The organism is Enterobacter cloacae complex sp. 2024EL-00227 (assembly GCF_043945315.1).
Taxonomy (GTDB): domain Bacteria; phylum Pseudomonadota; class Gammaproteobacteria; order Enterobacterales; family Enterobacteriaceae; genus Enterobacter; species Enterobacter roggenkampii.
The window spans coordinates 510,866-566,441 of the sequence record NZ_JBIMQP010000002.1 but is presented as its reverse complement, the minus strand read 5'-3'; the positions used below and the strand labels follow the sequence as shown (position 1 = coordinate 566,441).

The window sequence follows — 55,576 nt, the reverse complement described above, 5'->3', positions numbered from 1 at the left end:
GGCCTGCCTGATTGGCTACGGCGGCATGCTGATGGAGTCTTTCGTCGCCATCATGGCGCTGGTATCCGCCTGTATTATCGACCCGGGCGTGTATTTCGCGATGAACAGCCCGATGGCGGTCCTGGCTCCGGCGGGCACCGTTGACGTGGTCGCTTCCGCCGCGCAGGTGGTGAGCGGCTGGGGCTTTGCGATTACGCCTGAAACGTTGACGAGCATCGCCAGCGAAGTGGGCGAGCAGTCGATTATCTCCCGCGCGGGCGGGGCGCCTACGCTGGCGGTCGGCATGGCGTATATTCTCCACGGCGCGCTGGGCGGGCTGATGGACGTGTCGTTCTGGTATCACTTCGCCATTCTGTTTGAAGCGCTGTTTATCCTGACGGCGGTGGATGCGGGAACCCGTGCGGCGCGCTTTATGCTGCAGGATCTGCTGGGCGTCATCTCCCCGAACCTGAAGCGGACCGATTCGCTCCCGGCTAACCTGCTGGCGACGGCGCTGTGCGTGCTGGCGTGGGGCTACTTCCTGCATCAGGGCGTGGTCGATCCGCTGGGCGGGATCAACACCCTGTGGCCGCTGTTCGGCATCGCCAACCAGATGCTGGCGGGCATGGCGCTGATGCTCTGCGCGGTGGTGCTGTTCAAGATGAAGCGCCAGCGTTACGCGTGGGTGGCGCTGGTGCCGACCGCGTGGCTGCTGGTCTGTACCCTGACGGCGGGCTGGCAGAAGGCCTTCAGCCCGGATAACAAGGTGGGCTTCCTGGCGATTGCCAACAAGTTCCAGGCGATGATCGACAGCGGCAAGATCCCGGCGCAGTACACCGAATCGCAGCTGTCGCAGCTGGTGTTTAACAACCGTCTGGACGCCGGGCTGACCATCTTCTTTATGGTGGTGGTCGTGGTGCTGGCGTTGTATTCTCTCAGGACCGCGCTGGCGGCGTTGAAAGTCGACGCGCCAACGGCGAAAGAGACGCCGTATGAGCCAATGCCTGAAAACCTGGAAGAGATTGTGACCCAGGCCAAAGGGGCGCATTAACCCGTGTGCCGGGTGGCGCTAGCGCTTACCCGGCCTACATTCCCTGTGAGATCAGAACTATGTTCGACACCCTTTCCAAAGCCGGTAAGTACCTGGGCCAGGCCGCCAAAATGATGATTGGCGTGCCGGACTACGACAACTACGTCGAGCATATGCGCGTCAACCATCCGGACCAGACGCCCATGACCTACGAAGAATTTTTCCGCGACCGCCAGGACGCCCGCTACGGCGGCAAGGGCGGGGCGAAGTGCTGTTAACCCTCTTTCGGGAGATAGAGGCTGATCTGCTCCTGCTTACAGCCGTAGATCGCCGCCAGCTTTTCGCGGGTGCGCTTTTGCGGACGGGAGTCCAGCGCTTCCAGCTGTGACACGGCGGACTGGCTGATGCCCAGTTTCTCCGCCACCTCCTGCTGGGATAGCCCGCGCAGGATACGCCACGCGGCCTGCAGGCTGACGTTCTGCCAGGTCATGATGCTGCACACGTCTCCGGGCAATTCCACGTCATCCAGACTATCGTGTTCGACCTCAATATCCTCCAGATCGTCATCGGTTTCGTCGTCGATCTCTGCCATCTGTGAGCACATGCGGAAGTATTCGTGATAAGGAATAACCACATACTGCGTTTTACCGTTATCGTCCTTAATTAGCTGAACAGCCATAGGTGGCTTTCTCCTCATGCAGGTAAGTCGTTGAAGTTCTGCGCTTGACGGCTAAAACATAACAGTGGTTATCGGGATCGTCCCGAAGCGTATAGATGATGCGGTAATCGCCAACGCGTAGCCGGAAATGATTTTCTGTCGCCGATATTTTTTTGATATCGGGCCGGGGTGCCGAGTGGTCATCCAGTTCGGCAAGCTTTACCTCAATGCGGCGTTGATACCGCTCGTCAATTCTGGAAAAAGCCTTTTTTGCACCATTAGACCAGACCATCTTCATCCGTACCTCCACTGTACGCCCACACAAATTATAAGGAAATAATAAGACTATTAGATAAATTCCGAATTTCTTATGGGGTACTGTAGAGCGGACATAAAATGGAAGTAAGCGGTAAAAAGCGAAACATCGAGGCGGCTCGACAAGGCCTCTGCCGGGCGACAGAGGCTTGCAGAAAAGGTGCGATCAGGCGTTCAACCCGCCGTCGACATCCAGCCCTGTGCCGGAGATCTGCCCGGCAGCCGGGCTGGCGAGGAAGGTGACCGCCGCCGCGATGTCTTCCGGCTGGCCGTAGTGGCCGAGCGCGATCATCTGGCGCTGGGCTTCCGCCTGTTCGCCGTCCTCCGGGTTCATATCGCTGTTGGTGGGGCCGGGATGCACCAGGTTAACGGTAATGCCGCGCGGGCCCAGATCGCGCGCCAGGCCGCGGGTGAGGGAGTTAAGGGCAGACTTGGTCATCGAGTAAACGGCAATACCCGGCATCGCCACGCGGTTCGCCAGACAGCTGCCGATGTTGATAATGCGTCCGCCGTCGGACATGTGCACCAGCGCTTCCTGAATGGCGATCACCACGCCGCGTATGTTGACGTTGATCAGCGCGTCAATGTCCGCCAGGGTCATGGACTCCAGCGGGCCGCCTCGCGCGATCCCGGCGTTATTGACCAGAATGTCCAGCCCGCCAAGGGAACGCGCTGCATGGGTGACGGCATCCTGAATCGCCTGCGCGCTGGCGCTGTCGGCCTGAATCGCTTCGCCGTGCCGCCCAAGCGCCTTGATTTCATCGGCGACCGCCTGGGCTTTATCGGCGGATTTTTCATACGTAATAACCACATCGGCACCGGCGCGTGCCAGCGACAGCGCGATAGCCCGACCCAATCCACGGCTGGCGCCGGTAACCAGCGCCTTTTTACCTGTTAAATCGATCTGCATGATGACCTCGTGACGAGAGTGGTGAGAATCATCATTAGGTATAGCCTGTCGGCGCGATTAACGGCTGAAGGATTCCACCTTCTCAAACGCGGCGCGCAGAACGTCGGGCGTTAACGTCACCGGCAGAGAGTGAATTGACTCCACCGGACGCAGGGTGTGGGCTATCACCTTATCCAGCTCGTCGCGGTTGTGAATATCGATGTCCAGCGCGCGAAGCGTGGTCGGCAGGTTAAAGCGCCGGTACGCCGCCACCAGCTGCGCCAGCACGTCGTCCTGGCCGAGCAGGGCGCTCTGGACCAGAATGCCGTAGGCCACCTTGGTGCCGTGCAGGTATTTTTCCGTCTGCGGCAGCACGGTTAAGCCGTTGTGCACCGCATGCGCCGCCGCCACGCGGGTATAGCGCTCGCCCAGACCGCCGACCATCCCGCCGCCGGCGATAATCGCGTCCACCACGTCCCGGAACGCCTGCGTCTGTTCGCCGCGCTGCTGGTCGGCCAGCGCTTCCTCACTGTGTTCCAGCAGCACGTCGCGGATCGCCAGCGCGCCGTTAAGGCCAAGCCGCACGGTCAGCGGCAGGTTCTCCGGCTCAGGTGCCAACACCACCGCTTCGTACCACTTCGCCAGCGTATCGCCGATACCCGCCAGCAGGTATTCCGCCGGGGCGTTGAGAACGATCTGCGGCTCCACCAGCACCAGGAAGTTGGCGTCATCGAAGATCTCAAACTGCAGCGCCTGACCGGCATCGTTGTACCAGACGGAGAGTGGCGTCCACGCCGCGCAGGTGGCGGCAATGGTGGGGATGCCCACGAACGGGACCCCTAAGCGGCGCGCCACGGCCTTGACGGCATCCTGTACCGCGCCGCCGCCGACGCCAATCACCACGCTGGCGTCACTGCCGGATTCGTCCACCAGATGGGTGACGTCGCGCTCGCTGCAGTGGCCTTTAAAAAGCAGGCGTTTCGCCCCCGGCGCGTGAAAGCTCTCCGGCAGGAACGGGCGCGCGCCGTCGATAGCGCGCTCGCCGTAAATCCACACCGCGCGGGAAAGCTGTTCCGGGGTAAAGAAGTCATTCAGACGCGCAAGGCTTCCGGGATGGGAGAAGTAGTTCGCCGGGCCAGGCACGACGCGGATATCGGTGTTGCTCATGGTGTTGTCCTTTTTTAGCAAGCGCTAACCCGATGTTATGTCTGGACATCCGGATGGCTAATAATATTTCGCTTTAACTTATGCCTTTTCCGTCGTTGTCAGTCAACCGGAGCTGTGAAAAATTCGATAAATCAGAAGAGTAATGAAGGATTTACGCGGATGGTTTCCAGTCGCCTTGAAATGCGCGGTATCAGCCTGGCCTTTTCCGGCTTTCAGGCGCTGTCGCGCGTGAATTTCACCTTAACCGGCGGATCGGTACATGCGCTGACCGGCGCCAACGGCGCGGGGAAATCGACGCTGATGGCGGTGCTGTGCGGGACGCACGACCACTATGAAGGCGAAATCTCCATCAATAACCAGCCGGTAAGCATCCGCGAGCCGCTGGACGCCAAACGGCTGGGCATCCACCTCGTGCAGCAGGAGGTGGACGTGGCGCTGATCCCGGGATTAAGCATCGCCGAGAACATCATGCTCGACCAGCTGGCGCAGCCGGGGCATCGCTTCAGCTGGCGCGCCGTCCGCCAGCAGGCGAGACAGGCGCTGGCGCTGCTGGATGTTTCTCTGGACGTTCGCCGCTCTATCGACAGCTGCACGCTTGCCGAAAAGCAGCAGATTTTGCTGGCGCGTGCGCTGTCACACCACTGCCGTTTTCTCATTCTTGATGAGCCCACCGCGCCGCTGGACGCGCACGAGAGCGAGCGCCTGTTTGCGGTGGTGAGACGGTTAAAGCAGCAGGGCATCGGCGTGGTGTTTATCTCACACCGCATTCACGAGCTGAAGGCCATCTGCGACACCCTGACGGTGCTCCGCGACGGCAAGCTGATTGAGTCCGGCCCGATGGCCGATCTGAGCGGCGAAGCGATCGTCGAGAAGATGCTCGGCCACGTGCTGAGCGATATCTACCCGCCCGCGCGGCCGCCGCACGGCGACGAAACGCTGCTGCGGGTAGAAGGGCTGCACGACGACGCGCTGCTGAAAGATATCTCTCTGCACCTGCGCAAGGGCGAAATTCTCGGCATTGCGGGGCTGGCGGGCGCGGGCAAAACCGAACTCTGTAAGGCGCTGTTTGGCGCCAGCAAAAGCCGCGTGGCGCGCGGTGAGCTGAATCAACAGCCCTGGCAGCCGCGCGACCCGGCGGACTCGGTGCTGCGCGGGCTGGCGCTGGTGCCGGAAGAGCGGCGCAAAGAGGGCATTTTTATCGACGAGCCGGTGAGCATGAATCTTGCCGTGTGCGCCGATAACAGCTTTTCGCGCTGGAGCCTTTTCGGCCATCGTCAGGCGTGGCGCTGGGCGGAGGAGGTGATCGCCCGCGTCGGCGTGCGCGCCCGCGGTCCCGGGCAGGTTTTGCGACGTCTCTCCGGCGGCAATCAGCAGAAGATCGCCATCGGCAAATGGCTGCGCAATGACGCGAGCGTGCTGATCTTCGACGAGCCGACCAAAGGCGTGGACGTGAAGGCCAAAACCGATCTGTTCCAGCTGATTGACGGCCTGGCGCGTGAGGGCAAAGGGGTGATTTACGCCTCGGGCGAATTTGCCGAACTGGTCGGGCTGTGCGACCGCATCTGCGTGCTGTGGGACGGGCGCATCGTGGCGGAGATCGCCGGGGCCGAGGCCCGTGAAGAGACACTACTTTATTATTCAACCGGAGGAACGGCGTCGTGAGCAAGGCCCTTTCAGTAAACGCGACGGCGTCTGGCCGTCAGCAGATTTTCGATTTTCTCTACAAGTGGGGCATGCTGTTAACCGTCGTCGCGCTGGTGGCCGTCTTTGGCCTGGCGTCGGACAGCTTCCTCGACCCAAACAACATCATCAATATTCTGCGTTCGATTGCCATCGTGACGGTGATTGCCATCGGCGTGTCGATATCGCTGACCATTGGCGGGTTCGATCTCTCCGTGGGGTCTACCGCGTCGCTGGCGAACGCGCTGGTGATTTCGCTTTTCGTCTGGCACGGCTTCGGCACCACCGAGTCGATTCTGATCACCCTCGCGCTCTGCACGCTGGTCGGCCTGTTTAACGCCTTTCTGATCGTTATCCTGCGCATTCCGGACATGCTCGCGACGCTGGCCAGCCTGTTTGTCATTCAGGGCGTGGCGATGACCTACAGCTACGGCGGGTCGATTACCGAGAACATGGTGCTGCCGAGCGGCGACATGGCGGAAGGCACCATCCCTGCGACGTTCAGCCTGTTGGGACAGGTACCGACTATCGTGATCGTCATGCTGGTGGTGACGGTGCTGGCGCAGCTTGGGCTGTCGCTCACCACTCACGGTCGTCGGATGTACGCCATTGGCGGTAACCCGGAAGCGGCGCGCCTCTCGGGGATTCGCACCACCCGCTACAAGGTGGCGGCCTACGTGATTGCCTCCCTGCTGGCGGGCCTGGGCGGGATTTTGCTGGCCTCGCGCATTGGCTCGTCGCAGGTGAACGCGGGCGGCGGTTATCTGATGGATGCGGTGGCGGCGGCGTGGATCGGCTTCTCGCTGGCCGGGTCCGGCAAGCCGAATGCCCTGGGCACGTTGGTGGGGGCGGTGATTCTCGGCGTGCTGTCGAACGGGCTGGTGATGCTCTCCGTGCCGTATTACGCCATGGACATTATAAAAGGGCTGGTGCTCGCGGTAGCGCTGGCGATTACCTACATACAAAAACGCTGACAACACAACGGGATAAAAAATGAAAAAGATTGCACTCTCTTTGGTGGCATTAGGGTTATTCACCGCTCTGCCTGGCTTCGCGGCCACGCCCGCACCGCTCCCGGCGGCCATTGCCAACCACGACGGCCCCATTCGCATCGCGGTGATCCGTAACCTCGGCTCAGACGACAACACCACGCAGTTTATTGCCGGGGCCATTCAGGAAGGGAAGAAGCTTGGCTTTAAGGTCAGCACCTTTTTAAGCAACGGGGACGACGCCAAATTCCAGGACTTCGTGAACCAGGCCATCAGCCAGAAGTACGACGGGATTATCCTGTCTCAGGGCCGCGATCCATACTCCACCGCGCTGGTGAAGAAGGCGGTGGACGCCGGGATTAAGGTCGCGGTATTTGATACCGCCGTCAACGGCGAAATCCCGGGCGTGACCGTTACCCAACAGGACGATGCCTCTCTGACTAATCTCTCCTTCGGCCAGCTGGCGAAAGATTTCAACGGCAAGGCCAATATCGTCAAGCTGTGGGTAGCGGGCTTCCCGCCGATGGAGCGTCGTCAGGCGGCGTATAAAGAGCTACAAAAGCAGTATCCGGACATCAAAGAGCTGGAGTCTATCGGCGCGGTCTCCTCTGACGTGCAGGGCGACACCGCCAACAAGGTGGGCGCGATCCTCGCGAAATACCCGAAAGGCAAAATCGACGCCATCTGGGGAACCTGGGACGCCTTCAGCCAGGGCGCGTACAAAGCGCTGAAAGAGAACGGCCGTACCGAGATCAAACTCTACAGCATCGACATCTCCAACCAGGATCTGCAGCTGATGCGCGAGCCGGGCAGCCCGTGGAAGGTGAGCGTGGCGGTGGATCCGAAGCTGATTGGCGCGACCAACGTGCGTCTGGTGGCGAACAAGATTGCCGGGGAAGCCACGCCTGCGACCTACGATTTCAAAGCGGCAGCTATTCCACAGGCGCTGCTGACCGCCCAGCCGGGCGCGGTGAACGTGGCGTCGCTGGGGAAAATCATTCCGGGCTGGGGTCAGACGGAAGATTTTATCGCGCCGTGGTTTGCGACCCTGGAAGCCAGGTCAAAATAATGCCCGGTGGCGCTGCGCTTACCGGGTCTACGGTTTGGTAGGCCGGGTAAGGCGCAGCCGCCACCCGGCGAAAGGAGCTCAAGGTGACTCATTTACCCCCTCCCGAATACAGCCGCAACATGCGGCTGATTGGCCATAGCGATCAGGGCGGTCGCCCGGACGGCGTGCAGCTGATGGTGCACCGCGGTTTCGCCTGGATCGGCCATATGGTGTCGCAGGGCTTTTCGATAGTGGACGTGCGCGACCCGAAAAACCCGAAACCCGCGGGCTATGTTCCCGCGCCGCCCGGCACCTGGAACGTGCACCTCCAGGCGCATGACGATCTCCTGCTGGTCATCAACGCCCGGGATCTGTTTGCCGATGCCCGCTTTGCCGACGAGAAGGTCTACTACACCCGGCAGGTGGGCGAGACCGTCCGCGACGTGCAGGACAAAGGCTGGAGCGCCGGGCTTCGCGTGTTTGATATCTCCACGCCGGACAGACCGCGCGAAATCGGCTTTCTGTCGCTGAGCGGCATCGGTATTCACCGCATCTGGTACGTCGGCGGCCGCTGGGCGTACGTGTCGGCGCTGATCGACGGCTTTACCGACTACATCTTTCTGACGATTGACCTGGCCGACCCGCGTAAGCCTGAGGTGGCAGGGCGCTGGTGGCTGCCGGGCATGAACCAGGCCGAAGGCGAACAGCCGAACTGGCCGGAAGGGAAACGCTACGCGCTCCACCATGCGATTATTGCCGGCGATACGGCGTACGGCAGCTGGCGCGACGGCGGCCTGACGCTGCTGGACGTGAAGGATCGTACCCAGCCGAAGCTCATTAGCCACCGCAACTGGAGTCCGCCGTTTGGCGGCGGCACGCACACCGCGCTGCCGCTGCCGGACCGCGATCTGCTGGTGGTGCTGGACGAAGCGGTACTCGATAACCAGGAAGACGGCGAGAAGCTGATCTGGCTGTTTGATATCCGCGAGCCGTCGAACCCGGTCAGTATCTCTACCTTCCCGCAGCCGGATGAAATCGACTACGTGGCGAAAGGGGCGCATTTCGGCCCCCACAACCTGCACGAGAACCGGCCGGGGAGCTTTGTCAGTTCAACGCTGATTTTTGCCACCTGGCAGAATGCGGGCGTGCGCGCGTATGACATCTCCAATCCGTATCGGCCCGTGGAAACCGGTGCGCTGGTGCCTGCGGCACCGGAGAAAATGATGGATACCCGCCCGAATCGCCCGCAGGTGATCCAGTCGTGTGACGTGTTTGTGGATGCGCAGGGAATTATCTACAGCACGGACTATAACGGCGGGCTGTCGGTGATTGAGTATTTAGGGTGAGTTTTTGCCGGGCGGCGGCTTTGCCTTACCCGGCCTACATTTTGCACCCGTAGGCCCGGTAAGCGCAGCGCCACCGGGCAAACGTTCTCAGCTGTACTGCCGCACCCGCGCCACCAGATCTTCCGCGCTGTCGATACGGTCGGCAATCACGATCAGCGCCTTGCCGAGCGTTATCGCGTGGCGCAGGCACTCGTGGCGCATCGCCTCGTCCTGAATGGTGTCGATATCCGCGACGTGGGAAAGCCCGACGCTGCGGCGAATGAGTTCGGTGCCGCAGAAGCCGATGGCGTCATGCCAGACCTTTTTCAGGAACGCGGAGGCATAGTCCGGCGCGCTGAGCGCCGCGTCGCGCGTTTTCTCCTGCGCCAGCGCCTGGAATCGTTCCGCGAAGGTGTTCCACAGCTCCTGAATATCGGTCAGGCGCTGCTCGCGCGCGGCGGCGGCATCGCGAATGCCCAGGTGCCCCGGCAGGCCGCAGAAGTTGAGCAGCAGGTTGCCGATGGCGGTGCCGACATCAAAGCCGATCGGCCCGAAATAGCCGAACTCGGCATCGATGGCCTTCAGGCTGCCGTCGGCCACAAAAATCGAGCCGCTGTGAATGTCTCCGTGCAGCAGGGCTTCAGCCTGAGAAAAGAAGCGGTGCTTGAGGGCGGCCACGGCCATTTTCAGCTGGGCGTCGTCGCGTAGCGCGGCGACGTCATTTTCCAGCTCGGCCGGGTAGCTGTTGCGTTCGTGGATCTGGTACGGATCGTTGAAGAACAGATCTTCGGTGATCTCGCACATCTCCGGGTTGATGAATTTCGCCACCTGCGCTTTCTTCTCGTGCGGGTGCAGGTAGAAATCGCTGGTGTGGAACAGCGCGTGCGCGAGGTATTCACCCAGCTGACGCGCCGCCTGCGGGTAATAATTATTTTTGATCAGCTCGCCGCGCCAGATGCGATGGCTGGAGAGATCTTCCATCATCATTACCGCCAGTTCCGGGTCAAAGTGGTGGATTTTCACGGTGTGCTGCGGGCTGTGCCGGTAATGCTCGACCAGGGTTTGCGCCTCCAGACGGGCGCGGTCCAGCGTCAGCGGCCAGGACTCGCCGACGCAGCGCACGTAGGGCAGCGCCTGCTTGACGATGATGCGGCTCACGCCCGCGCTGTCGAAAATTTTAAACACCAGATTGAGGTTGCCGTCGCCTACCTCCTGCGCCTCCACCAGCGATGAAGGATCGTCAAGGCCGCCAAATTGCCTGGCATATTCCACGGCGTCCTGAGCGGTAAAGGTACGGTATTGCGACATGGCCTGCTCCTCACGGGTTTGCTAATAAAGACATGTAGACGTCTATACATCTGGATTTCATCCTGACACAATGTGCTACAACAACGCAACAGGGAATTAACGACATGCAGACATTACAGACGACCAGCCTGCGGGTAGCGGATAATCAGCTCTTTATTCTCGACCAGCAGGCCCTTCCGCAGGAGAAACGCTGGCTGGATGCCTCAACGGTAGAGGCGCTGGTGGGGCATATTCACGCCCTGCGGGTGCGCGGCGCGCCGCTGATTGGTCTCTCTGCAAGCCTGCTGCTGGCGCTGCTGGCCGAAAACGGCAAAAGCCGTGACGAGCTGGCGGTTGCGCTGGAAACCCTGCGCGCCTCCCGGCCGACGGCGGTGAACCTGATGAACAACCTCGACCGCATGAAGCGGGCGCTGTGGCAGGAAGATTTTGTTCCGGCGCTGGTGGCCGAAGCGCTGCGCCTGATTGACGAAGACAAACGACTTTGCGATGCGATTGCCAGCGCGGGCAGCGCGCTGGTGAAGCCCGGCAGCCGTCTGCTGACCCACTGCAACACCGGCGGGCTGGCAACGGCGGGCGTCGGCACCGCGCTGGGGGTGATTGCTCGCGCGCACCAGGAAGGCAACGTCAGCAACGTCTGGGTGGATGAAACCCGTCCGCTGCTGCAGGGAGGCAGGCTGACCGCATGGGAACTTGGCGAACTGGGCGTGCCGTATCAGCTGATTACCGACTCCATGGCCGCCAGCCTGATGGCGAAAGGGCAGGTGGACGCCGTGTGGGTGGGCGCAGACCGCATTGCGGCCAACGGTGACGTGGCGAACAAAATCGGCACCTACTCTCTGGCGGTGCTGGCAAAATTCCACGGCATTCCGTTCTACGTGGCCGCCCCGCAAACGACCCTCGACCCGGACTGCCCGAACGGCGACGCGATCCCGATTGAGCAGCGCGCCGCCAGCGAGGTGACGGGCGTCGCCGGAAGCTTTGGCGCGGTGCAGTGGGCACCTGAAAACGCGAAGGTCTACAACCCGGCGTTTGACGTGACCCCAGCCTCGCTGATTAGCGGCTGGGTGCTGGATACGGGCGTGGTTACGCCGGAAGAGGTTGCGGAAAGGAAATTTGCCTGAGTCCGGCTATCCTTTAAGGGGCTCCCTTAAGAGGACAACATCGTGACGCTCGACCCTGAAACAGACTTAAAACTGGAGCGCGTGGTGGACGCACCGCGCGACCTCCTGTGGCTCTGCTGGACCACGCCCGAACACATCAAACACTTCTTCATCCCTGCACCGCATAAGGTGCTCGACTGCGATCTCGATCTGCGCGTGGGCGGGCGGTTCAACACCGTGTTTGAGGTGGACGGTCAGCGGATGGATAACCGGGGCGTGTTTCTTGAAATCGACCCGGGGAAAAAGCTGGTCTTTACCGACGGCTATACCGAAGGCTGGAAACCGGCCGAGAAGCCGTTTATGACGGCGATCCTGCTGCTGGAAGAGGTGGGCGAGGGCAAAACCCGCTATACGGCGATAGCGCGCCACCCCACGAAGGAAATTCGTGAGCAGCATGAGCAGATGGGCTTCCACGAAGGGTGGGGGATTGTGCTGGATCAGCTGGTGGCGTATGTGAAAGGGCTTAACGCTTAGTGCGCGCTGGTGCCCTCACCCCGACCCTCTCCCACAGGGAGAGGGAGAAAAGATCAGGCCAGGCGTGGATACGCATCCGCAATTGCGTCACCGGTAAACTGGGCAACCCAGCCTTCCGGATTGTCGAAAATACGAATGGCGGTAAAGTTCGGCTCTGAGCCCATATCAAACCAGTGCGGCGTGCCCGCGGGCACGGAGATCAGGTCATTTTTCTCGCACAAGACCTGATATACCTCATCGCCGATGTGCAGGCAGAACAAGCCCGCGCCTTCCACGAAAAAGCGTACTTCGTCTTCGCCGTGGGTGTGTTCGTTCAGGAACTTCGCGCGCAGCGCGTCTTTCTGCGGATTGTCGGCGCGCAGGCTGATCACGTCCCAGCTCTGGTAACCCTTCTCTGCCACCAGTTTGTCGATCGCATGTTGATACGCCTCGATCACGGCTTCAGGCGCGGGATCGTGTCCTAAATCGCGATCCGCCGCCCAGCGTTCAAACCGCACGCCTTTCGCGTTGAGCTGTTGGGCAATCTCGGCGGCGTCGGTGCTGTGCCACTGGTGTTGACTGGCGTCTTTGTCGGAATAAATGGTCAATGCGCTCATGAAGGGATCTGCTCCGGGTTAATCTCGTCAAACTGGTGGACCTGATGGTGGTGGCTTGCGCCGTCATCATCACCGCGAATCAGCTGCAGGGTACGAAAACCTGCTTGTTCAGCCGCGTCCAGCTCCTGATGAATATCGGAGAGGAAGAGGATCTGCGACGGGGCGATGCCCGTTTGTGCCGCAATGTTCTGATAAGACTGCACCTCGCGCTTGGCGCCGATGTGGGTGTCGAAATAGCCGCTGAACAGATGAGTAATATCACCTTCGTCGCTGTAGCCAAATAACAGTTTCTGCGCGGCGACGGAGCCAGAGGAATAAACATAGAGATCAATCCCTTGCGCTTTCCATTTTTCCAGCGCCGGGAGCACGTCCGGGTAGAGATGGCCGGTAAAGTCGCCGTTAACGTAGCCGTCGTGCCAGATGATCCCCTGCAGCGCTTTAAGCGCCGTGGATTTACGGTCTTCATCCATAAAGGCAAACAGGGCGTCGATAAGTTCGCTGACGCTGGCGTGTGGGTTAGCGATTTCATCACGCAGGTTGTCCAGAATGGATTTGACCGGCTCGGCGTACTGCTGCGCGGTCACGAAGGCCGCCAGTCGCTCACGCGCGTAGGGGAACAAAACATCATGGACAAAACGAATATCGCTGGTGGTCCCTTCAATATCCGTCACAATCGCGCGAATCATACTCTCTCCAGTTGTCGTAAACGCATTTCGCATTCAAATAAGAACTCTAATCCTTCCAGATGACGCCGGGCTTCGGCCACGTCGCGTCCCCAGCAGGTTAAGCCATGACCGCGCAGAAGAAAACCATAATTAAGCGGCCGTTCCTGGGCGTAATGAGCGATGCGTGAGGCGAGGGCGTCGATATCCTGGTCGTTATCAAAGACCGGGATAGCCACCGTATCCAGATGCGTGGTTTGTCCGGTGAGGGATTTTTGCATCTCAAAGCCGCTGATGGTGAGCTCGGCCTCTTTGACCAGACGCGATAGCACCGTGGCGTTAACCGTGTGAACGTGCAGCACGGCGTTGGCTTCCGGGAACAGGCGATAAATCAGCGTGTGCAGACCGGTCTCCGCCGACGGTTTACGACCGGACGGCGCGCGGTTGGTGGCGATCTCCACCTGCAGAAAGTCATCGGTTGTGAGGCTACCTTTGTCTTTGCCGGATTCGCTGAGCCAGCAGAGATGTTCGTCCTGACGCACCGACATGTTACCGCCGGTAGCGGGCGCCCAGCCTTTGGCACCGATCCAGCGGCAGGCGTCGACCAGATGCGTGAGTTGCAGGTTGTCTGTCATTTTCCTTTTACCCTCTCGGCCAGGAATATTCATATGGTTTAGACGTCTAAGCGTCTTGATTGCCAAAGACTAACATCGTGTTATAGTGGCAGCAACATAAGTATTACAAGCAGGCACAACACAATGAGCATTAACGCCTTGATTCCGCAAAGTAAACTTCCCAACCTCGGTACCACCATCTTTACGCAGATGAGCGCCCTGGCGCAGCAGCACAACGCCATTAACCTCTCGCAGGGGTTCCCGGATTTCGACGGCCCGGCTTATCTGCAGGCGCGTCTGGCGTATCACGTGGCGCAGGGGGCGAATCAGTATGCGCCGATGACGGGCGTGCAGGCGCTGCGGGAAGCGATTGCCGACAAAACGGCGGAGCTGTATGGCCATAAGCCCGATGCGAACAGTGATATCACGGTGACGGCAGGGGCGACCGAAGCGCTGTACGCGGCCATCACCGCACTGGTGCGCGCGGGGGATGAAGTTATTTGCTTTGACCCGAGCTACGATAGCTATGCGCCTGCGGTTGAACTCTCCGGCGGCGTGGTGAAACGCGTGGCGCTCCAGCCGCCGCATTTCCGCCCTGACTGGCAGGCGTTTGCTGCGCTGCTGAGTGACAAAACCCGTCTGGTGATCCTGAATACGCCGCATAACCCGTCGGCGACGGTGTGGCAAAAAGCCGATTTTGCCGCGCTGTGGCAGGCTATCGCCGAACGGGAAATTTACGTCCTGAGCGATGAAGTCTACGAGCACATCTGCTTTGCTGAGGAAGGGCATGCCAGCGTGCTGGCCCATCCGCAGCTTCGCGAGCGTGCTATCGCCGTCTCTTCGTTTGGTAAGACCTACCATATGACCGGCTGGAAGGTAGGGTACTGCGTGGCCCCGGCGGCCATCAGCGCTGAGCTGCGCAAAGTGCATCAGTACCTGACGTTTGCCGTGAACACGCCGGCTCAGCTGGCGCTGGCGGATATGCTGCGCGCGGAACCCACGCATTACCGCGAGCTGCCGCACTTCTATCGTGAACGTCGGGATCTGTTTGTGGCGGCGCTGAGCCAAAGCCGCCTGGAAATTTTGCCGTCTGAAGGAACCTATTTCCTGCTCGCCGACTACAGCGCGATTTCCGATCTGGACGACGTCAGCTTTTGCCAGTGGCTGACGAAAGAGGTCGGCGTGGCCGCCATTCCATTGTCGGTGTTCTGCGCCGATCCCTTCCCGCACAAGCTGATCCGCCTGTGCTTTGCGAAGCAGGAATCGACGCTGCTGGCGGCGGCGGAGCGTTTGAACACGCTCTGATTATTTCACCGTCCACGCTTCTGAGTAACGGCGGTCTGCAAACAGCTCCAGCAGACCGTTGATTTGCTTGAGGCGCAGCACCTCATCGCTGTCCATGCCCAGCTCTTTGCCTATTCGCTCATCATTCCAGCCGAGCTGTGCCAGTTCGCGCACGATATCTGACATGGCGTTGATCTGATGCCGACCCCGCGCCCGATTGTGGCGAATCGTGGCGGCCATACGGTCATGTTTATCCTTCCGGTGCTGGCGCAGGCAGGTGACGGGGAGATATCCCCTGAGCTGACGCTTCAACGCCGCCCGATTTTTGCCGATTTCGTGGCGATGAAAGCCATCCACAATTTCGTAGTGATGGGCTTCACTTTCCGTCACAACAATAGGTTGGGTGAATCCATCGAGTTCGAGCGACTTGCTGAGCAGCCGTTTTTCCGGAGGGGCAACGTTATTGGGGTTGTAGTCGTTAGCGATAATCGCGTCCTGTTTGATCCAGAGAACGCAGTCTATCGGTTGCTCGCGAAAAGGGCTGTTTTTATGGATCGCTTCGCGAAAGGCATTGATGGCGTTAATCCTATCCTCCTCGCAAAGTGACTGAAGGTACGTTTCGATATCGGTAATTATTCTTTGTCGCATAAAATGCCCCACTCCTTGCGCTTCGCCTTCACTCGTTCGCTGTAGCGCTGATAATGTTTAGGTTTATTCGGGCTGAACGACAGCGCCCTGCACCAGTAGTCATTATTAAGTAAAACCTTACAAATACGGCGCCATGAGGGGATGTCTTTGGCGCCGATATCGCCGTCCTGCGTCTCGGGGATATCCGGCATGCCTCTCTTCTGATACCAGTGCAGATAGATCGCGATTTTATTGCGGTAATGCTCAGCCGTGTTTTGCGGCATGCTGTTCAGCAGGAGCATGGCGTAGTCGCGCCAGCCGAGGTGATCGGGTTTGAGGATTTTCCGGTGGCCATAAAAGTGGTTGTCCTGCCCGGCGTAGAAGCCGCCGCTGCGCACGCCGCTGACGCGCTCGCACATGGCGGCCCAGCGCTCGGGCTCGAGAACGTGATAGAGCCAGAGTCCCTGGCGCTGTTCCGGGCCGAAGGGCTCGCAGATGCGCATATAGCGCGGCGGGACGCCCGCCTGAAACATGAGGTTGTAGAGCGGGTTATAGCTGCTTCCGGATTTTGCAAACCATGTCCAGATGTCTGCGGTTTTCCAGTCGTAAAGAGGATAGACGTACCACGCGTGCCCGCCGGGCGCGGTGGTTGTCCAGGGCTTATCGTCCGCGAAGCGATGCTTGCGGTTGTTGGCGATGGTCAAAAATCGGTTATAGGATTCATCGGCGCGAATGCCCACCAGCATGGCTGCCGGACGGTGCAGTGCAAACCAGTCGGAAAACGAGCGGACAAAGGCTTCAAAGGTCATTCCCGTCTGGTAAAAATCAAAATAATCCGCAGCGGTGATGGCGCCTTCCGGCGGCTGGCGCACCCAGCGCACGTCCGGCGCCCAGCATTGCCATTCAGGCTGATACTGTGAAAGGGAATTTTGCGTGGTCAGCGGAAGCGCCACCCAGTAAAAGTGCTCGATGACGTCCCGGTAGCCTTCGCGCAGCGCATTAACGTGCTCAATGGTGCAGGAGAACTGTGCTTCCCAGTCAATAAAAAGCACGCTGATTTTTCGTTTTTGCGCCCGGGCCATTTGCGCGGTGAGATGCAGCATGACGGTGGAGTCTTTGCCGCCGGAGAAGGAGACGCAGATGCGGGAAAAGGTGGCGAACGTCCAGCCGATGCGCTCCTGCGCGGCCTCCAGCACGTTAAGCTGCAGGGGATATTTATACAGTGACATGTTCAATCTCTTCCTGAGTATGACTGTCGGGGGCTTTTATTTACGCTGATTAACCATGAATAGTAAAGATATTAAGGAGAAACCGGAGTAATAAGATCTTCCATTATCGAATTTGTTGCCAAAATGTAATTAAAAAGCCCTCAGGAAATATCGAAAATTATTCTGCTTCGATTTTTTCAATGAATTTCGAAAACACGCTGCTGTTTAGCGCTGAGCGATTGTAAAGCATATAAACATCTAATTGCGGAGTTTCAAAAGGCAAGGAAATGCTCTTCAGGTTGAGATGGTCTTTATATCGTTCAAACAATATTGTTGGTACAAAGCCTATTAAATCACTCACGCCAATAATATTCATAATCGAAAGCAGTGAGTCACTGCGGAAACAGACATTGCGTTCCGGAAGGAGAATGTTTGACTGCAGCTGGAACTCTTTTATGCCATTCTCCTGACTGCGCATCAGCGTGAATTTTTCCTGGCTGAGTTCCTCGAGCGTTGCGCTATCGCCGAGGCGGGGGTGATCTTTGCTGCACGCCACCTGTATTGAAAACTTCATAAAGCGGGTACAGACGATAGAGCGACTGTTAACCGGAGCAAAGCTAAACACCAGATCGGCCTTGCGGTAGGCGAGCAAATCCTCGGCTGACTCAGGGGATAAGACCACATCATTATGTTCTATGTCGTAATTCCCTTCGGCAAGCAGAGAGCTTAGCAGGCCGCCGAAGCGCCCATGGGCCACAATCTGCGGGCAGTAGATGACAAAGCTCTTTTTGATCTGCGCGTTATTCAGGATATTAATGGTTTGCTCAATGCTATTAAGGTTTTCTTCCAGATGGTGATGCAAATTGATCCCCACCGTCGTCGGGGTAATGCCTTTACCCGAACGAATAAAAAGCGGGTCATTCAGTTGCGCGCGCAGGCGTTGCAGGGACTGGCTCACTGCTGAGGGCGTGATATAGAGTGTTTCCGCTGCCTTGCTAATGCTAAGGTGCTGATAAATGCACTCAAAAATGACTAACAGATTAAGATCGAATTTTTTAAGGTCGTAAAGATTTGCCATAGATCATCCTGAGTGTGTTGTTGTCATCACATTACTGATAACTATAGTTCGAAGTTAATCATTTACAATCCTTGTGATTAACCTACTTAATTTGTTTTAAATACGAGCTTAATATATCACGAGGCTGGATTATTGAAATAGAACTTCAGCCGTTATTAAGATATTTTTATCTTTAAAACTTGCGGCGTTGTTCTCAAATAACCATTATTGGTTATACATTCGCTGTGACTCATTATTGTCACTTTCGTTCTGGCCACCAGGTAGACCACTTATTGCAACTCATTCTCATTATTAAGCCTCTCGTTGAGTCAGGCAGACGCGGAGGCTATTCGGTAAAACCTATCACAGCCATAGGGCGGAATGCCGGCGTGACGGATTGCCCAAACTGAAAACCGGTGCTGTAATCAAACCGCTGTTACGGCCTGAAATAAGGTATGTAGAGCGCAACGCAACGCCAGCCCAGGCTGGCACTGAAAGTTCCTGTGGAAAGTTCAGGTATCAGGGCCGCCCACCAGGGCGGCCTTTTTACGTTCAGGCTTTCCGTTAGTTCCGTTCACAAGGTTGTCTTGTTGGCGTTGTAAGGTTTGGCTGATTGATTTGATAAAGCATACGCATTAGCCCCGATGGATAAAGTTGGTTACCTTACATCTCAACGAAAACACGGAGGAAGTACAGATGTCTTTGATTAACACTAAAATTAAACCTTTCAAAAACCAGGCGTTCAAAAACGGTGAGTTCATCGAAGTAACCGAGAAAGATACCGAAGGTCGCTGGAGCGTCTTCTTCTTCTATCCGGCTGACTTCACCTTCGTTTGCCCGACCGAACTGGGCGACGTGGCTGACCATTACGACGAACTGCAGAAGCTGGGCGTAGACGTTTACTCTGTGTCTACCGATACCCACTTCACCCACAAAGCATGGCACAGCAGCTCTGAAACCATCGCCAAAATCAAATACGCGATGATCGGTGACCCGACTGGCGCCCTGACCCGTAACTTCGACAACATGCGTGAAGATGAAGGCCTGGCTGACCGTGCGACCTTCGTTGTTGACCCGCAGGGCATTATCCAGGCTATCGAAGTTACCGCTGAAGGTATCGGCCGTGATGCGTCTGACCTGCTGCGTAAAGTAAAAGCAGCGCAGTATGTCGCTTCTCACCCAGGCGAAGTGTGCCCGGCTAAATGGAAAGAAGGCGAAGCAACGCTGGCGCCATCTTTAGACCTGGTCGGCAAGATCTAAGTCTGTAAAGCCTGGCGGCGCTGCGCTTGCACAGGCCTACAGTATCGTAGGCCGGGTAAACGACGTGCCACCCGGCAATCAATGGGCGCACCCGCGCCCATTTCATTCCAGCACCATGATGCAAGTTGCATTCAGGCCGCCCGTATAAGGCAGCTTGCATGATGACGTTTTAAGAGAGGGAAGAACCATGCTCGACACCACGATGAAAACCCAGCTCAAGGCCTACCTTGAGAAACTGACCAAACCCGTTGAGCTGATTGCCACGCTGGACGACAGCGCGAAATCGGCAGAGATCAAGGAACTGCTGGCAGAGATCGCTGAACTGTCACCAAAAGTGACCTTCAAAGAGGATAACTCGCTTAACGTCCGTAAGCCGTCTTTCCTGATCACTAACCCAGGCTCTGAGCTGGGGCCGCGTTTTGCCGGCTCGCCGCTGGGGCACGAGTTTACCTCGCTGGTGCTGGCGCTGCTGTGGACCGGCGGTCATCCGTCGAAAGAGGCGCAGGCGCTGCTGGAGCAGATCCGCGATATCGACGGTGATTTTGAGTTTGAAACCTATTACTCGCTCTCCTGCCACAACTGTCCTGACGTGGTGCAGGCGCTGAACCTGATGTCGGTCCTCAACCCGCGCATCAAACACACGGCAATTGATGGCGGTACCTTCCAGAATGAAATCACCGATCGCAACGTGATGGGCGTTCCGGCGGTGTATCTGAACGGTCAGGAATTCGGCCAGGGCCGTATGACGCTGACGGAAATCGTCGCCAAAGTGGATACCGGTGCAGAAAAACGTGCCGCAGAAGCGCTGAACAAACGTGATGCTTACGACGTGCTGATTGTCGGTTCCGGCCCTGCGGGGGCGGCGGCGGCAGTATACTCCGCACGTAAAGGTATCCGTACCGGCCTGATGGGTGAACGTTTTGGTGGCCAGGTACTGGATACCGTGGACATTGAAAACTATATCTCCGTGCCGAAAACCGAAGGCCAGAAGCTGGCCGGCGCGCTGAAGGCGCACGTCAGCGACTATGACGTAGACGTGATCGACAGCCAGAGCGCCAGCAGGCTGGTACCTGCTGCGGTTGAGGGGGGGTTACACCAGATTGAAACCGCCTCCGGCGCGGTGCTGAAAGCGCGCAGCATCATCATTGCCACCGGTGCGAAATGGCGCAACATGAACGTGCCGGGCGAAGATCAGTATCGCACCAAAGGCGTGACCTATTGCCCGCACTGCGACGGCCCGCTGTTTAAAGGTAAGCGCGTGGCGGTGATCGGCGGCGGAAACTCCGGCGTGGAAGCGGCGATCGACCTGGCGGGGATTGTTGAACACGTAACCCTGCTGGAGTTCGCGCCAGACATGAAGGCCGACCAGGTTCTGCAGGATAAAGTGCGCAGCCTGAAAAACGTCGACATCATACTGAACGCGCAGACCACGGAAGTGAAGGGCGACGGCAGCAAGGTCACCGGTCTGGAATACCGCGACCGCGTGAGCGGCGACGTGCACAGCGTGCAGCTTTCAGGGATCTTCGTGCAGATTGGTCTGCTGCCAAACACCACCTGGCTGGAAGGGGCGATTGAGCGCAACCGCATGGGCGAAATCATCATCGATACCAAGTGTGAAACCAGCGTGAAGGGCGTGTTTGCGGCCGGCGACTGCACCACCGTGCCGTACAAACAGATTATTATCGCCACGGGCGAAGGGGCGAAGGCGTCTCTGAGCGCGTTTGACTACCTGATCCGCACCAAAACCGCATAAGAAAAGAAAGTAAGGCTACACCTGCAATAGCGAGAGGCCACCGAAAGGTGGCCTCTTTTTTTTATCTGACGACCATCACCGGTATATGGGTGTGGCGGATGACGCTGGAGGCGTTAGAGCCCAGCAGATGCGTGGTAATGGACGGGTTACGCGAACCGATAACCACCACGTCTGCCTTCAGTTCGGTCGCCAGCTCATTGACCGCATCGCGTACGCTGCCGAATCTGACGTGCGTTTTGATCCGTGAAGGGTCGATGCTGAAGTGGCTGACCATGGTTTGCAGGCGATTTTCCGCCTCGTGCTGCAAATGTTCCTCGAAGCGACGCACATCGGCGGCAAAGCGGTGCAGGCTCAGGCTGGCGGAGCCTGGCAGCACGTGTAGCAGATGGATGACACCGTCCTGCTGCGCCAGAAACTCCGCGTGGCGTACGGCCTTGTCGCTCAGCTCCATTTCAAAAACATCAACCGGCATAATGATTCTCTGATACATACCCGTTTCTCCTTGTTTATAAACGCTGTACTCATTCAACCACAAAATAGTCATGGTTTCTGTAAGCGCTCCGTCAGTTTTCTTATCTTGCCAGGATAAATCTCAAAAGACCCGTATTCACAGGCAGACCTTCAGGGGTAGCTACCCTTATACACTTACCCGGAACCTTTCGGAGGTCGCATGAAAGCACTTACGTATCACGGTCCACACCATGTTCGCGTCGAGAATGTCCCCGACCCCATCATCGAACAGCCCGACGATATTATTCTGCGCGTCACGGCCACGGCTATCTGCGGCTCCGATTTGCATCTCTACCGCGGAAAGATACCGAAGGTGCAGCACGGCGATATTTTTGGCCATGAGTTTATGGGGGAAATCGTCGAGTGCGGCGCAGAGGTGAAGAATTTGCAAAAGGGCGATCGCGTGGTGATCCCCTTTGTTATCGCCTGCGGGGACTGTTTCTTCTGTCGCCTCCAGCAGTATGCGGCCTGTGAGAATACCAACGCCGGGCAGGGTGCCGCACTGAACAAAAAGCAAATTCCCGCGCCTGCGGCGCTGTTTGGCTATAGCCACCTCTACGGCGGCGTGCCGGGCGGGCAGGCGGAATACGTTCGCGTGCCGAAGGGTAACGTCGGGCCGTTTAAAGTCCCGCAGCTTCTTTCTGATGATAAAGCGCTGTTCCTGTCCGACATTTTACCCACGGCCTGGCAGGCGGCAAAAAATGCGCAGATTGAAAAAGGCTCAAGCGTAGCCGTTTTTGGCGCCGGGCCGGTGGGGCTACTGACCATTGCCTGTGCGCGGCTGCTGGGGGCTGAGCAGATTTTTGTTATCGATCACCATCCGTACCGGTTGCGATTTGCCGAGGCGCGCTATGGCGCTATCCCCATCAACTTCGATGATGACAACGACGCGGCGGAAAAAATCATCGAACAGACCGCGGGCCAGCGCGGCGTTGACGCCGTGATTGATGCGGTCGGGTTTGAAGCGAAAGGCAGCACCACGGAAACGATCCTCAGCAATCTTAAAATCGAAGGCAGCAGCGGCAAAGCGTTGCGTCAGTGCATTGCTGCCGTGCGTCGCGGCGGGGTGGTCAGCGTACCCGGCGTATACGCAGGGTTTATCCATGGCTTCCTGTTTGGCGATGCCTTTGATAAGGGGCTGACGTTTAAGATGGGCCAGACGCACGTCCATGCCTGGCTGGGTGAACTGTTACCGCTGATCGAAAAAGGGCTGCTTACGCCGGAAGAGATCGTAACCCATTATCTCCCCCTTGCGGATGCGGAACGCGCCTATAAGATTTTCGAAAAACGGGAGGAGGAGTGCCGGAAGGTGATTCTGGTACCGGGCGCAGAGACCCCCGAAGCCGCAGAGCAGACCGTTAAAGGGCTGGTGAATGCCTTCCCGGGCGGGGTTGCCTGAGAATGTTCGCTTACCAGTGGCGTTCAAGATAGAGCACGGCCGTGACGATAATCGCCACAAAAATCAGAAAGATAAGTGTGATAACGCCTATCTCACTCATGACCGTCCCCGCGGCACCAAAACAGGTTAAGCGTGGATTAGGGCCATTTTGCGCGGTATAGGAAAATTGGGTGAATTTGCGGAAAGAGGATGCGGCTGCATCCTCTGTGCAAAGCGGGTAGGCGCTTATTCAGAAGAGATTAACGCAGGTAATCGCCCGCGGCTTCTGGCTGGTAGAGCAGCTCCAGCACTTCCAGATGGGTCGAGGCGCCACCCGGTAATTCCCAGTGGATCGTATCCCCCGTACGCAGTCCCAGCAGTGCGGCACCCACAGGGGCCAGAACAGAAAGCTGTGTGCTGCTGTCGGTCATCTGAGCCGGGTATACCAGCGTACGGGTCAACTCTTCACCGGTGGTCAGGTTGCGAAATTTCACCTGGCTGTTCATGGTGACCACGTCATGCGGTATCGTCTCAGGCGTGCACATCTGTGCCCGGTCGAGCTCCTCATTCAGGGCGTCGGCCACGGGGAGCGAGGCAAATTCCACTTTTTCCAGCAGCCTGTCGATACGTTCTGCGTCGAGCTCATTGATGATAATGGTAGGTCTGGACATTTTTTACTCCATGTCGTTAATGCTGCGTCTAACGCAGAAACTGATCCAAAAGAAAACCCTCGCCGTCTGGCAGCGAGGGTTTAACTCTCCCGATGATACTGGCTGAGCGCGCAAGTTTGAAGTGATGAAAGTCACATTCATGGGCCATATGAATTTTCGCTGAAATTTATTCAGTCTTCATTCCTGGCGGAATACGTTACGCTGAGTGTCCTGAACCCGGGCGTTGCCCATCAACGAGAGAGAATTATGTACTTCTATCAACCGTCTCAGGGGCACGGCCTGCCGCATGACCCGCTGAACGCCATTATTGGTCCACGTCCGATAGGCTGGATCTCCTCTTGCGACAAGGCCGGTCAGCTGAACCTTGCACCGTACAGTTTCTTCAACTGCTTTAACTACCGCCCGCCGATCATCGGCTTTTCCAGCAACGGCTGGAAGGACAGCGTGCGTAATATTACGGAAACCGGGGAATTTGTCTGGAACCTGGCAACGCGCGATCTCGCGCAGGCGATGAATCAAACCTCCGCGATGCTTCCCCACGATCGGGATGAATTTAGCTTTGCCGGGCTCACGCCAGCGGCCAGCCAGCTGGTTAACGCCCCCCGCGTTGCAGAAAGCCCGGTGAATTTTGAATGTCGACTGTCCCAGTGCATTCAGCTTACCGGAGCCGACGGTACGCCGGTGGACACGTGGCTGGTGCTGGGGGAAGTGGTCGGTATCCATATTGCCGAAACGCTGCTGGAAGAGGGGATATACCAGACGGCGAAAGCGCAGCCCATCCTGCGTGCGGGTGGGCCGACGGCGTACTATGGCATCAGCGATGAAAACCGGTTTGATATGGTGCGCCCGGGCGCGGATCAGTAACCGGCTTTATCAATCACGAATTGTTTACCGCAGTTACCCGGATGTGGCTGCGGGGCAAATGAGGTCGCAGAGAGCGGATTGTTAATGGCGTCAGCCTTCATCGAAATCTGCATCTCGGTCAGATAAGCCGGATTGCCGTTGCAGGTCAGCTTGAACGCTTTGACGTTCTCCTTGCCCCAGCTTTTGGCTACGGCACTGTCAAAGTCGCTGCGATTGACGGGTTTCCCGTAGTTATTGGCAAGGAATTTACCGACCGCACTGTTTTTAACTTCCTGATTCATCCGCACCATCGTGCCGAAATAGGCATCCGGATCGAAACCAAAGCAGACGCCATGTTTGGCGTATTCGTAGCGTTCCAGGCAGGAATTACCGCCCGCACCCGGCATCACGTCGTTGAGCTTAGCGGCAGCGGAAAGCGACAGTCCGGTTTCGGCGGCATCGCATTTGCGGCTGGCCTTCACTTCCGGCATGTTCGGAATGGGGCGCGTGGCGCAGCCAAAACGCATCCAGCGACGTTCATCCACCCCGCGTGCGGCAATGGATTTCGGCAGGCCGGGCCATAGCCCGTGAACGGTCAGAAAATCGGCTTTATTTTCGCGCGCTTTTTGCAGGCGACATTCGTCAGGTTCATTGCGGTTGCGCTCGATCATGCTCTGGCAAAACCCGGTTTGCCAGGACAGGGCCAGCACATAGCGATCGAAATCGCCATACTGGGTTGCCTTGAGCGGTTCTGCGTGCGTGGAGAAAACACAGAGGGCAAGCGCGATTGCCCCAGACGGGATAACGATATCCTTCCTGAACATATGATTTCCTGATCGAATGAGCGTGATTGATTTCTGGGGGTTATTAAAGCACAAAAAGCGCCCGCAGGCGCTTTCTGGATATCAGGAATTTAGCTTAGGCTGCGCCGGGCACCAGCACTTCCGTGGCGATAATCACGATAATCAGCCCAACCATAACGGGCACTGAGGTGCGTTTTACCACTTCAAATGGCGAGATTTTCGCCATCCCGGCAACGGCGACGACCACGCCCGATACCGGGGAAATGGTACGGCCCAGGTTTGACGCCTGCAGCATGGGAATGGAGAGATAGGCCGGGTTAATCCCGGAGGAGTGGGCCAGTTTCGGGATCATCTCCACGAAAGCGTAGAAAGGCGCATTGCCGGAACCGGTGGTCATGGCCGCCAGCATGGTGAGTACCACCAGGACCAGCATCAGGATAATACTGGCCGAGCCGAACGAGGTGGCGATAGAGATCAGGCTCTGGATAAAGCCGATGGTGCTCAGACCCTGAGCAAAAACGCCCGCTGCCACCAGCAGCATCACCACGCCAGCGAAGGCATCCGCCATTCCGCGATAGGCGACTTCCAGACCAGAGAACACCTTTTGCGTGTTGAAACCGCGCACAAACTCCAGCACGGCAGCCAGCAGCATGCAGATCACCAGAATGGTGATGATGTGCAGCTGCGGGCCCCATTTGCCGTCAAAAATCAGCACTCCGATAATCGGCGTGAAGGGCAGAATGGCATAAAACGCGGGTGCGGTGGTGGTGATCTCACTCACATCCATCATCTCGTGGCTGATGTTTTCTTTCTTGTCCAGATAGCGCTGCCAGAAGAAATGCGCGATTCCCATTCCCACAATGGCGACAATAGAGATTGGCAGCGTGGTTTTAAAGGCGAAGTCGATGAGCGACATCTCCGCAGCCTTTGCCGCCAGCACAACGTCGCCGGAGGTTGGGGAGAGAATAATGGCTGCCGGAGACGCGCAAATGGCTGCTGCCGCGCCGCGGCTGATACCGACGTTCACCATGACCGGGAACAGCGTGGCCATGAGCAGTACGCCAAGTCCGGTTGCCGACGACACGGCCAGCGACATCAGGCAGGCGAGAAAATAGGCGGCGACCATCAGCAGATAGGGTGAGTTGATGTACTGCAGCGGTTTTGAGGCAAGCTTAACGACCATGTCGTTGGCACCGATATGGGTCATGTAGGCGGCAAAACCGCACAGCATCATGATCATCATACCCAGGTCGCCGCCGCGGCTCATGAGTAATATCTTAATGTATTCAACAATATCAGTGGCGGTGTAACCCGTACTGGTTGCACTGGCAGGTAATACCTGATGTCCCATTATGGCGCTGATAATCAGCAGCGTTAAACCGCCAACAAATAATACGCCCGTGGCCGAATAGCCTTTAATGATGTAGCGTGCGACACCGACAATGACGACGACCCCAATAAGGAGTTCGAATAACGTAAGCATGATTTCCCCTGTATCTCTGCTGCAATGGAGCACAAAAAATCAATAAAAATAAGAAGGATGAAAATGTGCCGAATAAATGGCCTGTTCTTGCTGATTAAAATCAATAAACAGACGACTAGAGAGCAGAACAACCGTGTTTTTGCCATGGCTCTTACATTTACGCCATGAGAGTCTTGACCGTCAGAAATAGCGCAATATGTCCTTACAATGATAACAGATTGTTAATATTTTGTGTAATTCAGCATGTTGCTGATATACAAGGCTAAACAGGTTAAAGGCTCACTCTGAATGTGCTTATTCAAACTTGCGGTCCAGTTTATTGAGAATATTCCCGGAAAAAGGCCGAATAATTAGGAATAACGCTGATGTCGTTAAGCCTTGATTCAACTACTTTATGGTAAACTTTGCCTCGAATACTAAGAATGGTAATTGCATTGTGATCGTACGTAATACATTTTTCTCAATTTTATTGTTTATTTTTGGGCAGTTAACGTTTTCTTCTGTTGCACAGGCAGAGGACAACGCGACGGATAAAGGGTGGTTCTCAACCTTTACGGATAATGTCTCTCAGACCTGGACGGCGCCCGAACATTATGATCTCTATGTTCCGGCAATAACGTGGCATGCGCGTTTTGCTTACGACAAAGAGAAAACCGATAAATATAACGAGCGTCCGTGGGGCGCTGGTTTCGGTCAGTCGCGCTGGGATGATAAGGGAAACTGGCATGGCATCTATCTGATGGCCTTTAAAGACTCCTTTAATAAATGGGAGCCGATTGGGGGCTACGGCTGGGAGAAAACCTGGCGCCCGCTAGCCGACGAGAACTTCCATGTCGGGTTGGGCTATACCGCGGGGGTCACCGCACGTGACAACTGGAACTACATTCCGATCCCGGTGCTGCTGCCGTTGGCCTCTATCGGTTACGGCCCCGCAACGTTCCAGATGACCTACATCCCGGGCACGTACAACAACGGTAACGTTTACTTCGCCTGGATGCGTTTTCAGTTTTAACTGAAAAAACGTTACCTGTTGGTGATAAAACGCGCAGCCGTTGATTCATAAACGATAAAAATCTGCCAGTGAAAATTAACGCGACTTTAGTCACTTTTTATCAAAGATCCGCTGGACAAAAGGTCTCACAATTGATGTACTGGTAACCGACACAGCATTTGTGTCGTTTTTTAATGTAAAGGTAATTTTGATGTCTAAGATTAAAGGTAACGTTAAGTGGTTTAATGAGTCCAAAGGATTCGGTTTCATTACTCCTGAAGATGGCAGCAAAGACGTGTTCGTACACTTCTCTGCAATCCAGTCTAATGGTTTCAAAACTCTGGCTGAAGGTCAGCGTGTAGAGTTCGAAATCACTAACGGTGCCAAAGGCCCTTCTGCTGCTAACGTAATCGCTCTGTAATCCAGACGCGTCAGCAAGAATTTCAAAACCCGCTCACTGAGCGGGTTTTTTTCGTTTTGAATCAGCCAAGCAGATACATTTTCAGGAAGCTGGCCACGATCAGCACGCTTAACAACACCATGCCTACGCTCATCAGACTCTGTTTCATTCTGTCACCCTCGTTCAGTACTGCATCCAGAGTGACAGAGAAAAATTAAGCCAACATTAACGGTTCGGCTGTTAATGCGCGCTTGCGGAAGAAAATAGCCAAAATGCGATCCCCGTCATCGCAAAGGAGCCGAGCATATTGATCGCCATATTCATCAGCGCCCAGCCGATACGGCCTTCCTGAAAGAGAAAAACCGTTTCCGCAGAAAAGGTTGAGAAGGTGGTTAACCCGCCGCAGAATCCGGTGGTAATCAGGACTTTCCACATTGGGTCAATGTGTGTCATTCGGTTAAACCAGGCCAGCCCCATGCCAATGATAAAGGCACCTATCAGGTTTGCAGCCAGTGTCCCCATGGGAATCGCCTGATGCAGGGGGTTAAACCGCATACTGAGAAACCATCGCGCAACGCTACCCGTTCCCCCACCAATAAAAACGGCTAAAAGTAGTTGTAACACGCTAAATACCTGCTATTTGATGTGTAAGAGAAGCGAGTTTAACGCCGTTTATGATGAGGGGACAAATATGTATGTTGCGGTAGGGCAATTTGCGGTCACGCCTGACTGGCAGGCTAACGCGATAAAATGCGTCAATCTGATGATGCAGGCCCAACAGAAAGGCGCGTCGCTGCTGGTGCTTCCTGAGGCGCTGCTGGCCAGGGATGATAATGACCCGGATTTATCCGTGAAGTCCGCGCAGCCGCTGGACGGTGAATTTTTACAGCAATTGCTCGCCCAGAGTGTGGGCAATACGATGACGACGATCTTAACAATCCATGTTCCCTCTACGCCGGGTCGGGCGGTGAATACGTTGGTGGCGATTCGCGGCGGAGCCATAGTCGCACGTTACGCCAAGCTCCATCTTTATGATGCCTTCAGCATTCAGGAATCACGGCGCGTCGACCCAGGAGACCGTGTTCCGCCGCTGCTGGAGATTGACGGATTAAAGGTTGGGCTGATGACCTGCTATGACCTGCGTTTTCCGGAGCTGGCACTCCATCTGGCGCTACAGGGGGCGGACGTGCTGGTTCTGCCTGCCGCGTGGGTTAAAGGGCCGTTAAAAGAACATCACTGGGCAACGCTGCTGGCGGCACGCGCGCTGGATACCACCTGCTATGTCGTTGCTGCAGGAGAATGCGGAACGAAGAACATCGGGCAAAGCAGGGTGGTCGATCCGCTGGGTGTGACGATTGCCGCCGCTGCGGAAGCCCCGGATTTGCTGGTGGCAGAGATAAACATAGACAGAATTGCGCTTGCACGTCAGCAATTACCTGTTCTTCGCAATCGTCGGTTTGCGCCACCGCAATTATTGTGATGTTTTTTTCAACAATGCTTGATTCACCTTGTTACAGATTGCTATTGTGTGCACGCGCTAAATGACCGTTAATACAGTCAGGTTTTGGCGCTGAATGCAGCCTGTTTTAAGTAAAGAAGGTATCTATGGGTGAGATTAGTATTACCAAACTGCTGGTGGTTGCCGCACTGGTCGTCCTGCTGTTTGGTACCAAGAAGTTACGCACGCTGGGTGGTGACCTGGGGGCTGCCATCAAAGGCTTTAAGAAAGCGATGAACGACGATGATACAGCCGCGAAGAAAAGCGCTGAGGATGACGTCCCGGCAGACAAGCTTTCTCACAAAGAGTGACAGCAACGCCTGCGGGATTGCGAAAAAAAACCGGCTCATGAGGCCGGTTTTTTTGTATTACTGTAAATGAATATTACAGCACTATTTAACTTCTTCGCCTTTTGCCTGCATATCTGCATGGTAGGAGGAGCGAATAAACGGGCCGCATGCGGCGTGAGTAAAGCCCATCGCCAGCGCTTCGGCCTTCATTTCATCAAACTCGTCCGGGCTCACGTAGCGCTGTACCGGCAGGTGGTGACGGCTTGGCTGCAGATACTGGCCCAGAGTCAGCATGGTTACACCGTGGCGGCGAAGATCGCGCATCACCTCGATGATTTCATCGTTAGTTTCACCCAGACCTACCATCAGACCTGATTTGGTCGGAATATGCGGATGCGCTTCTTTGAAGCGTTCCAGCAGTTTCAGAGACCAGTTATAGTCAGCGCCCGGGCGGACCTGACGATAGAGACGCGGTACGTTTTCCAGGTTGTGGTTAAACACATCTGGCGGCGTCGCGGTCAGGATATCCAGCGCACGGTCCATACGGCCGCGGAAGTCTGGCACCAGCGTCTCGATTTTGATGTTTGGGCTTTTCTCGCGAATGGCCGTAATACAGTCAGCGAAGTGCTGTGCTCCGCCGTCGCGCAGATCGTCACGGTCAACGGACGTGATAACCACGTAACGCAGCGCCATGTCGGCGATGGTCTGCGCCAGCTTCTGGGGTTCGTTAGCATCAGGCGCGACCGGACGGCCATGAGCAACATCGCAGAACGGGCAGCGGCGGGTACAGATAGCACCCAGAATCATAAACGTCGCGGTACCGTGATTGAAACATTCAGCAAGGTTCGGACAAGAGGCTTCTTCACAAACGGAGTGAAGGCCATTCTTGCGCATCGCCGCTTTGATCCCCTGGATACGCGAAGAGTCGGCCGGAAGTTTGATTTTCATCCATTCCGGTTTTCTTAACAGCGCCTCGCGCTCTGTAGCCACGTTTTTAACCGGGATAAGGGCCATTTTATCGGCATCGCGGTATTTAACACCGCGTTCCATCACAATGGGTTTACTCATAGCGTGCGTGTTCCAGTTGCGAATATCGAAGGAAAGCGTTTCAATTCAAGGGAATGTTGTATTTATCAACTATTTTTGAACGAACGACAGGCAGTATATCATTGAAACGGTCGTTAAAGCAGCCTGCCAGATCGCCAATTTGTAAAATAGTTGTTGTTTTGTGCCTTTTGCCCTGCCTGTCGCAGGGGCTTATGCTGGCTCAACCTGTCAGAAGGCCTGACGGATAATGCGGATGACGTTTTCCAGAACCGGATCGCGCAAGCTCAGCTTGTTGTAATGCAGTGAAATTTCAATAGATTCCGCATTAAGCTGGCTGAGGGGGATACTGTCCAGCGGCCAGCATTTCCGGAGCAGGCTGTACAGGCGCGATGGCATGATGCACAGCATATCGCTGCTGCCTATCAGGGATGCAGTGGTGAACATATTGTAACTGCTGAAGCTGATCTGACGTTCCGGGAAAATTTCATCAATACGCTGACGAAGGCCATGGTTGGACTGCCCTTCGGTCATGAAAGACGAGTGGTCATAGTTGCGCAGGTTTTCGATGGTCAGCGGCTCGCTGAGGGCAGGATGCTGCTGACGGCAAACCAGCACCAGGTTATCCGCATAGAGCACATTTTGCCCCAGCGCTCTGGCACTGAAGCTGCCGCTTTCAATAATCAGGTCCGTCTGGAACTGGGCAAGCTGAACGTCAGGTTCATGGAGAGGCACATTGCGAAGCAGGAGCTGCGGAGCATGCTCTTTTACGGCCTGGAAGATCGCAGGCATGACCAGCACACCCACCGAAGGGGAACAGCCGATGGTGATGGTTCTCTGCTTATCGTAGCTCCCGGTTAAATCCAGCGCGCCCAGAATCGACTCCAGCCCCTGGCTGATGTACTCATGAAGATGTGTGGCGTAGGCCGTCGGCGTTACCCCCTGGCCCTTACGAATAAATAACGGGTCAGGAAATATAGCGCGTAGCTTTTGGATGGACTGGCTTATTGCAGATGGCGTGAGATTAAGAATTTTCGCAGCGTTAACGATACCCTTATGGACATATACTGCCTCAAAAATAGTCAGTAAATTGAGATCAATATTACGTAAAGTCCGAAAAATTTGCGGCTTGTCTTCGCCACCAGGTTCATTCAGTCGTTTGGCTGGTAAATTATTATACTCCACGCTTTCACTCCGTATACATTCACAATATGAATGATAGTTGAATTTATTTATTATGCTTGTAGAGATTCGTAAAGTGTTGGTTTTGTTTCATTTGTTTATCAAAAGCAAACACTTGTGTGATAATTGCTCACGTTACTTATGCCGTGTTTGCCGTGCATGCTGGAGGCTAAATAATATGTAGCGGTAATATTCGGGCGCTTCGAAAATATAGAATCTATGGATTATTGTAAAGTGCAAAAACGGTAAATAGACAGTGGCCCGTCAAATTAGCGAGCCCTGTTGTACGATATATTAAGCAGGGATATATTCGTGCGGGGGATTGTTAAGTAGTGCTAACACGTTCTTCAAAAGCACGGGACGAATCGTGTCTGGCGTAGCGGTTTCTACCCACTGGCGCATTTGCGTCATTTCCATGCCGGCGTAGCCGCAGGGGTTTATGCGCTGGAAAGGCGCGAGATCCATATTAATATTCAAGGCCAGGCCATGGAATGAGCAGCCTTTACGAATACGCAGCCCCAGAGAGCAGATCTTCATTTCCCCAACGTAGACCCCAGGCGCATCGGCCCGCGGATGCGCGTCAATCCCGTATTCCGCCAGCGTATTGACGACTGTCTGTTCCAGTAAGGTAACCAGTTCACGCACGCCGAGCTTTCTGCGCTTCAGATTGAGCAGGACGTACATTACCTGCTGCCCGGGGCCATGGTACGTGACCTGACCGCCGCGATCGCTCTGGATAACCGGAATATCGCCCGTCATTAATAAATGTTCTGCTTTTCCCGCCTGACCCTGCGTAAAGACCGGCAGGTGTTCGACCAGCCAGATCTCATCGGGGGTAGTGTCATCGCGTGAATCGGTGAAGTCATGCATAGCCTGGGAGACAGGCTCGTAAGGTTGCAGCCCGAGGTGACGGACCAGAATTTTATCCTGATACAAAACTGCGTCTCCGAAGACGAGGGACAAAAGGTATGCGGGAGTATATCACAGCGGGGAGAGGGGTTACCCGGCAAACCGGGTAACCGCAAAGGGACTACAGCACCATACGAACGATTTCGATATTGCCGAGTTCTTCGTACAGCGTCTCAACCTGCTCAATGTGTGTCGCAGTGATGGTAATAGAAACCGAGTGGTAGTTGCCCTTGCTGCTTGGTTTTACTGACGGAGAGTAGTCACCCGGCGCATGGCGCTGTACCACTTCAACCACCTGATCAACCAGCTCAGGTTTCGCCAGACCCATTACTTTGTAGGTAAATGGGGTAGGGAATTCAAGCAGTTCGTTAAGTTTGGTTTTCATGTCAGCTCCGGCGTAACGTCAAAAAATAATAACTCCCACGTCAGGTGGGAGTTATCAGGATACTTAGTATATGGGGATCAAAATCACACTTTCAAGTGTTCGATTTTTAACCAAACCAGTGGTGGAACATCAATTTAATATAATCAATGATTTTGCCGAAGAAATTGCCTTCAGGAATTTCTTGCAGGACCACCAGCGGGCGCTGATCGATCGTTTTGCCATCCAGCTGGAAGTTGATCGTGCCCACAACCTGATTTTTCTGCAGCGGGGCGTGCAGCTCGGTGCTGTTCAGGACGTAGCTGGCTTTCAGATCTTTCATACGACCGCGCGGAATGGTCAGGTAGAGGTCTTTATCAACGCCGAGAGAAGCACGGTCGTTGTCACCGAACCAGACGGGTTCAGACGCAAACTCTTTGCCTGCTTTCAGTGGATTCACGGTTTCGAAGAAACGGAAGCCCCAGGTCAGCAGCTTCTTGCTTTCTGTTTCACGGCCTTTAAAGGTGCGGCCACCCATCACGGCAGAGATCAGACGCATCTGGCCTTCAGTGGCGGAGGCGACCAGGTTGTAGCCCGCTTTGTCGGTGTGACCGGTTTTGATGCCGTCAACGTTCAGGCTGTTATCCCACAGCAGGCCGTTACGGTTGGTCTGACGGATACCGTTGAAGGTGAACTCTTTCTCTTTATAGATAGAGTACTCATTAGGAACATCGCGGATCAGCGCCTGACCAATCAACGCCATGTCACGTGCCGAGCTGTACTGACCGTCTGCGTCCAGGCCATGTACGGTCTGGAAATGGCTGTTTTTCAGACCCAGCGCGTTCACGTAGCTGTTCATCAGGCCTACGAAGGCATCCTGACTACCGGCGGCGAAATCGGCCATCGCTACGCAGGCATCGTTACCCGACTGCAGGTTGATACCGCGAATCAGCTGGGAAACAGGAACCTGCATACCCGGTTTCAGGAACATCAGAGAGGAACCCTTAAAGACCGGGTTCCCGGTTGCCCACGCATCGTTACCGATGGTGACCAGATCCGTTTCTTTGAATTTACCTGCCTTCATCGCCTGGCCGATAACGTAGCTGGTCATCATTTTGGTCAGGCTGGCCGGGTCACGGCGGGCATCGGCATTCTGTTCTGCCAGCACTTTGCCAGAGTTGTAATCGATCAGGATGTAGGATTCCGCGTCGATTTGCGGAACGCCAGGGATCATGGTCTTGATATTCAGGTCATCGGCGTGAGCTGCAGAGAGCGCAGCCGCGCAAAGGGCCGTGGTCAGCGCCATGCGCTGCACAAAACGAGCAGAAAAAGTGGTCTTCATGGTCAGAACTACGACATCCGTGATGGAATTAAAAAAAGTGCCTTACTATAGCAAATGCTATTCAGGCAGGCATCCGACTTTAAGCATGAGTTTGTGAATGTGTTTTACACAAACTGACAATTCGGATACCGCCGGTTAATTATTTCGCAACAGCGATAAATGACTGAAGCTGAGCTTCATTCTGCAGACGCTGCTGCAGGGAAGCTGCCTGCGATTTGCTGGCAAACGGGCCCATCTGAATGCGCCAGACCGCACCGTTCTGCTCAACGCGTCCTGGTACGCCAAACTGCTGGCTCAGACGCTGCTGATACTGTTTAGCCCGGGCCTGATCGCTCACAGCACCGACCTGAACCACATAGCTGCCGCTGGCCGCTGTTTGAGCCGCCACCGCAGCACTTTGCGTGGCCGCGGGCGCCGTTACGGGAGCCGACTGGGGCGCTGGTGCAGCAACGGGAGCGGGGGCTGGGGTAGGCTCACTGCCTTCCAGCACGCCCGAGGCTAAGGTCGTCGGTGCGCCAAGAAAGCCGCTGCTCTTTACCGGTGCGCCCGTTGAATCGTCGCTTTGCAGCGTGTCGTTGCTGATTGGGCGTATTTCACCCCCCGGCTGAGCAGGCTCGGCCGGAGAAGAGACGCTGCCCATTCCCCCGTCAAGATTGGGGCGGTCGGGCAGGGCATAGGTCTGTTTCGCCACCGTCGTACACGCGGTACCCGGCCCGGAGAGGGAGCCATCCTGCGCCACGATAATTGGGTCAATACGGACTTTGGTGTTGTTCGAGGTATTCAGGCGATCGGCAGACGCGCGCGACAGGGAGATCACCCGGTCATTACCGTACGGGCCGCGGTCGTTGATACGCACGACGATCATGCGGCCGTTTGCCAGGTTGGTGATACGAGCATAGCTCGGGATCGGCAGCGTCGGATGTGCCGCCGTCAGCTGCATGGGGTCGAACGTCTCTCCGGAGGCCGTCAGGTTACTGCCAGGCTCGGCATCATAAATGGCGGCAAAGCCCGCCTGGCTGAAACGGGAAGGATCCTGAACAATTTTATAGCTTTTGCCGTCGCGCTCGTAATCCTGATTGGCACTGGCATTCAGCGGTTCATAAACGGGATCGGCACCGCTGATTTCTACGATCGGGCCATTACACACCGCAGGCTGCGGCGGCGCGACGGTTGCCTGTTGCTGACCATCATCACTAGTACAGGCCGCAAGTAAACTTGCCGCAATGCAGATCCCCAGCCACTGCTTACGCATTCCGATCCCCTTATTTTTATACGCTTTTTGACAACATTTTTCTGTGGGTATGGATCGACATCACGATACCAAACCCGGCCATCAACACGATCAGTGCCGAGCCTCCGTAACTCACCAGCGGCAGCGGTACGCCTACCACCGGCAGAATACCACTCACCATACCAATATTTACGAAGACATAAACGAATAAAATCAGCATCAACCCGCCAGCCATGACGCGACCAAAGGTCGTTTGCGCGCGTGCTGCAATCCACAATCCCCGCATGATCAGCAGAACGTATAGGGCCAGGAGTATTAAGATGCCCACCAGCCCCAGCTCTTCCGCCAGGACGGCAAAGATAAAGTCGGTGTGGCGTTCCGGTAAAAATTCCAGCTGCGACTGCGTGCCGTGCAGCCAGCCTTTACCGCGCAGGCCGCCGGAGCCAATCGCAATCTTGGACTGAATAATATGATAGCCCGCGCCCAGCGGATCGGTTTCCGGATCGAGTAGCATCATGACGCGCTGGCGCTGGTAATCGTGCATCAGGAAGAACCAGAGAATAGGGATGAACGCCGCAATCAGCACTACCGCGATACCAATCAGGCGCCAGCTCAGGCCCGACAGGAACAGGACAAACAGGCCGGAGAGGGCGATGAGGATAGAGGTACCCAGGTCAGGCTGTGCCGCAACCAGCAGCGTTGGCAGGAAAATCAGCACCAGCGCGATAGCGGTATTCTTCAGCGACGGCGGGCAGACGTCGCGGTTGATAAAGCGTGCCACCATTAAGGGCACGGCGATTTTGGCAATTTCCGAAGGCTGAAAGCGGACAATGCCCAAATCCAGCCAGCGTTGCGCCCCTTTTGAAATGGCCCCAAAGGCATCTACCGCAACCAGCAAAATAATACAGAAGATGTAGAGGTAGGGCGCCCAGCCTTCGTAGACGCGCGGCGGGATCTGCGCCATCACCACCATAATAATCAGGCCCATGGCGATCTGGCCGATTTTGCGCTCCATCATCCCGATGTCCTGGCCGCTGGCGCTCCAGATAACCAGCGCGCTGTAAACCAGCAGAGCCAGCAGGATCAGCAGCATGGCTGGGTCGATGTGGATTTTGTCCCACAGCGATTTTTTATTTGGATTATCCGTCATGATTATTGGTCCTCCGCCGCAGCGGCGGCCGGGTTTTCAGCCGGCAGTTCGGTGTTGTTATCACCCAGCATAATGTGGTCAAGGATCTGGCGCATGATGGTCCCTACTGCAGGCCCGGCACCGCCGTTCTCCAGAATCATCGCCACCGCGACCTGCGGGTTGTCATAAGGGGCAAACGCCGTCATCAGCTTGTGGTCACGCAGACGTTCGGCAATGCGGTGCGCGTTATAGGTTTCGTTGGCTTTCAGACCAAAGACCTGCGCAGTACCGGACTTTGCCGCCACTTTGTACGGCGTACCGGCGAAATACTTGTGGGCGGTACCGTTGGGGCGGTTTGCCACGCCGTACATACCGTCTTTCGCGATTTCCCAGAAGCCGGAATGAATGTCACCCACCGGCGCTTCGTGCGGCTGGTTCCACGGCACTTTTTTGCCGTCTTCAACCGTACTCTGCAGCAGGTGAGGCACTTTCACCACGCCGTCATTGATGAGGATCATCATGGCTTTGTTCATCTGAAGCGGCGTTGCCGTCCAGTAACCCTGACCGATACCCACCGGAATGGTGTCGCCCTGATACCACGGTTTTTTAAAGCGCTTCAGCTTCCATTCGCGCGTCGGCATGTTGCCGGAGCGTTCTTCCGCAAGGTCAACGCCGGTGTAGTGTCCGTAGCCGAATTTGCTCATCCACTCAGACAGGCGGTCGATCCCCATGTCATACGCCACCTGATAGAAGAAGGTATCCGCAGACTCCTCCAGCGATTTGGTGACGTTCAGATGACCGTGGCCCCATTTTTTCCAGTCGCGATAGCGCTTTTCTGAACCGGGCAACTGCCACCAGCCCGGGTCAAACAGGCTGGTATTGCGGTTGATGACGCCAGCACTCAGTGCAGAGACCGCCACGTACGGTTTAACCGTGGATGCCGGCGGGTAAACCCCTTGCGTCGCGCGGTTCACCAGCGGCGTGTTGGGGTCATTCAGCAGACCGGAGTAGTCTTTACTGGAAATGCCGTCAACAAACAGGTTCGGGTCATAGCTTGGCATAGACACCATCGCCAGGATGCCGCCGGTGCGGGGATCGGTGACCACAACGGCTGCGCGGCTGCCCGCCAGCAGGGTTTCAATATACTGCTGTAGCTTAAGGTCGAGGGTCAGATAGACGTCATGCCCCGCCTGAGGCGGCACTTCTTTAAGCTGGCGAATCACGCGGCCACGGTTGTTAACCTCAACCTCTTCATAGCCGGTTTGCCCGTGCAGGACATCTTCGTAGTAGCGTTCAATACCGAGCTTACCGATGTCGTGCGTTGCGGCGTAGTTCGCCAGCTTGCCGTCTTTATCGAGGCGGTCGACGTCTTTGTCGTTAATCTTGGAGACGTAGCCAATCACATGCGTCAGCGCGGAGCCGTAGGGGTAGTAGCGACGCTTGTAGCCCTTTACTTCCACGCCGGGGAAACGGTACTGGTTTACCGCAAAGCGGGCCACCTGGACTTCCGTCAGGTTGGTTTTAACCGGGATGGAGGTGAAACGGTGAGAGCGGGCGCGCTCTTTTTTGAAGGCGGCGATATCGTCGTCGTTAAGGTCGACAACGCTTTTCAGCGCTTCCAGCGTATCCTGAACATTATCGACTTTTTCCGGCATCATCTCGATTTGATAGATGGTGCGGTTTAACGCCAGCGGGGTGCCGTTGCGATCGTAAATAATGCCGCGGCTGGGCGCGATAGGCACCAGCTTGATACGGTTTTCGTTGGAACGCGTCTGGTAGTCGGTAAAACGGACAATTTGCAGATTATAAAGGTTGGCGATCAGCACGCCGGTAAGCAGCAAAATCCCGGTGAAGGCGACCAGCGCCCGGCGCACAAACAGCGCGGACTCAGCCGTATAGTCGCGAAAAGAATTCTGTAGTTTCATCCGCTGCTTAATCTACCCTGGTCAGTCATTACTCGCGGTGATAGGGGTGGTTGGTAGTAATGCTCCACGCGCGATACAGGCTTTCTGCCACCAGTACCCGAACGAGCGGGTGGGGAAGCGTCAGCGCGGAGAGGGACCAACTTTGTTCTGCTGCCGCTTTGCAGGCAGGGGATAACCCTTCGGGTCCGCCAATCAACAGACTGACGTCACGGCCATCCTGCTTCCAGCGCTCCAGTTCGTGCGCCAGCTGCGGCGTATCCCAGGGTTTTCCTGGAATATCGAGGGTGACGATGCGGTTTTTGCCAGCGGCAGCCAGCATCAGTTCGCCCTCTTTATCGAGAATACGTTTGATATCGGCGTTCTTGCCGCGCTTACCGGCGGGGATTTCCACCAGTTCGAACGGCATGTCTTTTGGAAAACGACGCAGATATTCAGTAAAACCGGTTTGTACCCAGTCCGGCATTTTGGTGCCGACGGCGACCAGCTGCAACTTCACGCATTAACCCCAGAGTTTTTCCAGCTCATACAGGCGACGGCTCTCTTCCTGCATGACGTGGACAATCACATCGCCGAGATCGACAACCACCCAGTCAGCCGTCGCTTCACCTTCAACGCCGAGCGGCAACAGCCCTGCAGCACGTGATTCCTGTACCACGTGATCGGCAATTGAAACAACATGACGTGTGGACGTACCGGTGCAGATGATCATGCAGTCGGTAATACTGGATTTACCCTTAACGTCGATAGCGATGATGTCCTGACCTTTCAGGTCATCAATTTTGTCAATAACAAAATCCTGGAGTGCTTTACCCTGCAAGTTTTCCCCCTGGGGTGAATGAGATTGTAAAACGTTGAATTCGTAGCCAGACAGTATACCTGAACTCATGCCTGTATCGGGACAAAAGTCTCCGGTCGGGCTTTTGAAGGCGGGTATCATCCCACCCTCTGCCTGAGATTGCATCGCCATTTTTGTAAAACAATTTCTGTAAAGCAATCATCGGCGGGAAAGTCTGGCAGCGGAGAATAACAGTATGGCTTACCCTGTCAAGGCAGGATAAACAATAAGCCGCTTTTTATGCCCTCCGGCTATTCATCTGCGCTTTTCTGATACAAACCATGCGTATGGATATAGGCCAGCACCGGTGCGGGGAGCAGATCGTCACACGCTAAACCCTGCTGTAAGCGCTCGCGAATGAGGGTTGCAGAGATATCGAACCACGGCGTTTCGGCCAGATAAATCTTCCCGGCAGGCTGAGTGTGAAGATCTTCAACATTGGCGGTGAGATGATCTTCCAGCCACTGCTGGTACTGCGCTTCGCGCATGGTCAGCGGATAGCCAGGACGGCGGCAGACGAGCAGGTGGCTGTTCTCCAGGATGGTTTCATATTTATGCCATGTGGGGAAGTTCAGCAGGGAGTCCTGTCCGATGATAAAAGCCAGCGGCTGGTCTGGACCTTGTTCTGTGCGCCACTCCTGAAGCGTCTGTGAGGTCCAGGAGGGGGTGTCGCGACGCAGCTCACGCTCGTCAAGCCGGAAGAGCGGCTTATCTGCGATGGCCAGGGCAAGCATCTCTTTTCGCTGCTCGCTGGTCGCCTCAGGCTGTGGACGATGGGGCGGGACATTATTGGGCATGATGGTGACGCGCTGAAGGCCGATCAGATTCGCCAGAATTTCAACCGGCTTCAGATGCCCGTAGTGTACCGGGTCGAAGGTGCCGCCATACAGGGCCTGTAAAGAGTGCATACTATCCATCAATAAAAACGTCTGCCAGCGCCTTGTGGCAGAGCAGCAGGGAAAGGCTTTCCAGCTCCGCCCAGACCGACTGGCCGTAATCTTGCTTTAGCGTAAGCTCGGCGCGCATCAGAAGCTGTACCGCCTGGCGAAGCTGTTCATGACTCAGGCGGTTGACGGCCTCGGAAGTCAAAGCCCGGCGATTTTGCCACACCCGGTGTTTATCAAACAGCGAACGCAAAGGCGTATGGGCAGACTGACGCTTGAGCGTAATCAGCAGCAGCAGTTCGCGCTGCAGGGTTCGCAGCAGAATAACCGGTTCGCTGCCTTCGAGGCGCAGCTGCTGCAGAATATGCAGGGCGCGTTTACTTTTTGCCGACAGCAGCGCGTCCACCCAGTGGAACGGCGTGAAGTGCGCCGCGTCGTTAACGGCCTGCTCGACGCGCGGCAAGGTCAGCTTGCCGTCCGGCCAGAGCAGGGAGAGTCTGTCCAGCGCCTGCGCCAGGGCCAGCAGGTTACCTTCATAGCAGTAGCAGAGCAGCTGGTTCGCCGCGTCATCCAGCTGAAGGTTGTGCTGCTTCGCTCTCGCGGCGACCCATTTAGGCAGATGCGCCTGCTCAGGCGTCTGACAGGTGACCAGCACCGCGTGGGGCGCGAGTTGGGTAAACCATGCCGCGTTTTCCTGCGCTTTGGTCAGCTTGTTGCCACGCACAATCAGGATCAGATCGCTGTGTAAGAGGCTGACCAGCGTAGCGAGCTGCTCGTTCATCGCCGCGTTAGGCCCGTTTTCCGGCAGCAGGATCTGAATCGTCTGGCGCGATGCGAACAGGCTCATCGCCTGACAAAGCGAGAAGAGGGCGTTCCAGTCGGTATTGTTATCCAGCTGGACGGTGTGGTGTTCATCAAAGCCCTGCGCGGCGGCGGCATGCCGCACGGCATCCAGGCTTTCCTGAAGTAATAACGGATCGTTTCCAAGAAGCAGATACGCCGCGCGCAGCCCTTCATTGAGCTGCGCGCGGAGTTGTTCAGGATACAGCCTGATCATCATTTACCCAGAGAGTTAGCAGCAGGAAGCGTGCCATCAACCGGTTTATCAACAATGTCAGATCCTTGTTTGGTTGACGCTGCAATACTTGGCAGTTTACGGATCAGCTGTTCCGCCGCCTTGTCATACATTTCGTTGATGATAATCTGCTGTTCGGCATCTTTTGCCAGCGCCGTCTGCGGGTTATCGAAGAACGAACGGTACACTTTCGTGGTGATCGGATAGATATCTTTACCCGGGATCAGGACTGCCGCGTTGACCGTCAACACCATTTGATACTCTGCGGTACGGCCATCCTGGAAGATAGACGCAGTGTCTCTCGACAGACCACTTCCTGTCACACGCAGAGACGGTACATCCTGACGCAGCGTCTGTTTCTCAACAAGCTCAACGCCGTTCAGACGCAGCTGATTGCGAATTGCCCGGCTGAGTGGACCGTTCGGATCTCCGGAATCAAAGATCATGGTTTTCATCTGAGCAGGCACCGCCGTGGTATTGCGCAGGTGCCAGCCGCAGCCAGCGGTGACAAGCACCGCCAGAGATAAGAGTATTGTTGCCAGTTGTCGCACGTTTCCTCCCGCGCTTAGCCAACGACCAGATTCAGCAGTTTACCAGGTACGTAGATCACTTTACGTACGGTAACGCCCTCAAGATATTTAGCGACCAGTGGTTCCTGGCCCGCGCGCTCGCGAACCTGTTCTTCGGTTGCATCGACCGCCACGGTAATTTTACCGCGGACTTTACCGTTCACCTGGACCACGACCAGCGTGGTGTTTTCCACCATCGCGGCTTCGTCAGCCTGCGGCCACGGCGCGTTGTCGATATCGCCTTCGCCTTTCAGCTCCTGCCACAGGGTAAAGCTAACGTGCGGCGTGAACGGGTTCAGCATGCGAACGACGGCCAGCAGCGCTTCACGCATTAAGGCACGATCCTGCTCGCCGTCCTGCGGGGCTTTCGCCAGCTTGTTCATCAGTTCCATAATAGCCGCAATTGCGGTATTGAAGGTCTGACGACGACCAATATCATCGGTCACTTTTGCAATGGTTTTATGAACATCACGACGCAGCGCCTGCTGATCTTCAGTCAGGGCAGCAGCGTTCAGCGCCGGGGCATCGCCCAGTGAGGTGTGCTCGTAAACCAGCTTCCAGACGCGTTTCAGGAAGCGGTTTGCGCCTTCCACGCCAGACTCCTGCCATTCCAGCGTCATGTCTGCCGGAGAGGCAAACATCATGAACAGACGCACGGTATCCGCACCATAACGCTCAACCATCACCTGCGGGTCGATACCGTTGTTTTTCGACTTGGACATTTTGCTCATGCCGGTGTAGACCAGCTCGTGACCTTCAGCGTCTTTCGCCTTCACGATACGGCCCTTCTCGTCGCGCTCAACGATCGCGTCAACCGGAGATACCCAGTTACGCTCGCCGTTCGCCCCGACGTAATAGAAGGCATCCGCCAGCACCATGCCCTGGCACAGCAGCTGTTTTGCAGGTTCGTCAGAGTTCACCATGCCCGCATCGCGCATCAGCTTGTGGAAGAAGCGGAAGTAGAGCAGGTGCATGATGGCGTGTTCGATACCACCGATGTAGATATCTACCGGCAGCCAGTAGTTCGCTGCTTTGGAATCCAGCATGCCGTCCTGATACTGCGGACAGGTGTAGCGAGCATAGTACCAGGACGACTCCATAAAGGTGTCAAAGGTGTCGGTTTCGCGCAGCGCGGGCTGACCGTTGACGGTGGTTTTTGCCCACTCAGGATCGGCTTTGATCGGGCTGGTGATACCGTCCATGACCACGTCTTCCGGCAGGATCACCGGCAGCTGATCTTCCGGCGTTGGCATCACGGTGCCATCTTCCAGCGTCACCATTGGAATTGGCGCACCCCAGTAACGCTGACGGGAAACGCCCCAGTCGCGCAGACGGAAGTTAACTTTACGCTCGCCCACGCCAAGGGAGGCCAGCTTGTCGGCGATAGCGTTGAAGCCCTCTTCGAAGCTCAGACCGTTGAACTCGCCGGAGTTGAACAAGGTCCCTTTTTCGGTCAGCGCTTGTTCGGACAGGTCTGGTTCAGAACCGTCAGCCGTCAGAATAACAGGCTTGATGGTCAGGCCATATTTAGTGGCAAATTCATAGTCGCGCTGGTCGTGACCTGGAACAGCCATCACGGCGCCTGTGCCGTATTCCATCAGTACGAAGTTGGCGGCCCAGACAGGGATCGCTTCGCCAGTCAGCGGGTGAATGGCTTTAAAGCCGGTATCAACCCCTTTTTTCTCCATCGTTGCCATATCGGCTTCTGCCACTTTCGTGTTGCGGCACTCGTCGATGAAGGTAGCCAGTTCCGGATTGTTTTCTGCCGCTTTCTGCGCCAGCGGGTGACCTGCGGCCACGGCCAGGTAGGTCGCGCCCATGAAGGTGTCCGGACGGGTGGTGTAGACGGTCAGGGTCTGGTCGTAGTTCTCAACGTTGAAGGTAATTTCCACGCCTTCAGAACGGCCGATCCAGTTGCGCTGCATGGTCTTAACGGTATCTGGCCAGTGGTCCAGATTATCCAGATCGTTCAGCAGCTCATCAGCGTAAGCGGTGATTTTAATAAACCACTGCGGGATCTCTTTACGCTCTACTTTAGTATCACAGCGCCAGCAGCAGCCATCGATAACCTGTTCGTTCGCGAGAACGGTCTGGTCATTCGGGCACCAGTTAACGGCAGAGGTCTTCTTGTACACCAGGCCTTTTTTGTACAGCTCGGTGAAGAATTTCTGTTCCCAGCGGTAATATTCCGGGGTACAGGTTGCCAGCTCGCGGCTCCAGTCATAGCCAAAGCCCAGCATTTTGAGCTGGTTTTTCATGTACGCGATGTTGTCGTACGTCCACGGTGCCGGCGCCGTATTATTTTTGACCGCCGCGCCTTCCGCAGGCAGACCGAACGCATCCCAACCGATGGGTTGCAGAACGTTTTTGCCCAGCATGCGCTGGTAGCGCGCAATCACATCACCGATGGTGTAGTTACGCACGTGGCCCATGTGTAGTCGACCAGAAGGATAGGGAAGCATCGACAGGCAGTAATACTTCTCTTTGCTCTCGTCTTCGGTTACTTCAAAGGTGCGCTTCTCGTCCCAGTGTTGCTGGACTTTTGATTCTATCTCTTCCGGGCGGTATTGCTCTTGCATGGCAGCCAGTGGTCCTGTGTTCAATACAGCTACAAATGTAGCCAATGGATGTGGTAATTCAGATCCGCATAGCATAGCCCAAACGCCCGCGTCAAAACAGCCTTTCGCACAAATGCGCTTTGCAGGAATTTACCGGGTCTGTGCTTCACCTGACAAAGCGGCGCTGAAATAAGGTCTATTATTAGAAATAGTTACTGACCCGGGAGGCAAAATGATGAACAAGGTTGCTCAATTTTACCGCGAACTGGTGGCGACACTGACAGAACGGCTGCGTAACGGCGAGCGTGATATCGACGCGCTGGTGGAGCAGGCGCGTGCCCGCGTGTCGCAAACGGGTGAGTTAACGCGAACCGAAGTGGAAGAGGTGACCCGCGCCGTGCGTCGCGATCTGGAAGAATTCGCGCGCAGCTACCAGGAGAGCCAGGAGGAGGTCACGGACAGCGTTTTCATGCGGGTGATCAAAGAGAGCCTGTGGCAGGAGCTGGCCGATATCACCGATAAAACGCAGCTGGAGTGGCGTGAAGTCTTTCAGGATTTAAACCACCACGGTGTGTACCACAGCGGTGAAGTGGTCGGGCTGGGAAATCTGGTGTGCGAGAATTGCCACCATCATATTGCGGTGTATACGCCGGAGGTCCTGTCGCTGTGTCCGAAATGCGGCCACGATCAGTTCCAGCGTCGGCCGTTTGAGCCCTAGGTAAAAGCGCAGGTTTGCGCCCTCTCCCCGTGGGAGAGGGCCGGGGTGAGGGCATCAGGCCGCACTACGCACTATAGTAAGCCAGTCTCTCCGCCAGCAAATCCACAAACGCCTCACGGTCAATATCCACCATCACCGTGGTATTCGGTTTATTCCCCGTCAGCGAGTAGTAGTCCACCACCGTCATCCCCTGGGTGTATTTCCCCTGCGTTTCGACGCCAACCCACCTGTGGACGGTGGTAAACATCTCCGGTTTTAACAGCCAGGCAATGGTGCACGGATCGTGCAGCGGCGCACCGTGGAATCCCCATTTCTCGGCTTTGTGATACTCCATAAAGAAGTCGAGCAGCTCAGCCACGGTTGTCGCGACCGGATTGCCCACGGAGCGGAAGCGCTCAATGTCGTCTGCCATAATCTGCGCGCGATGCGTCACATCCAGCCCTGCCATCACAACTGGCAGGCCCGACTGGAAGACGATTTCCGCTGCTTCCGGATCGACAAAAATGTTGAACTCTGCGGAAGGCGTCCAGTTTCCCAGGCCCATAGCCCCGCCCATGATGACGATACGAGCGATTTTGCTGTGCAGTTCAGGATGGCTGTTCAGCAGCAGCGCGACGTTGGTTTGCGGTCCCGTTGCCACCAGGGTGACGGGTTCCGCGCTCTCGCGCAGCACCTTTGCCATCAGCTCCACGGCGGTGCAGCTTTGCGGCGTGAAGCCAGGTTCCGGCAGCGCCGGACCGTCCAGCCCGCTTTCGCCATGCACGTTATCCGCAATAATTAATTCACGCATCAGGGGCTTGAGGGCGCCGCCGGCGACAGGAATATCCGTGCGCTTGAGCAGCGTCAGCATGCGCAAAACGTTACGCAGGGTTTTATCCGGCGTCTGGTTTCCGGCAGAAGAGGTGACGGCTTTGACGTCGAGCTCGGGGGAGGCAAGTGCAAGGACGAGCGCGATCGCGTCATCATGACCCGGGTCGCAATCGAAAATTATAGGTTGTGCCATAGCGTTCTCCATTCATAGCGTTATTTTGTGACAAGGTTAACGCTGCAATGGGGCACCGACGAGAAGAAGTGAGCGAAAGCGTGAGGCAGTGCGCAATCCGCAGATTGCGCACTGAGAAGGTTAGTGCAGGATTTTGGCGAGGAAATCTTTCGCACGTTCGGATTTCGGGTTGGCGAAGAACTCCTCTTTCGGGGAATCTTCGACAATTTTCCCTTCATCCATGAAGATCACGCGGTTGGCCACCTTGCGGGCAAAGCCCATTTCGTGGGTCACCACCATCATGGTCATCCCTTCGTGCGCCAGCTCGACCATTACGTCCAGCACTTCGTTGATCATCTCCGGATCGAGCGCCGACGTTGGCTCATCAAACAGCATGGCAACCGGATCCATGCACAGCGCACGGGCGATCGCCACACGCTGCTGTTGGCCGCCGGATAGCTGCGCCGGGAACTTATCGGCATGCGCAGAGAGGCCAACGCGTTCCAGGAGCTTCAGGCCTTTCTCGCGCGACGCTTTTTTATCACGCTTGAGCACTTTCACCTGGGCCAGGGTCAGGTTCTCAATAATGGAGAGGTGAGGGAAAAGCTCAAAATGCTGGAACACCATGCCAACGTGAGAGCGAAGCTGGGCAAGATTGGTTTTCTTGTCGTTGACTTTGGTGCCGTTGACGACGATCTCACCCTGCTGGACCGGCTCCAGTCCGTTAACGGTTTTGATCAGCGTCGATTTACCGGAACCGGACGGTCCGCACACCACTACCACGTCGCCTTTTTTCACTTCGGTGGAGCAGTCGGTCAGCACCTGAAAGTGCCCATACCATTTAGAAACATTTTTCAGGGAAATCATTGTACCGTCCTTTTCTTCAGCCAGCTGACCAACAGCGACGCGCTTAAACTAATCACAAAATAGACCGCTCCCGCAAAGAGCACCATCTCAACCTGCGTACCATCACGCTCACCGATGGTGGACGCGGTACGGAAGAAGTCTGCCAGGCTCAGCACGTAGACCAGGGACGTATCCTGGAACAGCACAATTCCCTGGGTCAGCAGGAGCGGAACCATGGCGCGAAACGCCTGCGGCAGAATAATGAGCTGCATGGACTGCCAGTGCGTCATCCCCAGCGCCAGCGCGGCGCTGGATTGCCCGCGGGAGATACTCTGAATGCCTGCACGGATAATCTCCGAGTAGTAAGCGGCCTCAAACATTGAGAACGCCACCATCGCCGAGATCAGACGGATATCGGTTTTTGGCGACAGCCCCAGCACGTTTTGCAGGAAGCCGGGCACGATCAGGTAAAACCACAGCAGCACCATTACCAGCGGGATGGAACGGAACACGTTAACGTAGGCGGTCGCAAACCAGGCGAGCGGCTTAAAGCTCGACAGGCGCATGACGGCCAGCAGGGTGCCCCAGACGATACCGACGATAATGGCAATGACGGTGATTTTTAAGGTAATCATCAGTCCATCAAGCAGGTAAGGCATGGATGGAACGATAGAACTCCAGTCAAATTCGTACATTATTTGCCCCCCATGTTGCCCGGCAGGCGAATTTTGCGTTCAACCAGGTTCATCACCAGCATGATGAAAGCGTTAATCAGAACGTAGGCGAGCGTGATCGCGGTGAAGGATTCCCACGCGTGAGCGGAGTAATCCAGCAGCTTGCCCGCCTGCGCGGCCATATCGACCAGGCCGATGGTCGAGGCGATGGCCGAGTTTTTCACCAGGTTCATCATCTCGGAGGTCATCGGCGGAACGATGACGCGGTAGGCGTTAGGCAGCAGCACGTAGCGGTAGGTCTGTGGCAGGGTTAACCCCATCGCCAGACCCGCATTTTTTTGTCCGCGGGGTAATGACTGAATGGCGGCACGCACCTGCTCGCAAACGCGCGCAGCGGTAAACAGCCCCAGACACATCATGGAGGAGACAAAGAACTGCACATTCGGATCCAGTTCCGACTTGAACCACATGCCAATATTTTCCGGCAGCAGTTCCGGGATAACCAGATACCAGGTAAAGAACTGCACGATCAGCGGAACGTTACGGAACAGTTCCACGTACAGGGTGCCGAGTGTTGAAAGAAAACGGTTAGGGACGGTGCGCAGAATACCGAACAGAGAACCGACAAGAAACGCGATGATCCACGCCGTTATCGATAATGCCACGGTGACCTGAAAGCCGCTCCACAGCCAGCCAAGATAGGTGGTGTTGCCGAACGGGGCTTGTTGCAGGAATATGCCCCAGTTCCAGTCGATTGACATAATAAACTCCAGAAAAAAAAGGGTAGCAGCGCTACCCTCGAAGATTGGTGAGAAGCTCATTTTTCGCGCTGCGTGGGGAACGACCACTCAACGTATAGTCTGTCCATGCTTCCCGACAATCGAGAGGGCAGGAGATCCCGCCCCTGTTGTTCTAATTAGTTAAGAGCCTTGTCATTTGGAGATTTGAACAGCGCTTTCATGTCGTCTGACAGTTCAAAATTCATGTTCAGGTTTTTTGGTGGAATCGGGTTCTTGAACCATTTGTCGAACCATTTTTCCGCTTCGCCTGAGGTCTGCACCTGGGCGATGGTGTCATCGATCAGCTTTTTGAACTGCGGATCGTCTTTACGCAGCATACAGCCGTAGGCTTCTTTGGACTGCGCGGTACCGACGATATCCCAGTTGTCTGGTTTCTTCGCTTTCGCACGCTCGCCTGCCAGCAGGGCGTCGTCCATCATAAACGCGACGGCACGACCGCTTTCCAGGGTACGGAAGGAGTCGCCATGGTCTTTCGCGCTGATGATGCGCATATCCATTTTCTTCTCGTCGTTCAGCTTGTGCAGCAGCACTTCAGACGTGGTCCCGGAGGTGACAACGACCGCTTTCCCTTTCAGGTCAGCGAAGTCTTTGATCTCACCGCCTTTCTTCGTCAGCAGGCGGGTGCCCACAACAAAGATGGTGTCGGAGAAGGCAGCCTGCTTCTGACGCTCGAGGTTGTTGGTGGTGGAGCCACACTCGAAGTCAAAGGTGCCGTTTTGCAGCAGCGGAATACGGTTCTGTGAAGTGATGGGGATCAGCTTCACCTGCAGGTCAGGTTTGTTCAGCTTTTTCTTCACAGCTTCAACGATGGCGTTGGAGTAATCCTGTGAATAGCCCACGACTTTTTGCGTGTTGTCGTAGTAAGAGAACGGGACAGAAGACTCACGGTGGCCGACCACGATAACGCCGTTTTTGGCAATCTTGTCGAGAGTGCTGCCTGCTGCCGGAGCGTCTTCAGCGTGAACCACGCCTGCGGACATCCCCATAACCAGCATTGCTGTGGCCAGTTTACGTAATTGCATACCCAACTCCTTTTTTATCAGCGCCAGCGACGCATTGATACCCATTGTGATGTTGTTATATCTCGCGCAATGCGAGTGCAGTGTTATGCAAGCTTGTTAACATTTAGTCTGGCTTAATGTAAAGATTTTGCTGCGTTATTGTTTATTTTTGCGAAGCACGCCGCACCATTCAGAGGCAAATATCTCCCGTTGCACCGTTTCGGTGCTACCGATGATCTACGCTGGTGCGACAAGGTTGCACAGTAAGCCAAACTGCGTTTACCTGAATAAACAAAGCAATAGGCGTGCCAGAATTGAAGTCCGGAGGGAATTGTCGGGTGGCGCTGACGCTTACCCGACCTACAAAAGCGAAACAGTAGGCCGGGTAAGCGTCAGCGCCACCCGGCAGGAAGAGGAGGGATTATCGACGACGCTGGCGCAGGCTCATCAGCACCGCGCCAAAGCCGAACAGCGCGGTCAGGATCCACAGCGGCCAGTTGCCGGTGCGGGCGTACGGCGTCAGCCCGGTGGTAGGAGTGACGTTGGTGGTCAGCACTTCTCGGGTGAACTGCGGGATCATGGCCTGGATTTCACCCTGCGGACCAATCACGGCGGTGATGCCGTTGTTGGTGCTGCGCAGCAGCGGACGGGCCAGCTCCAGGGAGCGCATGCGTGCCATCTGGAAGTGCTGCCACGGGCCGATTGATTTACCAAACCAGGCATCGTTAGAGATGGTCAGCAGATAGTCCGTATCCGGGCGGAAGTTGTCGCGCACCTGCTCGCCGAGAATGATTTCGTAGCAGATGGCCGCCGTCAGGGCTGCGCCGTGCGCGTGCAGCTGAGGCTGAACGTACGGTCCGCGGCTGAAGGAGGACATCGGCAGATCGAAGAACGGGGCCAGCGGGCGAAGAATTGACTCCAGCGGCACAAATTCACCAAACGGCACCAGGTGGTTCTTGTTATACCGATCGGTGGAGTGGTAGCTGTATTCGCTGTCTTTGCCGAGCGTAATGATGGTGTTGTAGGTGTCGTAGCGGTTCAGCTGATTCAGACGCGCATCGACAATCCCGGTTATCAGCGTACTGCCACGCGAGAGCAGCAGGTCGTTCATCATGTTGAGGAACGGCTGCTGGTTGATCTCCAGATCGGGAATAGCAGACTCCGGCCAGATAATCAGCTGCGATTTACCCATCACCTCTTCGGTGGCGTTGGCGTAGATCTTCAGCGTATTCAGCAGCTCTTTCTCGTCCCACTTCATCGACTGCGGGATATTCCCCTGCACCATGGAGACCTGCATGGCGCGCGCGGGCTCCGGCGTGAACCACTGGATATAGCGCAGCGGGAAGGGCAGGGCGAACAGCACCAGCGCCACAGCCAGCGGTTTCCAGCATCGTGAAACCAGCGCTAATACCAGCAGGCCGCTAACGACCATCAGCAGGAAGTTAATGGCCTCAACGCCCATGACCGGCGCCAGGCCTTTCAGCGGGCCGTCAATCTGACTGTAGCCGAACTGCAGCCACGGGAAGCCGGTCAGCACCCAGCCGCGCAGGAATTCGGTGATCTGCCAGACCACCGGCGCGGCAATGGCAACGCGCAGCCAGGTGGTTTTGGGCCACAGGCGAGAAAGGATGCCGGCGAACAGACCGGTATAGAGCGAGAGATACGCGGCGAGCAGTACCACCAGGAAGACGTTTACCGGGCCCGGCATACCGCCAAACTGGGCGATGCTGACGTAGACCCAGTTAATCCCTGAGCCAAACAGCCCCAGTCCCCAGAAGTAGCCGATAGCGGCAGCCTGCACCGGACGACGATTCAGGGTCAAACCCTGAAGCCCCATCAGGGAGAGAATGGCCGCAGGCCAGATGTCGTAAGGAGAAAAAGCCAGCGTACCGCTGGCTCCGAGTAACAGCGCCAGCAGCAAACGGACGCGCTGGCGTTCAAGCAATGGGGCAAATGCCATTTACATTAATCTTCCAGTTTTGGCACCGGTGAGTCGTCCGGCGTTCTGACGTGAACCTGTATAATACGTCGGCTGTCGGCCATGGCTACTTTGAACTGGTAACCGTCGATGTCAACGGTCTCTCCGCGCGCCGGGAGGTGGCCAAAGGCCTGCATCACCAGCCCGCCAATGGTATCGACCTCTTCATCGCTGAAGTGGGTCCCGAAGGCGTCGTTGAAGTCCTCAATGGAGGCCAGCGCCCGCACGGTCCAGGTGTGGCGGCTGAGCTGACGGAAGTCGATATCCTCTTCTTCGTCATACTCATCTTCGATTTCGCCCACGATCAGCTCAAGGATATCCTCGATCGTGACCAGACCGGAGACGCCACCAAATTCATCAATAACAATCGCCATGTGGTAACGCTGAGAGCGAAACTCTTTCAGCATCCGATCCACACGTTTACTTTCCGGCACAACCACGGCCTGGCGTAACACTTTTTCCATGCTGAAGGCTTCGGCATCGCTGCGCATAAACGGCAGCAGATCTTTCGCCATCAAAATCCCTTCGATGTGATCTTTGTCTTCGCTGATGACCGGGAAACGCGAGTGGGCGGATTCGATGATGACATCGAGACACTCGTCCAGCGTCTGGTTACGTTTCAGGGTGATCATCTGCGAGCGGGGAATCATGATATCGCGAACGCGCTGGTCGGCGATGTCCATAACCCCTTCGAGCATTTCGCGCGTATCTTCGTCGATAAGGTCGTTTTGCCCGGAATCACGAATCAGCTCCAGCAGTTCATCACGGTTTTTCGGTTCGCCGTGGAAAAGCTGGTTCAGAATGAGGGAGAAAAATCCCTTTTTACTGGTTGTCGTGTCGCTACTGTGTGAATTGTCGTCGCTCATGGCGTTTGTTAAGGGTTCTCTTGTTAGTTCAATGTTTACCGCCACGCGATGTCCTTTCGTGGCGGCAGGGGAGTCAGTCCGGTGACTGACTATTCTTTCTCGGCAATGTACGGATCCTCATAGCCCAGAGCAAGCATTATCTCTGTCTCGAGGGACTCCATCTCTTCCGCTTCGTCGTCTTCAATATGATCGTAGCCGAGCAGATGCAGGCTGCCGTGTACCACCATGTGCGCCCAGTGGGCTTCAAGAGGTTTCTGCTGCTCTTTGGCTTCCTGTTCAACCACCTGGCGGCAGATGATCAGATCGCCCAACAGCGGCATCTCGATGCCCGGCGGGGCTTCGAACGGGAAAGAGAGCACGTTGGTCGGCTTATCTTTCCCGCGATAGGTCAGGTTAAGCTCATGGCTTTCTGCTTCATCCACCAGGCGAATCGTGACTTCTGATTCTTCCTGAAACTGCGGGATAACGGCATCCAGCCATTTCTGAAACTGTGCCTCATCTGGCATGCCGGAATTGTCTTCACAGGCCAGCTGTAAATCGAGGATCACCTGACTCATTTCTGTTCTTGCTCCTGCGCTTCGCGCTTACGTTCTGCGGCCAGTTCGGCCTTACGCTTCTGATCTGCCTCTTCCCAGGCTTCATAAGCGTTAACGATACGCGCGACCACCGGGTGGCGTACCACGTCTTCACTGTGGAAGAAGTTAAAGCTGATTTCATCGACCTCGGCCAGCACTTCGATGGCGTGGCGCAGGCCCGATTTGGTGCTGCGCGGCAGATCGATCTGCGTGACGTCGCCGGTAATCACCGCTTTCGAGTTAAAGCCAATACGTGTCAGGAACATTTTCATCTGTTCGATGGTGGTGTTCTGGCTCTCATCGAGAATGATGAACGCATCGTTCAGCGTACGGCCGCGCATATAGGCGAGCGGGGCCACTTCGATCACGTTACGCTCAATGAGCTTCTCGACCTTCTCAAAGCCCAGCATTTCGAACAGCGCATCGTATAAAGGACGGAGATACGGGTCGACCTTCTGGCTCAGATCGCCAGGCAGGAAGCCCAGTTTTTCACCGGCTTCAACGGCAGGGCGGGTCAGCAGGATACGCCGGATTTCCTGACGCTCCAGCGCATCGGCCGCCGCGGCAACGGCCAGATAGGTTTTACCCGTACCCGCCGGCCCCACGCCGAAGGTGATGTCGTGGTCGAGAATATTGGCGATATACTGCGCCTGGTTTGGCGTACGCGGCTTAATGATGCCACGCTTGGTCTTAATGTTGATTGCCTTGCCATAGTCCGGCACGCTCTCCGCGCTCTGCTCAAGCACGCGCGCCTCTTTAATGGCGAGGTGAATCTGCTCCGGTTCGATATCCTGAATTTCGCCGCGCATGGGGGAGGTGTCGACATACAGGCTACGCAGAATGTCCGCAGCGGCGTTGACGCAGATAGGGCGTCCGGTGAGTTTGAAATGATTATCGCGACGATTGATTTCGATACCCAGACGTCGCTCCAGTTGTTTGATGTTGTCATCAAACGGCCCGCACAGGCTCAGCAGGCGAGCGTTGTCTGCTGGCTCAAGGCTAATTTCACGCGTATCTATGTTCAAACTGTTCCTCTTTGATTGATTAACTGACCCGCTGCCACACGGCGCAATAAAACGGTCATTACCGAAATTATTCACGCCACAGAATAAAGGCGCAAGCGTTGCGGAAGATATTGGGGGCGATGAGAGGAAATACAAGGCCTGCCAAAGCGGCAGGCCTGAAGGATTATGGCTGGTAAATCCCAACGCCAGAATCGTTTTCTTTGCGGGTACGCGAGATCACGGATTCCGGTGACTCTGCGATACGCAGGCCCATTTCGTCTTCGGTGCGGACCACTTTCGCGCGCAGCGAGTTGGTCAGCACTTCGACAATCTCGACGTCCACAAACTTACCGATCATATCCGGGGTGCCTTCAAAGTTCACCACGCGGTTATTTTCCGTACGACCAGAGAGTTCCATAATGCTCTTGCGGGAAGTGCCTTCCACCAGAATGCGCTGTACGGTACCGAGCATGCGGCGGCTCCAGGCGTTAGCCTGCTGGTTGATGCGCTCCTGCAGAATATACAGGCGCTGCTTTTTCTCTTCTTCCGGTACATCGTCAACCATATCGGCCGCCGGTGTTCCTGGACGCGCAGAGAAGATGAAGCTGTAGCTGACGTCAAAGTTCACTTCGCCGATGAGCTTCATGGTGCGCTCGAAGTCTTCTGCGGTTTCGCCAGGGAAGCCGACGATAAAGTCGGAGCTAATCTGGATATCCGGACGTGCTTCACGCAGCTTGCGGATGGTGGATTTGTACTCCAGCACCGTATGGGGGTGGCCCATCAGGTTCAGCACGCGGTCAGAGCCACACTGAATCGGCAGGTGCAGGAAGCTCACCAGCTCTGGCGTATCGCGATAAACGTCAATGATGTCATCGGTAAATTCCATCGGATGGCTGGTGGTAAAGCGAATGCGGTCGATGCCGTCAATCGCGGCCACCAGACGCAGCAGCTCAGCAAAGCTGCCGGTCGTGCCGTCGTAGTTCTCACCGCGCCAGGCGTTAACGTTCTGGCCCAGCAGGTTCACTTCGCGCACACCCTGCGCGGCAAGCTGCGCGATTTCAAACAGAATGTCATCTGCCGGGCGGCTGACCTCTTCACCACGGGTGTACGGCACCACGCAGTACGTGCAGTATTTGTT

The 55,576-nt window shown here is 56.1% G+C and carries 59 protein-coding genes (2 of these 59 cut by a window edge); 18 read left to right on the top strand and 41 right to left on the bottom strand.

Annotated features, from left to right (window positions below; genetic code table 11):
* Window positions 1-1,030, top strand: partial view of a pyruvate/proton symporter CstA gene (gene cstA / locus ACHH0Z_RS05695; RefSeq protein WP_032656163.1) — the 3' end only. The gene continues 1,076 nt to the left of window position 1, outside the view; only the last 1,030 of its 2,106 coding nucleotides appear in the window; its start codon lies off the left edge, out of view; it ends in the stop codon at window positions 1,028-1,030.
* Window positions 1,031-1,089: 59 nt separating this feature from the next.
* Entirely contained in the window at window positions 1,090-1,287 is a 198-nt protein-coding gene (locus ACHH0Z_RS05690; RefSeq protein ID WP_006809671.1) for a YbdD/YjiX family protein, read from the top strand.
* On the opposite strand, the gene ACHH0Z_RS05685 is transcribed toward ACHH0Z_RS05690, so the two are convergent.
* From ACHH0Z_RS05685 to ACHH0Z_RS05670, 4 genes are all read right to left on the bottom strand, one after another.
* Window positions 1,284-1,688, bottom strand: a complete 405-nt coding sequence (locus tag ACHH0Z_RS05685) for a helix-turn-helix domain-containing protein (RefSeq protein ID WP_008500997.1) — start codon at window positions 1,686-1,688, stop codon at window positions 1,284-1,286. The two genes, ACHH0Z_RS05690 and ACHH0Z_RS05685, sit on opposite strands and share 4 nt — an antisense overlap.
* A complete protein-coding gene (locus ACHH0Z_RS05680) occupies window positions 1,669-1,965 on the bottom strand; it encodes a type II toxin-antitoxin system RelE/ParE family toxin (protein WP_044597009.1) in 297 nt (98 codons plus the stop codon). The genes ACHH0Z_RS05685 and ACHH0Z_RS05680 overlap by 20 nt, the downstream gene beginning before the upstream one ends.
* Window positions 1,966-2,148: 183 nt before the next feature.
* A complete protein-coding gene (locus tag ACHH0Z_RS05675; RefSeq protein WP_023343567.1) occupies window positions 2,149-2,892 on the bottom strand; it encodes an SDR family NAD(P)-dependent oxidoreductase in 744 nt (247 codons plus the stop codon).
* 57 nt (window positions 2,893-2,949) lie between these two features.
* Window positions 2,950-4,038, bottom strand: a complete 1,089-nt coding sequence (locus tag ACHH0Z_RS05670) for an oxidoreductase (RefSeq protein WP_045407832.1) — start codon at window positions 4,036-4,038, stop codon at window positions 2,950-2,952.
* A 159-nt stretch (window positions 4,039-4,197) separates the two neighbouring features.
* On the opposite strand from ACHH0Z_RS05670, the gene ACHH0Z_RS05665 reads away from it, so the two are divergent.
* From ACHH0Z_RS05665 to ACHH0Z_RS05650, 4 genes are all read left to right on the top strand, one after another.
* Window positions 4,198-5,700, top strand: a complete 1,503-nt coding sequence (locus ACHH0Z_RS05665) for a sugar ABC transporter ATP-binding protein (RefSeq protein WP_045407830.1) — start codon at window positions 4,198-4,200, stop codon at window positions 5,698-5,700.
* Window positions 5,697-6,692: an ABC transporter permease gene (locus ACHH0Z_RS05660; RefSeq protein ID WP_021242603.1), complete on the top strand. Its 996-nt coding sequence runs from the start codon at window positions 5,697-5,699 to the stop codon at window positions 6,690-6,692. Before ACHH0Z_RS05665 ends, ACHH0Z_RS05660 begins: the two co-directional genes overlap by 4 nt.
* A gap of 19 nt (window positions 6,693-6,711) precedes the next feature.
* Complete coding sequence (locus tag ACHH0Z_RS05655; RefSeq protein WP_039265942.1) at window positions 6,712-7,776, top strand: sugar ABC transporter substrate-binding protein; 1,065 nt, start codon at window positions 6,712-6,714, stop codon at window positions 7,774-7,776.
* An 83-nt stretch (window positions 7,777-7,859) separates the two neighbouring features.
* Entirely contained in the window at window positions 7,860-9,101 is a 1,242-nt protein-coding gene (locus ACHH0Z_RS05650) for an LVIVD repeat-containing protein (RefSeq protein WP_186436493.1), read from the top strand.
* 87 nt (window positions 9,102-9,188) lie between these two features.
* Here ACHH0Z_RS05650 and mtnK read toward each other — a convergent pair whose 3' ends face one another.
* A complete protein-coding gene (gene mtnK, locus ACHH0Z_RS05645) occupies window positions 9,189-10,388 on the bottom strand; it encodes an S-methyl-5-thioribose kinase (RefSeq protein WP_045407825.1) in 1,200 nt (399 codons plus the stop codon).
* A gap of 104 nt (window positions 10,389-10,492) precedes the next feature.
* On the opposite strand from mtnK, the gene mtnA reads away from it, so the two are divergent.
* Complete coding sequence (gene mtnA, locus ACHH0Z_RS05640; protein WP_045407823.1) at window positions 10,493-11,509, top strand: S-methyl-5-thioribose-1-phosphate isomerase; 1,017 nt, start codon at window positions 10,493-10,495, stop codon at window positions 11,507-11,509.
* 42 nt (window positions 11,510-11,551) lie between these two features.
* Window positions 11,552-12,022 (top strand): SRPBCC family protein, encoded by a 471-nt coding sequence (locus tag ACHH0Z_RS05635; protein ID WP_023326890.1) that lies wholly within the window; start codon window positions 11,552-11,554, stop codon window positions 12,020-12,022.
* A 53-nt stretch (window positions 12,023-12,075) separates the two neighbouring features.
* Here ACHH0Z_RS05635 and ACHH0Z_RS05630 read toward each other — a convergent pair whose 3' ends face one another.
* From ACHH0Z_RS05630 to ACHH0Z_RS05620, 3 genes are read right to left on the bottom strand one after another with little or no spacing between them, the layout of a single operon-like run.
* A complete protein-coding gene (locus ACHH0Z_RS05630; RefSeq protein ID WP_023293046.1) occupies window positions 12,076-12,618 on the bottom strand; it encodes an acireductone dioxygenase in 543 nt (180 codons plus the stop codon).
* Complete coding sequence (gene mtnC, locus ACHH0Z_RS05625; RefSeq protein WP_008501009.1) at window positions 12,615-13,304, bottom strand: acireductone synthase; 690 nt, start codon at window positions 13,302-13,304, stop codon at window positions 12,615-12,617. The genes ACHH0Z_RS05630 and mtnC overlap by 4 nt, the downstream gene beginning before the upstream one ends.
* Entirely contained in the window at window positions 13,301-13,915 is a 615-nt protein-coding gene (locus tag ACHH0Z_RS05620) for a methylthioribulose 1-phosphate dehydratase (protein ID WP_008501010.1), read from the bottom strand. The genes mtnC and ACHH0Z_RS05620 overlap by 4 nt, the downstream gene beginning before the upstream one ends.
* Before the next feature lie 123 nt (window positions 13,916-14,038).
* Between ACHH0Z_RS05620 and ACHH0Z_RS05615 the strand changes: the two genes are divergently transcribed.
* A complete protein-coding gene (locus ACHH0Z_RS05615) occupies window positions 14,039-15,199 on the top strand; it encodes a pyridoxal phosphate-dependent aminotransferase (protein ID WP_045407820.1) in 1,161 nt (386 codons plus the stop codon).
* Here ACHH0Z_RS05615 and ACHH0Z_RS05610 read toward each other — a convergent pair whose 3' ends face one another.
* The 3 genes from ACHH0Z_RS05610 to ACHH0Z_RS05600 form a co-directional block, all read right to left on the bottom strand.
* Window positions 15,200-15,826, bottom strand: a complete 627-nt coding sequence (locus ACHH0Z_RS05610; RefSeq protein ID WP_045407817.1) for a ParB/RepB/Spo0J family partition protein — start codon at window positions 15,824-15,826, stop codon at window positions 15,200-15,202.
* Window positions 15,811-17,034 carry a phosphoadenosine phosphosulfate reductase gene (locus ACHH0Z_RS05605; protein WP_021242593.1) on the bottom strand — a complete coding sequence of 408 codons (1,224 nt, stop codon included), beginning with the start codon at window positions 17,032-17,034 and terminating at the stop codon, window positions 15,811-15,813. The genes ACHH0Z_RS05610 and ACHH0Z_RS05605 overlap by 16 nt, the downstream gene beginning before the upstream one ends.
* A gap of 157 nt (window positions 17,035-17,191) precedes the next feature.
* On the bottom strand, window positions 17,192-18,091 hold the full coding sequence (locus ACHH0Z_RS05600; protein ID WP_032663966.1) for a LysR family transcriptional regulator: 900 nt from the start codon (window positions 18,089-18,091) through the stop codon (window positions 17,192-17,194).
* A gap of 675 nt (window positions 18,092-18,766) precedes the next feature.
* Between ACHH0Z_RS05600 and ahpC the strand changes: the two genes are divergently transcribed.
* Together ahpC and ahpF are read left to right on the top strand one after the other, a co-directional pair.
* Entirely contained in the window at window positions 18,767-19,330 is a 564-nt protein-coding gene (gene ahpC, locus ACHH0Z_RS05595) for an alkyl hydroperoxide reductase subunit C (protein WP_008501015.1), read from the top strand.
* A 187-nt stretch (window positions 19,331-19,517) separates the two neighbouring features.
* Window positions 19,518-21,083 carry an alkyl hydroperoxide reductase subunit F gene (ahpF, locus tag ACHH0Z_RS05590; protein WP_045407814.1) on the top strand — a complete coding sequence of 522 codons (1,566 nt, stop codon included), beginning with the start codon at window positions 19,518-19,520 and terminating at the stop codon, window positions 21,081-21,083.
* A 61-nt stretch (window positions 21,084-21,144) separates the two neighbouring features.
* Here the strand turns inward: ahpF and uspG are convergent, their stop codons facing one another.
* The gene (gene uspG, locus ACHH0Z_RS05585; protein ID WP_008501017.1) at window positions 21,145-21,573 is read right to left on the bottom strand and encodes a universal stress protein UspG; all 429 of its coding nucleotides are present in this window, start codon (window positions 21,571-21,573) and stop codon (window positions 21,145-21,147) included.
* Window positions 21,574-21,753: 180 nt separating this feature from the next.
* Here uspG and ACHH0Z_RS05580 point away from each other — a divergent pair, with 180 nt between their 5' ends.
* Window positions 21,754-22,992 carry a zinc-dependent alcohol dehydrogenase gene (locus tag ACHH0Z_RS05580; RefSeq protein ID WP_008501018.1) on the top strand — a complete coding sequence of 413 codons (1,239 nt, stop codon included), beginning with the start codon at window positions 21,754-21,756 and terminating at the stop codon, window positions 22,990-22,992.
* 10 nt (window positions 22,993-23,002) lie between these two features.
* Here ACHH0Z_RS05580 and yldA read toward each other — a convergent pair whose 3' ends face one another.
* Window positions 23,003-23,092: a small membrane protein YldA gene (yldA, locus tag ACHH0Z_RS05575; protein ID WP_008501020.1), complete on the bottom strand. Its 90-nt coding sequence runs from the start codon at window positions 23,090-23,092 to the stop codon at window positions 23,003-23,005.
* 139 nt (window positions 23,093-23,231) lie between these two features.
* A complete protein-coding gene (gene rnk, locus ACHH0Z_RS05570; RefSeq protein ID WP_045407811.1) occupies window positions 23,232-23,642 on the bottom strand; it encodes a nucleoside diphosphate kinase regulator in 411 nt (136 codons plus the stop codon).
* Window positions 23,643-23,888: 246 nt separating this feature from the next.
* Here rnk and ACHH0Z_RS05565 point away from each other — a divergent pair, with 246 nt between their 5' ends.
* Entirely contained in the window at window positions 23,889-24,506 is a 618-nt protein-coding gene (locus tag ACHH0Z_RS05565) for a flavin reductase family protein (protein ID WP_008501022.1), read from the top strand.
* Here the strand turns inward: ACHH0Z_RS05565 and rna are convergent.
* Both rna and dcuC read right to left on the bottom strand, forming a co-directional pair.
* Window positions 24,500-25,309, bottom strand: coding sequence for a ribonuclease I (gene rna, locus ACHH0Z_RS05560; RefSeq protein ID WP_045407808.1), 810 nt, complete (start codon window positions 25,307-25,309; stop codon window positions 24,500-24,502). The two genes, ACHH0Z_RS05565 and rna, sit on opposite strands and share 7 nt — an antisense overlap.
* A 94-nt stretch (window positions 25,310-25,403) precedes the next feature.
* Window positions 25,404-26,771 (bottom strand): anaerobic C4-dicarboxylate transporter DcuC, encoded by a 1,368-nt coding sequence (gene dcuC, locus ACHH0Z_RS05555; protein ID WP_021242585.1) that lies wholly within the window; start codon window positions 26,769-26,771, stop codon window positions 25,404-25,406.
* A gap of 394 nt (window positions 26,772-27,165) precedes the next feature.
* Here dcuC and pagP point away from each other — a divergent pair, with 394 nt between their 5' ends.
* Both pagP and cspE read left to right on the top strand, forming a co-directional pair.
* Entirely contained in the window at window positions 27,166-27,783 is a 618-nt protein-coding gene (gene pagP / locus ACHH0Z_RS05550; RefSeq protein WP_008501026.1) for a lipid IV(A) palmitoyltransferase PagP, read from the top strand.
* 190 nt (window positions 27,784-27,973) lie between these two features.
* Window positions 27,974-28,183 (top strand): transcription antiterminator/RNA stability regulator CspE, encoded by a 210-nt coding sequence (gene cspE / locus ACHH0Z_RS05545; protein WP_002439184.1) that lies wholly within the window; start codon window positions 27,974-27,976, stop codon window positions 28,181-28,183.
* A 219-nt stretch (window positions 28,184-28,402) separates the two neighbouring features.
* On the opposite strand, the gene crcB is transcribed toward cspE, so the two are convergent.
* Window positions 28,403-28,786, bottom strand: coding sequence for a fluoride efflux transporter CrcB (gene crcB, locus ACHH0Z_RS05540; protein WP_008501029.1), 384 nt, complete (start codon window positions 28,784-28,786; stop codon window positions 28,403-28,405).
* A 67-nt stretch (window positions 28,787-28,853) separates the two neighbouring features.
* On the opposite strand from crcB, the gene ACHH0Z_RS05535 reads away from it, so the two are divergent.
* Together ACHH0Z_RS05535 and tatE are read left to right on the top strand one after the other, a co-directional pair.
* Window positions 28,854-29,642 carry a deaminated glutathione amidase gene (locus ACHH0Z_RS05535; protein WP_021242583.1) on the top strand — a complete coding sequence of 263 codons (789 nt, stop codon included), beginning with the start codon at window positions 28,854-28,856 and terminating at the stop codon, window positions 29,640-29,642.
* Between the two features lie 125 nt (window positions 29,643-29,767).
* On the top strand, window positions 29,768-29,971 hold the full coding sequence (tatE, locus tag ACHH0Z_RS05530) for a twin-arginine translocase subunit TatE (RefSeq protein ID WP_008501031.1): 204 nt from the start codon (window positions 29,768-29,770) through the stop codon (window positions 29,969-29,971).
* An 81-nt stretch (window positions 29,972-30,052) separates the two neighbouring features.
* Here the strand turns inward: tatE and lipA are convergent, their stop codons facing one another.
* The 14 genes from lipA to leuS all read right to left on the bottom strand — a co-directional run bounded on the left by lipA (window position 30,053) and on the right by leuS (window position 45,015).
* Window positions 30,053-31,018 carry a lipoyl synthase gene (lipA, locus tag ACHH0Z_RS05525; protein ID WP_045407806.1) on the bottom strand — a complete coding sequence of 322 codons (966 nt, stop codon included), beginning with the start codon at window positions 31,016-31,018 and terminating at the stop codon, window positions 30,053-30,055.
* Between the two features lie 207 nt (window positions 31,019-31,225).
* On the bottom strand, window positions 31,226-32,179 hold the full coding sequence (locus tag ACHH0Z_RS05520) for a YbeF family transcriptional regulator (protein ID WP_021242582.1): 954 nt from the start codon (window positions 32,177-32,179) through the stop codon (window positions 31,226-31,228).
* A gap of 291 nt (window positions 32,180-32,470) precedes the next feature.
* Window positions 32,471-33,112: a lipoyl(octanoyl) transferase LipB gene (gene lipB / locus ACHH0Z_RS05515; protein ID WP_008501034.1), complete on the bottom strand. Its 642-nt coding sequence runs from the start codon at window positions 33,110-33,112 to the stop codon at window positions 32,471-32,473.
* 94 nt (window positions 33,113-33,206) lie between these two features.
* A complete protein-coding gene (ybeD, locus tag ACHH0Z_RS05510) occupies window positions 33,207-33,470 on the bottom strand; it encodes a DUF493 family protein YbeD (RefSeq protein ID WP_003858718.1) in 264 nt (87 codons plus the stop codon).
* Between the two features lie 106 nt (window positions 33,471-33,576).
* Window positions 33,577-34,788, bottom strand: a complete 1,212-nt coding sequence (dacA, locus tag ACHH0Z_RS05505) for a D-alanyl-D-alanine carboxypeptidase DacA (protein ID WP_008501035.1) — start codon at window positions 34,786-34,788, stop codon at window positions 33,577-33,579.
* 139 nt (window positions 34,789-34,927) lie between these two features.
* A complete protein-coding gene (rlpA, locus tag ACHH0Z_RS05500; RefSeq protein ID WP_045407803.1) occupies window positions 34,928-36,040 on the bottom strand; it encodes an endolytic peptidoglycan transglycosylase RlpA in 1,113 nt (370 codons plus the stop codon).
* Window positions 36,041-36,056: 16 nt separating this feature from the next.
* Entirely contained in the window at window positions 36,057-37,169 is a 1,113-nt protein-coding gene (gene mrdB, locus ACHH0Z_RS05495; RefSeq protein ID WP_008501037.1) for a peptidoglycan glycosyltransferase MrdB, read from the bottom strand.
* Window positions 37,170-37,171: 2 nt separating this feature from the next.
* Window positions 37,172-39,073, bottom strand: coding sequence for a peptidoglycan DD-transpeptidase MrdA (gene mrdA / locus ACHH0Z_RS05490; RefSeq protein WP_023293034.1), 1,902 nt, complete (start codon window positions 39,071-39,073; stop codon window positions 37,172-37,174).
* 28 nt (window positions 39,074-39,101) lie between these two features.
* On the bottom strand, window positions 39,102-39,569 hold the full coding sequence (gene rlmH, locus ACHH0Z_RS05485) for a 23S rRNA (pseudouridine(1915)-N(3))-methyltransferase RlmH (protein ID WP_003858701.1): 468 nt from the start codon (window positions 39,567-39,569) through the stop codon (window positions 39,102-39,104).
* Between the two features lie 3 nt (window positions 39,570-39,572).
* Entirely contained in the window at window positions 39,573-39,890 is a 318-nt protein-coding gene (gene rsfS / locus ACHH0Z_RS05480) for a ribosome silencing factor (RefSeq protein ID WP_003858696.1), read from the bottom strand.
* Between the two features lie 269 nt (window positions 39,891-40,159).
* On the bottom strand, window positions 40,160-40,825 hold the full coding sequence (gene nadD, locus ACHH0Z_RS05475) for a nicotinate-nucleotide adenylyltransferase (RefSeq protein ID WP_032622886.1): 666 nt from the start codon (window positions 40,823-40,825) through the stop codon (window positions 40,160-40,162).
* Window positions 40,818-41,849, bottom strand: coding sequence for a DNA polymerase III subunit delta (gene holA / locus ACHH0Z_RS05470; RefSeq protein WP_023617131.1), 1,032 nt, complete (start codon window positions 41,847-41,849; stop codon window positions 40,818-40,820). The genes nadD and holA overlap by 8 nt, the downstream gene beginning before the upstream one ends.
* Window positions 41,849-42,418, bottom strand: a complete 570-nt coding sequence (gene lptE, locus ACHH0Z_RS05465; RefSeq protein ID WP_045407800.1) for an LPS assembly lipoprotein LptE — start codon at window positions 42,416-42,418, stop codon at window positions 41,849-41,851. Before lptE ends, holA begins: the two co-directional genes overlap by 1 nt.
* Before the next feature lie 14 nt (window positions 42,419-42,432).
* Window positions 42,433-45,015, bottom strand: coding sequence for a leucine--tRNA ligase (gene leuS / locus ACHH0Z_RS05460; protein ID WP_021242577.1), 2,583 nt, complete (start codon window positions 45,013-45,015; stop codon window positions 42,433-42,435).
* Window positions 45,016-45,229: 214 nt separating this feature from the next.
* On the opposite strand from leuS, the gene ACHH0Z_RS05455 reads away from it, so the two are divergent.
* Window positions 45,230-45,712: a zinc ribbon-containing protein gene (locus ACHH0Z_RS05455; RefSeq protein ID WP_023617134.1), complete on the top strand. Its 483-nt coding sequence runs from the start codon at window positions 45,230-45,232 to the stop codon at window positions 45,710-45,712.
* 64 nt (window positions 45,713-45,776) lie between these two features.
* Here ACHH0Z_RS05455 and rihA read toward each other — a convergent pair whose 3' ends face one another.
* From rihA to miaB, 10 genes are all read right to left on the bottom strand, one after another.
* Entirely contained in the window at window positions 45,777-46,715 is a 939-nt protein-coding gene (gene rihA / locus ACHH0Z_RS05450; RefSeq protein ID WP_008501045.1) for a pyrimidine-specific ribonucleoside hydrolase RihA, read from the bottom strand.
* A 120-nt stretch (window positions 46,716-46,835) separates the two neighbouring features.
* Complete coding sequence (locus tag ACHH0Z_RS05445) at window positions 46,836-47,561, bottom strand: amino acid ABC transporter ATP-binding protein (RefSeq protein WP_014883001.1); 726 nt, start codon at window positions 47,559-47,561, stop codon at window positions 46,836-46,838.
* A complete protein-coding gene (gltK, locus tag ACHH0Z_RS05440) occupies window positions 47,558-48,235 on the bottom strand; it encodes a glutamate/aspartate ABC transporter permease GltK (protein WP_008501047.1) in 678 nt (225 codons plus the stop codon). Before gltK ends, ACHH0Z_RS05445 begins: the two co-directional genes overlap by 4 nt.
* Entirely contained in the window at window positions 48,235-48,975 is a 741-nt protein-coding gene (gene gltJ, locus ACHH0Z_RS05435) for a glutamate/aspartate ABC transporter permease GltJ (RefSeq protein WP_008501048.1), read from the bottom strand. Before gltJ ends, gltK begins: the two co-directional genes overlap by 1 nt.
* A gap of 155 nt (window positions 48,976-49,130) precedes the next feature.
* Entirely contained in the window at window positions 49,131-50,036 is a 906-nt protein-coding gene (locus ACHH0Z_RS05430) for an amino acid ABC transporter substrate-binding protein (protein ID WP_008501049.1), read from the bottom strand.
* Window positions 50,037-50,436: 400 nt separating this feature from the next.
* Window positions 50,437-51,975, bottom strand: coding sequence for an apolipoprotein N-acyltransferase (lnt, locus tag ACHH0Z_RS05425; protein WP_045407797.1), 1,539 nt, complete (start codon window positions 51,973-51,975; stop codon window positions 50,437-50,439).
* Window positions 51,976-51,980: 5 nt separating this feature from the next.
* Window positions 51,981-52,859: a CNNM family magnesium/cobalt transport protein CorC gene (gene corC, locus ACHH0Z_RS05420; protein WP_021242574.1), complete on the bottom strand. Its 879-nt coding sequence runs from the start codon at window positions 52,857-52,859 to the stop codon at window positions 51,981-51,983.
* Between the two features lie 89 nt (window positions 52,860-52,948).
* On the bottom strand, window positions 52,949-53,416 hold the full coding sequence (ybeY, locus tag ACHH0Z_RS05415) for an rRNA maturation RNase YbeY (RefSeq protein ID WP_008501052.1): 468 nt from the start codon (window positions 53,414-53,416) through the stop codon (window positions 52,949-52,951).
* Window positions 53,413-54,459, bottom strand: a complete 1,047-nt coding sequence (locus tag ACHH0Z_RS05410) for a PhoH family protein (protein ID WP_395149502.1) — start codon at window positions 54,457-54,459, stop codon at window positions 53,413-53,415. Before ACHH0Z_RS05410 ends, ybeY begins: the two co-directional genes overlap by 4 nt.
* 163 nt (window positions 54,460-54,622) lie before the next feature.
* Window positions 54,623-55,576 carry the 3' portion of a tRNA (N6-isopentenyl adenosine(37)-C2)-methylthiotransferase MiaB gene (gene miaB / locus ACHH0Z_RS05405; protein ID WP_395149501.1) on the bottom strand. Its footprint extends 471 nt past the window's final position, so the window shows 954 of its 1,425 coding nt (coding positions 472-1,425); its start codon lies beyond the right edge, outside the window; the stop codon is at window positions 54,623-54,625.

Excerpts from the sequence above, each read along its gene's own strand:
- ACHH0Z_RS05675 (WP_023343567.1), bottom strand. The coding sequence starts at position 2,892 with ATGCAGATCGATTTAACAGGTAAAAAGGCGCTGGTTACCGGCGCCAGC.
- dacA (WP_008501035.1), bottom strand. The coding sequence starts at position 34,788 with ATGAAGACCACTTTTTCTGCTCGTTTTGTGCAGCGCATGGCGCTGACC.
- ahpF (WP_045407814.1), top strand. The coding sequence starts at position 19,518 with ATGCTCGACACCACGATGAAAACCCAGCTCAAGGCCTACCTTGAGAAA.
- ACHH0Z_RS05600 (WP_032663966.1), bottom strand. The coding sequence starts at position 18,091 with ATGGCAAATCTTTACGACCTTAAAAAATTCGATCTTAATCTGTTAGTC.
- ACHH0Z_RS05455 (WP_023617134.1), top strand. The coding sequence starts at position 45,230 with ATGAACAAGGTTGCTCAATTTTACCGCGAACTGGTGGCGACACTGACA.
- gltJ (WP_008501048.1), bottom strand. The coding sequence starts at position 48,975 with ATGTCAATCGACTGGAACTGGGGCATATTCCTGCAACAAGCCCCGTTC.
- mtnA (WP_045407823.1), top strand. The coding sequence starts at position 10,493 with ATGCAGACATTACAGACGACCAGCCTGCGGGTAGCGGATAATCAGCTC.
- ACHH0Z_RS05610 (WP_045407817.1), bottom strand. The coding sequence starts at position 15,826 with ATGCGACAAAGAATAATTACCGATATCGAAACGTACCTTCAGTCACTT.
- mrdB (WP_008501037.1), bottom strand. The coding sequence starts at position 37,169 with ATGACGGATAATCCAAATAAAAAATCGCTGTGGGACAAAATCCACATC.
- ACHH0Z_RS05690 (WP_006809671.1), top strand. The coding sequence starts at position 1,090 with ATGTTCGACACCCTTTCCAAAGCCGGTAAGTACCTGGGCCAGGCCGCC.
- holA (WP_023617131.1), bottom strand. The coding sequence starts at position 41,849 with ATGATCAGGCTGTATCCTGAACAACTCCGCGCGCAGCTCAATGAAGGG.
- uspG (WP_008501017.1), bottom strand. The coding sequence starts at position 21,573 with ATGTATCAGAGAATCATTATGCCGGTTGATGTTTTTGAAATGGAGCTG.
- mtnC (WP_008501009.1), bottom strand. The coding sequence starts at position 13,304 with ATGATTCGCGCGATTGTGACGGATATTGAAGGGACCACCAGCGATATT.
- ahpC (WP_008501015.1), top strand. The coding sequence starts at position 18,767 with ATGTCTTTGATTAACACTAAAATTAAACCTTTCAAAAACCAGGCGTTC.
- cspE (WP_002439184.1), top strand. The coding sequence starts at position 27,974 with ATGTCTAAGATTAAAGGTAACGTTAAGTGGTTTAATGAGTCCAAAGGA.
- ybeY (WP_008501052.1), bottom strand. The coding sequence starts at position 53,416 with ATGAGTCAGGTGATCCTCGATTTACAGCTGGCCTGTGAAGACAATTCC.
- yldA (WP_008501020.1), bottom strand. The coding sequence starts at position 23,092 with ATGAGTGAGATAGGCGTTATCACACTTATCTTTCTGATTTTTGTGGCG.
- ACHH0Z_RS05655 (WP_039265942.1), top strand. The coding sequence starts at position 6,712 with ATGAAAAAGATTGCACTCTCTTTGGTGGCATTAGGGTTATTCACCGCT.
- ACHH0Z_RS05535 (WP_021242583.1), top strand. The coding sequence starts at position 28,854 with ATGTATGTTGCGGTAGGGCAATTTGCGGTCACGCCTGACTGGCAGGCT.
- pagP (WP_008501026.1), top strand. The coding sequence starts at position 27,166 with ATGGTAAACTTTGCCTCGAATACTAAGAATGGTAATTGCATTGTGATC.
- ybeD (WP_003858718.1), bottom strand. The coding sequence starts at position 33,470 with ATGAAAACCAAACTTAACGAACTGCTTGAATTCCCTACCCCATTTACC.
- gltK (WP_008501047.1), bottom strand. The coding sequence starts at position 48,235 with ATGTACGAATTTGACTGGAGTTCTATCGTTCCATCCATGCCTTACCTG.
- ACHH0Z_RS05685 (WP_008500997.1), bottom strand. The coding sequence starts at position 1,688 with ATGGCTGTTCAGCTAATTAAGGACGATAACGGTAAAACGCAGTATGTG.
- nadD (WP_032622886.1), bottom strand. The coding sequence starts at position 40,825 with ATGGATAGTATGCACTCTTTACAGGCCCTGTATGGCGGCACCTTCGAC.
- ACHH0Z_RS05670 (WP_045407832.1), bottom strand. The coding sequence starts at position 4,038 with ATGAGCAACACCGATATCCGCGTCGTGCCTGGCCCGGCGAACTACTTC.
- rnk (WP_045407811.1), bottom strand. The coding sequence starts at position 23,642 with ATGTCCAGACCTACCATTATCATCAATGAGCTCGACGCAGAACGTATC.
- lipA (WP_045407806.1), bottom strand. The coding sequence starts at position 31,018 with ATGAGTAAACCCATTGTGATGGAACGCGGTGTTAAATACCGCGATGCC.
- corC (WP_021242574.1), bottom strand. The coding sequence starts at position 52,859 with ATGAGCGACGACAATTCACACAGTAGCGACACGACAACCAGTAAAAAG.
- tatE (WP_008501031.1), top strand. The coding sequence starts at position 29,768 with ATGGGTGAGATTAGTATTACCAAACTGCTGGTGGTTGCCGCACTGGTC.
- rihA (WP_008501045.1), bottom strand. The coding sequence starts at position 46,715 with ATGGCACAACCTATAATTTTCGATTGCGACCCGGGTCATGATGACGCG.
- mtnK (WP_045407825.1), bottom strand. The coding sequence starts at position 10,388 with ATGTCGCAATACCGTACCTTTACCGCTCAGGACGCCGTGGAATATGCC.
- ACHH0Z_RS05680 (WP_044597009.1), bottom strand. The coding sequence starts at position 1,965 with ATGAAGATGGTCTGGTCTAATGGTGCAAAAAAGGCTTTTTCCAGAATT.
- ACHH0Z_RS05580 (WP_008501018.1), top strand. The coding sequence starts at position 21,754 with ATGAAAGCACTTACGTATCACGGTCCACACCATGTTCGCGTCGAGAAT.
- leuS (WP_021242577.1), bottom strand. The coding sequence starts at position 45,015 with ATGCAAGAGCAATACCGCCCGGAAGAGATAGAATCAAAAGTCCAGCAA.
- ACHH0Z_RS05565 (WP_008501022.1), top strand. The coding sequence starts at position 23,889 with ATGTACTTCTATCAACCGTCTCAGGGGCACGGCCTGCCGCATGACCCG.
- ACHH0Z_RS05605 (WP_021242593.1), bottom strand. The coding sequence starts at position 17,034 with ATGTCACTGTATAAATATCCCCTGCAGCTTAACGTGCTGGAGGCCGCG.
- dcuC (WP_021242585.1), bottom strand. The coding sequence starts at position 26,771 with ATGCTTACGTTATTCGAACTCCTTATTGGGGTCGTCGTCATTGTCGGT.
- ACHH0Z_RS05665 (WP_045407830.1), top strand. The coding sequence starts at position 4,198 with ATGGTTTCCAGTCGCCTTGAAATGCGCGGTATCAGCCTGGCCTTTTCC.
- mrdA (WP_023293034.1), bottom strand. The coding sequence starts at position 39,073 with ATGAAACTACAGAATTCTTTTCGCGACTATACGGCTGAGTCCGCGCTG.
- ACHH0Z_RS05630 (WP_023293046.1), bottom strand. The coding sequence starts at position 12,618 with ATGAGCGCATTGACCATTTATTCCGACAAAGACGCCAGTCAACACCAG.
- ACHH0Z_RS05445 (WP_014883001.1), bottom strand. The coding sequence starts at position 47,561 with ATGATTTCCCTGAAAAATGTTTCTAAATGGTATGGGCACTTTCAGGTG.
- rlpA (WP_045407803.1), bottom strand. The coding sequence starts at position 36,040 with ATGCGTAAGCAGTGGCTGGGGATCTGCATTGCGGCAAGTTTACTTGCG.
- ACHH0Z_RS05430 (WP_008501049.1), bottom strand. The coding sequence starts at position 50,036 with ATGCAATTACGTAAACTGGCCACAGCAATGCTGGTTATGGGGATGTCC.
- rna (WP_045407808.1), bottom strand. The coding sequence starts at position 25,309 with ATGTTCAGGAAGGATATCGTTATCCCGTCTGGGGCAATCGCGCTTGCC.
- ACHH0Z_RS05615 (WP_045407820.1), top strand. The coding sequence starts at position 14,039 with ATGAGCATTAACGCCTTGATTCCGCAAAGTAAACTTCCCAACCTCGGT.
- lnt (WP_045407797.1), bottom strand. The coding sequence starts at position 51,975 with ATGGCATTTGCCCCATTGCTTGAACGCCAGCGCGTCCGTTTGCTGCTG.
- ACHH0Z_RS05620 (WP_008501010.1), bottom strand. The coding sequence starts at position 13,915 with ATGACAGACAACCTGCAACTCACGCATCTGGTCGACGCCTGCCGCTGG.